General features: G+C 65.5%; 52 protein-coding genes. 17 read left to right on the forward strand and 35 right to left on the reverse strand.

Annotated features, from left to right (window positions below):
* From HALO32_RS18015 to HALO32_RS15720, 7 genes are all read right to left on the reverse strand, one after another.
* A partial coding sequence (locus HALO32_RS18015; protein WP_192576533.1) for a hypothetical protein occupies positions 1–1,362 on the reverse strand: 1,362 nt, incomplete at its 3' end.
* A gap of 355 nt (positions 1,363–1,717) precedes the next feature.
* Positions 1,718–2,404 carry a LuxR C-terminal-related transcriptional regulator gene (locus HALO32_RS15695; RefSeq protein ID WP_151444835.1) on the reverse strand — a complete coding sequence of 229 codons (687 nt, stop codon included), beginning with the start codon at positions 2,402–2,404 and terminating at the stop codon, positions 1,718–1,720.
* A gap of 52 nt (positions 2,405–2,456) precedes the next feature.
* On the reverse strand, positions 2,457–3,845 hold the full coding sequence (locus HALO32_RS15700) for an HlyD family type I secretion periplasmic adaptor subunit (protein ID WP_151444836.1): 1,389 nt from the start codon (positions 3,843–3,845) through the stop codon (positions 2,457–2,459).
* The gene (locus HALO32_RS15705) at positions 3,829–5,619 is read right to left on the reverse strand and encodes a type I secretion system permease/ATPase (protein ID WP_151444837.1); all 1,791 of its coding nucleotides are present in this window, start codon (positions 5,617–5,619) and stop codon (positions 3,829–3,831) included. The genes HALO32_RS15700 and HALO32_RS15705 overlap by 17 nt, the downstream gene beginning before the upstream one ends.
* Before the next feature lie 244 nt (positions 5,620–5,863).
* A complete protein-coding gene (locus tag HALO32_RS15710) occupies positions 5,864–9,043 on the reverse strand; it encodes an efflux RND transporter permease subunit (protein ID WP_151444838.1) in 3,180 nt (1,059 codons plus the stop codon).
* Positions 9,040–10,317, reverse strand: coding sequence for an efflux RND transporter periplasmic adaptor subunit (locus tag HALO32_RS15715; RefSeq protein WP_151444839.1), 1,278 nt, complete (start codon positions 10,315–10,317; stop codon positions 9,040–9,042). The genes HALO32_RS15710 and HALO32_RS15715 overlap by 4 nt, the downstream gene beginning before the upstream one ends.
* Before the next feature lie 87 nt (positions 10,318–10,404).
* Positions 10,405–11,832: a TolC family outer membrane protein gene (locus HALO32_RS15720; protein ID WP_151444840.1), complete on the reverse strand. Its 1,428-nt coding sequence runs from the start codon at positions 11,830–11,832 to the stop codon at positions 10,405–10,407.
* 161 nt (positions 11,833–11,993) lie between these two features.
* Here HALO32_RS15720 and HALO32_RS15725 point away from each other — a divergent pair, with 161 nt between their 5' ends.
* From HALO32_RS15725 to HALO32_RS15745, 5 genes are read left to right on the forward strand one after another with little or no spacing between them, the layout of a single operon-like run.
* Positions 11,994–12,917 carry an alpha/beta fold hydrolase gene (locus HALO32_RS15725; protein ID WP_151444841.1) on the forward strand — a complete coding sequence of 308 codons (924 nt, stop codon included), beginning with the start codon at positions 11,994–11,996 and terminating at the stop codon, positions 12,915–12,917.
* A gap of 53 nt (positions 12,918–12,970) precedes the next feature.
* Positions 12,971–14,107, forward strand: coding sequence for an ABC transporter permease (locus tag HALO32_RS15730; RefSeq protein ID WP_151444842.1), 1,137 nt, complete (start codon positions 12,971–12,973; stop codon positions 14,105–14,107).
* A complete protein-coding gene (locus HALO32_RS15735) occupies positions 14,104–14,910 on the forward strand; it encodes an ABC transporter ATP-binding protein (RefSeq protein ID WP_267902500.1) in 807 nt (268 codons plus the stop codon). The genes HALO32_RS15730 and HALO32_RS15735 overlap by 4 nt, the downstream gene beginning before the upstream one ends.
* Positions 14,911–14,912: 2 nt before the next feature.
* Positions 14,913–15,851: an MlaD family protein gene (locus HALO32_RS15740; protein ID WP_151444843.1), complete on the forward strand. Its 939-nt coding sequence runs from the start codon at positions 14,913–14,915 to the stop codon at positions 15,849–15,851.
* On the forward strand, positions 15,848–16,477 hold the full coding sequence (locus tag HALO32_RS15745; RefSeq protein ID WP_151444844.1) for an ABC-type transport auxiliary lipoprotein family protein: 630 nt from the start codon (positions 15,848–15,850) through the stop codon (positions 16,475–16,477). The genes HALO32_RS15740 and HALO32_RS15745 overlap by 4 nt, the downstream gene beginning before the upstream one ends.
* Here HALO32_RS15745 and HALO32_RS15750 read toward each other — a convergent pair whose 3' ends face one another.
* The 3 genes from HALO32_RS15750 to HALO32_RS15760 form a co-directional block, all read right to left on the reverse strand.
* A complete protein-coding gene (locus HALO32_RS15750) occupies positions 16,478–17,314 on the reverse strand; it encodes a fructosamine kinase family protein (RefSeq protein WP_151444885.1) in 837 nt (278 codons plus the stop codon).
* 162 nt (positions 17,315–17,476) lie between these two features.
* The gene (betA, locus tag HALO32_RS15755) at positions 17,477–19,171 is read right to left on the reverse strand and encodes a choline dehydrogenase (protein WP_151444845.1); all 1,695 of its coding nucleotides are present in this window, start codon (positions 19,169–19,171) and stop codon (positions 17,477–17,479) included.
* A gap of 480 nt (positions 19,172–19,651) precedes the next feature.
* The gene (locus HALO32_RS15760) at positions 19,652–20,158 is read right to left on the reverse strand and encodes a fasciclin domain-containing protein (RefSeq protein WP_151444846.1); all 507 of its coding nucleotides are present in this window, start codon (positions 20,156–20,158) and stop codon (positions 19,652–19,654) included.
* A gap of 222 nt (positions 20,159–20,380) precedes the next feature.
* On the opposite strand from HALO32_RS15760, the gene HALO32_RS15765 reads away from it, so the two are divergent.
* On the forward strand, positions 20,381–20,692 hold the full coding sequence (locus tag HALO32_RS15765) for a Nif3-like dinuclear metal center hexameric protein (protein WP_151444847.1): 312 nt from the start codon (positions 20,381–20,383) through the stop codon (positions 20,690–20,692).
* On the opposite strand, the gene HALO32_RS15770 is transcribed toward HALO32_RS15765, so the two are convergent.
* The 14 genes from HALO32_RS15770 to HALO32_RS15835 form a co-directional block, all read right to left on the reverse strand.
* A complete protein-coding gene (locus HALO32_RS15770; protein ID WP_151444848.1) occupies positions 20,647–22,164 on the reverse strand; it encodes a mannitol dehydrogenase family protein in 1,518 nt (505 codons plus the stop codon). The genes HALO32_RS15765 and HALO32_RS15770 overlap by 46 nt on opposite strands.
* A gap of 105 nt (positions 22,165–22,269) precedes the next feature.
* A complete protein-coding gene (gene tal / locus HALO32_RS15775; RefSeq protein ID WP_151444849.1) occupies positions 22,270–23,220 on the reverse strand; it encodes a transaldolase in 951 nt (316 codons plus the stop codon).
* 42 nt (positions 23,221–23,262) lie between these two features.
* Complete coding sequence (gene xylB, locus HALO32_RS15780; RefSeq protein WP_151444850.1) at positions 23,263–24,753, reverse strand: xylulokinase; 1,491 nt, start codon at positions 24,751–24,753, stop codon at positions 23,263–23,265.
* Positions 24,753–26,240: a mannitol dehydrogenase family protein gene (locus HALO32_RS15785; RefSeq protein ID WP_151444851.1), complete on the reverse strand. Its 1,488-nt coding sequence runs from the start codon at positions 26,238–26,240 to the stop codon at positions 24,753–24,755. Before HALO32_RS15785 ends, xylB begins: the two co-directional genes overlap by 1 nt.
* A 50-nt stretch (positions 26,241–26,290) precedes the next feature.
* Positions 26,291–26,935, reverse strand: coding sequence for a nucleoside/nucleotide kinase family protein (locus HALO32_RS15790; protein WP_151444852.1), 645 nt, complete (start codon positions 26,933–26,935; stop codon positions 26,291–26,293).
* Between the two features lie 10 nt (positions 26,936–26,945).
* Entirely contained in the window at positions 26,946–28,265 is a 1,320-nt protein-coding gene (locus tag HALO32_RS15795; protein WP_151444853.1) for a D-tagatose-bisphosphate aldolase, class II, non-catalytic subunit, read from the reverse strand.
* Positions 28,262–29,215 (reverse strand): sugar kinase, encoded by a 954-nt coding sequence (locus tag HALO32_RS15800; protein ID WP_151444854.1) that lies wholly within the window; start codon positions 29,213–29,215, stop codon positions 28,262–28,264. The genes HALO32_RS15795 and HALO32_RS15800 overlap by 4 nt, the downstream gene beginning before the upstream one ends.
* A gap of 3 nt (positions 29,216–29,218) precedes the next feature.
* Positions 29,219–30,007, reverse strand: coding sequence for an L-iditol 2-dehydrogenase (locus HALO32_RS15805; RefSeq protein ID WP_151444855.1), 789 nt, complete (start codon positions 30,005–30,007; stop codon positions 29,219–29,221).
* A gap of 4 nt (positions 30,008–30,011) precedes the next feature.
* The gene (locus HALO32_RS15810; protein WP_151444856.1) at positions 30,012–30,710 is read right to left on the reverse strand and encodes an HAD family hydrolase; all 699 of its coding nucleotides are present in this window, start codon (positions 30,708–30,710) and stop codon (positions 30,012–30,014) included.
* Positions 30,711–30,721: 11 nt separating this feature from the next.
* Entirely contained in the window at positions 30,722–31,867 is a 1,146-nt protein-coding gene (locus HALO32_RS15815) for an ABC transporter ATP-binding protein (protein ID WP_151444857.1), read from the reverse strand.
* A 107-nt stretch (positions 31,868–31,974) separates the two neighbouring features.
* Positions 31,975–32,823: a carbohydrate ABC transporter permease gene (locus HALO32_RS15820; protein WP_151444886.1), complete on the reverse strand. Its 849-nt coding sequence runs from the start codon at positions 32,821–32,823 to the stop codon at positions 31,975–31,977.
* Positions 32,824–32,917: 94 nt separating this feature from the next.
* Complete coding sequence (locus tag HALO32_RS15825; protein WP_151444858.1) at positions 32,918–33,808, reverse strand: carbohydrate ABC transporter permease; 891 nt, start codon at positions 33,806–33,808, stop codon at positions 32,918–32,920.
* A 75-nt stretch (positions 33,809–33,883) separates the two neighbouring features.
* The gene (locus HALO32_RS15830) at positions 33,884–35,203 is read right to left on the reverse strand and encodes an ABC transporter substrate-binding protein (RefSeq protein WP_151444859.1); all 1,320 of its coding nucleotides are present in this window, start codon (positions 35,201–35,203) and stop codon (positions 33,884–33,886) included.
* 165 nt (positions 35,204–35,368) lie between these two features.
* Complete coding sequence (locus HALO32_RS15835; protein WP_151444860.1) at positions 35,369–36,325, reverse strand: sugar-binding transcriptional regulator; 957 nt, start codon at positions 36,323–36,325, stop codon at positions 35,369–35,371.
* A gap of 170 nt (positions 36,326–36,495) precedes the next feature.
* On the opposite strand from HALO32_RS15835, the gene HALO32_RS15840 reads away from it, so the two are divergent.
* Entirely contained in the window at positions 36,496–37,251 is a 756-nt protein-coding gene (locus HALO32_RS15840) for an SDR family NAD(P)-dependent oxidoreductase (RefSeq protein WP_151444861.1), read from the forward strand.
* A gap of 26 nt (positions 37,252–37,277) precedes the next feature.
* Here the strand turns inward: HALO32_RS15840 and HALO32_RS15845 are convergent, their stop codons facing one another.
* The gene (locus tag HALO32_RS15845) at positions 37,278–37,835 is read right to left on the reverse strand and encodes an NUDIX hydrolase (protein WP_151444862.1); all 558 of its coding nucleotides are present in this window, start codon (positions 37,833–37,835) and stop codon (positions 37,278–37,280) included.
* Between the two features lie 102 nt (positions 37,836–37,937).
* Between HALO32_RS15845 and HALO32_RS15850 the strand changes: the two genes are divergently transcribed.
* From HALO32_RS15850 to HALO32_RS15870, 5 genes are all read left to right on the forward strand, one after another.
* Positions 37,938–38,558, forward strand: a complete 621-nt coding sequence (locus HALO32_RS15850) for a CoA pyrophosphatase (RefSeq protein WP_151444863.1) — start codon at positions 37,938–37,940, stop codon at positions 38,556–38,558.
* Positions 38,555–39,223: a 2OG-Fe(II) oxygenase gene (locus HALO32_RS15855; RefSeq protein ID WP_407646889.1), complete on the forward strand. Its 669-nt coding sequence runs from the start codon at positions 38,555–38,557 to the stop codon at positions 39,221–39,223. Before HALO32_RS15850 ends, HALO32_RS15855 begins: the two co-directional genes overlap by 4 nt.
* Positions 39,223–39,627, forward strand: a complete 405-nt coding sequence (locus HALO32_RS15860) for an ATP-binding protein (protein WP_151444864.1) — start codon at positions 39,223–39,225, stop codon at positions 39,625–39,627. Before HALO32_RS15855 ends, HALO32_RS15860 begins: the two co-directional genes overlap by 1 nt.
* Positions 39,628–39,897: 270 nt before the next feature.
* Positions 39,898–40,959 (forward strand): fatty acid desaturase, encoded by a 1,062-nt coding sequence (locus HALO32_RS15865; RefSeq protein WP_151444865.1) that lies wholly within the window; start codon positions 39,898–39,900, stop codon positions 40,957–40,959.
* Positions 40,960–41,142: 183 nt separating this feature from the next.
* On the forward strand, positions 41,143–41,481 hold the full coding sequence (locus HALO32_RS15870; RefSeq protein ID WP_151444866.1) for a hypothetical protein: 339 nt from the start codon (positions 41,143–41,145) through the stop codon (positions 41,479–41,481).
* An 88-nt stretch (positions 41,482–41,569) separates the two neighbouring features.
* Here HALO32_RS15870 and HALO32_RS15875 read toward each other — a convergent pair whose 3' ends face one another.
* From HALO32_RS15875 to HALO32_RS15895, 5 genes are read right to left on the reverse strand one after another with little or no spacing between them, the layout of a single operon-like run.
* Positions 41,570–41,962 (reverse strand): hypothetical protein, encoded by a 393-nt coding sequence (locus HALO32_RS15875; protein ID WP_151444867.1) that lies wholly within the window; start codon positions 41,960–41,962, stop codon positions 41,570–41,572.
* A gap of 60 nt (positions 41,963–42,022) precedes the next feature.
* On the reverse strand, positions 42,023–43,591 hold the full coding sequence (locus HALO32_RS15880) for a c-type cytochrome (RefSeq protein ID WP_151444868.1): 1,569 nt from the start codon (positions 43,589–43,591) through the stop codon (positions 42,023–42,025).
* 7 nt (positions 43,592–43,598) lie between these two features.
* Entirely contained in the window at positions 43,599–44,969 is a 1,371-nt protein-coding gene (locus HALO32_RS15885) for an NADH:flavin oxidoreductase (protein WP_151444869.1), read from the reverse strand.
* Positions 44,966–45,874: a hypothetical protein gene (locus HALO32_RS15890; protein ID WP_151444870.1), complete on the reverse strand. Its 909-nt coding sequence runs from the start codon at positions 45,872–45,874 to the stop codon at positions 44,966–44,968. Before HALO32_RS15890 ends, HALO32_RS15885 begins: the two co-directional genes overlap by 4 nt.
* A 9-nt stretch (positions 45,875–45,883) precedes the next feature.
* The gene (locus HALO32_RS15895; RefSeq protein ID WP_151444871.1) at positions 45,884–47,722 is read right to left on the reverse strand and encodes a peroxidase family protein; all 1,839 of its coding nucleotides are present in this window, start codon (positions 47,720–47,722) and stop codon (positions 45,884–45,886) included.
* 257 nt (positions 47,723–47,979) lie between these two features.
* On the opposite strand from HALO32_RS15895, the gene HALO32_RS15900 reads away from it, so the two are divergent.
* The 4 genes from HALO32_RS15900 to HALO32_RS15915 all read left to right on the forward strand — a co-directional run bounded on the left by HALO32_RS15900 (position 47,980) and on the right by HALO32_RS15915 (position 51,546).
* Positions 47,980–48,351, forward strand: coding sequence for a hypothetical protein (locus HALO32_RS15900; RefSeq protein WP_151444872.1), 372 nt, complete (start codon positions 47,980–47,982; stop codon positions 48,349–48,351).
* A gap of 34 nt (positions 48,352–48,385) precedes the next feature.
* On the forward strand, positions 48,386–49,849 hold the full coding sequence (locus HALO32_RS15905; RefSeq protein WP_151444873.1) for a c-type cytochrome: 1,464 nt from the start codon (positions 48,386–48,388) through the stop codon (positions 49,847–49,849).
* A gap of 123 nt (positions 49,850–49,972) precedes the next feature.
* Entirely contained in the window at positions 49,973–50,617 is a 645-nt protein-coding gene (locus HALO32_RS15910; RefSeq protein WP_151444874.1) for a response regulator transcription factor, read from the forward strand.
* 113 nt (positions 50,618–50,730) lie between these two features.
* The gene (locus HALO32_RS15915) at positions 50,731–51,546 is read left to right on the forward strand and encodes a M15 family metallopeptidase (RefSeq protein ID WP_151444875.1); all 816 of its coding nucleotides are present in this window, start codon (positions 50,731–50,733) and stop codon (positions 51,544–51,546) included.
* An 11-nt stretch (positions 51,547–51,557) separates the two neighbouring features.
* On the opposite strand, the gene HALO32_RS15920 is transcribed toward HALO32_RS15915, so the two are convergent.
* Both HALO32_RS15920 and HALO32_RS15925 read right to left on the reverse strand, forming a co-directional pair.
* Entirely contained in the window at positions 51,558–52,532 is a 975-nt protein-coding gene (locus HALO32_RS15920; protein WP_151444876.1) for an alpha/beta hydrolase, read from the reverse strand.
* A gap of 114 nt (positions 52,533–52,646) precedes the next feature.
* The gene (locus HALO32_RS15925; protein WP_151444877.1) at positions 52,647–53,000 is read right to left on the reverse strand and encodes a DUF488 domain-containing protein; all 354 of its coding nucleotides are present in this window, start codon (positions 52,998–53,000) and stop codon (positions 52,647–52,649) included.
* A gap of 142 nt (positions 53,001–53,142) precedes the next feature.
* Here HALO32_RS15925 and HALO32_RS15930 point away from each other — a divergent pair, with 142 nt between their 5' ends.
* A complete protein-coding gene (locus tag HALO32_RS15930) occupies positions 53,143–53,589 on the forward strand; it encodes a YHS domain-containing (seleno)protein (RefSeq protein WP_151444878.1) in 447 nt (148 codons plus the stop codon).
* 536 nt (positions 53,590–54,125) lie between these two features.
* On the opposite strand, the gene HALO32_RS15935 is transcribed toward HALO32_RS15930, so the two are convergent.
* From HALO32_RS15935 to HALO32_RS18325, 3 genes are all read right to left on the reverse strand, one after another.
* On the reverse strand, positions 54,126–55,544 hold the full coding sequence (locus HALO32_RS15935; protein WP_151444879.1) for an IS1380 family transposase: 1,419 nt from the start codon (positions 55,542–55,544) through the stop codon (positions 54,126–54,128).
* 66 nt (positions 55,545–55,610) lie between these two features.
* Positions 55,611–55,922 (reverse strand): hypothetical protein, encoded by a 312-nt coding sequence (locus tag HALO32_RS15940; protein ID WP_151444880.1) that lies wholly within the window; start codon positions 55,920–55,922, stop codon positions 55,611–55,613.
* A gap of 100 nt (positions 55,923–56,022) precedes the next feature.
* Positions 56,023–56,448 carry a nucleotide excision repair endonuclease gene (locus tag HALO32_RS18325; protein ID WP_151444881.1) on the reverse strand — a complete coding sequence of 142 codons (426 nt, stop codon included), beginning with the start codon at positions 56,446–56,448 and terminating at the stop codon, positions 56,023–56,025.
* Between the last annotated feature and the right edge of the window lie 343 nt (positions 56,449–56,791).

Genomic DNA, 56,791 nt, shown 5'->3' on the forward strand with positions numbered 1-56,791 from the left:
GCCTTCCACCTCCGTCGTGGCCGGGTCATCCTCACCGATGGTGTCAGCATCCTGGGTGGTCAGGCTCGGTGCATCGAACGTCGTGTCCTCTGTGACAGTCACCGTCGGACCGTCATCATCAAACTGGAGCGTAATGGGATCGACATCGGTCTCCACATTGACATCGCCAATCGAAATACCACCGATATTCCAGCTGACGTTGGAACCTTCAGGCTCCCCGTTCTCGACGATGAAGCGGTTATGGCTTTCTTCGGTCTGGAAGGTAATGGTATCGTTGTTCTTGATGCCCTCGATAACTGCGGTGAATCCGTCATTCCCTAAACTCCAACTCCAGGAGGAAACACCCTCGACCCAAGACTCACCGTTGACTTTGACTTCGGTAATCTCAACTTTTTGATCGTCGTTATCTTCAATACCCGGAATAAAGGCTCCACCAGTTTCCTGTTCAGTCGTGTAGGTTGTAATAACAACCTTCGACTCGGCCTTCGGTGGGGTGAACTTTACCAGTGTCACTGAGGCTTCAGTTGCGGTCTGTAGCGAGTCGAAATCGATATTGCCATCATCCTTGGCTTCGGTCGAGGTCAGGTCCGGCACCAGGTAGTTCGAATTCATTCCCTTGACATAGGTGACCACCAAGGACTCACCGGGGTCAACGTTCTGGTTATTGGTACCAAGCGAGGTAGTGTTGGCCTGGCTGCTATTGACAGTATCGTCTACGGTGCGGCCAGTCACCACGATGGAGACAGCTTCATCTTCTTCTTCTGGAGTTTGTGGGAAGTTAGTAGGGTTGGTGAACGCCATAAAGGCGTTCTGTCCCGCGGGAGCACCGGCGAAGTCGAAGTCGATATCCTCCTGGGCGCTGACCTCCACATAGAGCCCGGCGAGCGTAAAGGCATCATCGTCACTTGTGGTGTCGCTATGCTCCACAGGCAGGTAGCTCAGGAGATAGACGTCGTAAGAGGTGCTGGAGGCACCCTCCACGATAACTGCGATAAAGGCAGTAACAGTACCTGAATCGGTCTGGATGGTACCGGTTAGCACAGTGCCGTCATCGCTGATGCTAAGTTCCACTTCCTTATATTCACCAGAATTAGGATCTTTAGCCTTCATTTTTGATTCATTATATTCATCTAGATTCACCACCCAGCCGATATCTGTCACCTCTTTCGAGGTATTTATCACACCCTCCTTCTTGGCAAGGTTTTCGGGCTCAGCGAAGTTATATCCAGGGAAAAGAGTTTCCCAATCCTCCTCAATAGGTATTTCATCCTTGCCATCGCTTTCTCCCTGAACGCCATCGGTCTCATCGATAATTATCGGATCCGTGATGATCCCCAGGAGCTCTTCATTCATGGTTGACATGACACTTCTCCCCTTGACCGCTCTTTCGCTATAAGTGCCTGGCCCGATGCCAGGCTGGTGACTCCCCGAAGGAAAGTGCACCTCCACTATCACGATAGCCCCGCCCCCGCTGGTGACATCCCCAGATTCCTGGCCTCGTGGGGGCGGTTTATTCCCTACACACGGCGTCAAGAAACCCATCCTGCCAGGCTGAGAAAAGCCGGTAGAAAACCGGCATCAGCAGGGGGGAGAAATTCATAGGGAGAGGATGAGATTCCTCATCCCCCTGACATGAGGCATCTCATGCTGCCAACGGCCGGACAAGCCAGCGCCGGGTCGATGGCGACCCGGCGCTGGCATGCGCAGAAGGCGTGGATCAGTGCGGCGTCAGGTAGCGCGGGAGTGGGTGGGGCTCCAACGGCGGGGGCGGACCCAGGTGGTTACGGGCCCAGTCGGCGGCCTGACAGCGGGTGTGTACGCCGATCTTCTTAAAGATGTTATAGAGGTGCGACTTCACGGTGTGCTCGCTGACGAAGAGATGGTCGGCGATACGTGCATTGGTGACCCCAAGGCTCAGCAAACCAAGGATCTCGATCTCGCGGTGGGTCAACCCGCAGCTTGGACGGTAGAGGTTCACCTGGCGATCGCGGTAGCGCTCCAACAGGCGCGCCATCAGCGAGCGCGAGAGCCAGGGCTGGCTCTTTCCCACGAGAGTTTCCACGCCCTTGCAGATCAGCTCCAGGCTATCTCGACGGTAGAAGACTCCCTGCAGGGAGAGCCCGGCGAGCAGGTCGGCGGCGTGTGCCTCGTCGCGGAGGTTGAAGGCGGCCAGCACCGCACCGGGCTGCCCCTCGGCCCGGCGCTCCCAGGCTTGCAGGTCGGCCTCGTCCAGGTGGTCGACATCCAGCAACAGCAAGACACTACCCGGCGAGCGCGGCGGGGAGTCCCCGGGTGCCTGGATATCGACCAGGCACCCCAACTGGCGGTGCAAGTAGTCGCCGAACAGCTGCGCCTGGGCGGTAAGCTCCGTCACCAGCAGGATCAGGGTGGTATCCGGTTCCAATTGACCTCCTTCCCGGCGGCAAGCAGGTTAGGTGCTGGAGAAAACGGCATGTTCACTCCTCCCGAATGGCCCGCGCCAGGATGTCCTGGACGGGCTTGGTGATGTAGCTGGCGAAGGTGCGCTCTCCGGTGTGGATCATCACCTCGGCGGGCATGCCGGCTAGCAGCTGCATCTGCTCGCTGACCTTGTCGCGCTCTTCGTCTCGCACGCGCAGGCGCACCCGGTAGAAGCGCACGCCCGTGGCCTCGTCCTGCTGACTGTCGGCACTGACGAAGATCACCTCCGCGGCGATGATATCGGTACTGCGCTGATTGAAGGCGGTAAAGCGAATCTCCGCGGACTGGCCGGGATGCAGGCGGTTGATGTCGCGATCGACCACCCGGGCCTCGACCAGGAAGCGGCCGTCGGCGGGCACGATATCCAGCAGCGTGTCGCCGGGGCGAACCACGTCGCCCACCGAGTGCACCCGACGCTCCACCACAATGCCCGCCACCGGGGCAGTAAGGGTGGTTCGCGCCATCTGGTCGGCCAGGGCGTTGATGCGCTCCTCGGCCTCGGTGACGCTGACCTGTGTCTGACGCAGCTCCTCCCCCAGATCGCGATAGAACTCCTGCTGGCGGATCTCGCGCTGCATGCGGCTCTCGCTGACCTGGGAACCCAGGCGGGCAATATCGGAGCGATAGCCGGCGACCTCGCGGGAGAGCTCGAGCAGATCACGCTCCACCTCGCGCAGCCGCTGATTGCTGACCATGCCCTTCCTGAACAGGCCGCGCAGGTCGTTGGCCTCGCCGCGCAGCGAAGCCAACTCCTGCTCCCCGAAGCGGACCATCTCCGCGAGACCTTCACTCTGCTGCTCGAGCTGGGTGGCCTGCTCGTCGAGGGCCTCGAGGGTGCCGCGCAGCGACGCTCGGCGCGCCTGGAACAGCGCCTGCTGCACGGCGAGCATCTCCTGTACCCGGACCAGGCCGCTGTCGAGCAGCTGGGCGGGGAAGGTGAGCGTCTCGTCGCCGCGCTGTTCGGCGAGAAGGCGCAGCTCGGTGGCTCTGCCCACCAGATACTGGGCGCGCACGATCTGCAACTGGGCGCGTACCCGGGTGTCATCGATCACCACGAGCGGCTGCCCGGCCTCCACGTGGTCACCATCCTCGACCAGGATCTCGCGCACGACGCCGCCCTCCAGGTGCTGGACCGAGCGGCGGAAGGACTCCACCGTCACATGACCGGGGGCGACCACAGCCACCGCCAGGCTGGCGGTGAAGGCCCAGCCGCTGAAACCACCCAGTGCCAGCAGCAGCACCAGCATGCCCAGGCGCTGGTAGCGGCGACTGTTGACCGGTACCTGCACCGAATACTCGCCCTCCAAGGTGGCGGGGCCGCTCGGTTCCGCGGCTAACCGGGGCACCCTGCCCGGCCCGTCGGAGGTATCAACCAGCCTGTTCATTGGCTTCCTCTCCCCTGGCCGGCGCCACCGGCTGGCCGGCGACCACCGTGGCCATCCGCGCCCGGGCCGCCTGGCCGTCGGCCTGGGCGGCGGTGGCCTTGCAGGCCAGGCTCGCGATCACCTCGGCGGTAGGTGCGAACAGCTGGATCTGCCCGTCACGCAGCATCAGCAACTTGTCCATGCCCTTGAGCAGGTGGGTGCGATGACTGATCACGAACAGTGTCACGCCCTCGCGCTTGAGCGTGGCGAGTGCCGCACGCAGGGCATATTCGCCACGATCGTCAAGGCTGGCATTGGGCTCGTCGAGCACCACCAGCACCGGATTGCCATAGAGCGCCCGGGCCAGGCCGATGCGCTGACGCTGGCCGCCGGAAAGCCCGGCCCCGCCGGGGCCGATCAGGGTGTCGTAGCCCTCGGGCAGGGCCAGCACCATCTCGTGCACCCCGGCCTTGCGCGCGGCGGCCACCACCGCCTGGGTATCCACCTCGCCGAAGCGGGCGATGTTCTCGGCCACGCTGCCCTCGAACAGTTCGATATCCTGGGGCAGGTAACCAACATGGGGGCCGAGCTCATCCCGGTTCCAGAGTGCGATATCGGCGCCGTCGAGGCGCGCCGTGCCGACGAGCGGCGGCCAGATACCCAGCAGTACCCGGGCCAGGCTCGACTTGCCCGCGGCACTGGGGCCGATGATGCCGATGTGTTCGCCTGGCGCTACCGCCAGCTGGATGCCGCGCAGCGTGGGGGTGCGGCTGCCGGGGGGTGCCGCGGCCACCCCCTCCACCACCATCTCGCCACGCGGGGCCGGTAGCGACATCCGCTCCTGGTCGTCGGGGATCTTTCTGAGCAGGGTGTCGAGGCGGTCATAGGCGCCCCGTGCCGAGACAACACTCTTCCAGGAGCCGATAACGCGGTCGATGGGGGCCAAGGCCCGCCCCATGATGATAGAGCCGGCGATCATCATGCCCGGGGTGAGTTCGCCACGCAGCACTAGCCAGGCGCCAAGGCCCAGGATCAGCGACTGGGCGAGCAGGCGCAGTACCTTGGAGAGGTTGCCAAGCGTACCGCTGCGGTCGTTGGCCTGGGACATGCCCGCCAGAAAACGATGATGGCGCAGTGACCAGCGCGCCATAATGTCCGGCAGCATGCCCATGGCATGCAATACCTCGGCATTGCGCAGGTTGGAGACGACCTGCTCGCGGGCCTTGATCTGCTCTCCCTGGGCCTCCGCCAGCAATGGCTGGGTGCTCTTCTCGCTGGCCACCGCCAACACCAGCAACATCAGCGCCGAGGCGGTGGCGAAGAGCCCCAGCCAGGGATGGAACAGGAACAGCACCGCCAGGAAGATCGGTACCCAGGGAGTATCGAACAGTGCCACCAGGCCGTTGCCGGAGAGAAATTGGCGCAGATTGGCAAGGTCGTCGAGGGGCTGGGATGAGCCGCTGCCCTCGCTGATCAGGCTACGGCGAAACATGGCGCGATAGAGTCGGCCGTTGAGCAGGGTGTCGAGCCGGTTACCGATGCGCACCAGAATCCGCGAACGAACGACTTCAAGTAGCCCCATGATGGCAAAGAGAAAGACCACGACCAGGGTCAGCATCAAGAGGGTGTCGGGACTCTGGGTCGAGAGGACCCGGTCGTAGACCTGGAGCATGTAGATGGCGGGCACCAGCATCAGCAAGTTGATGAACAGGCTGAAGAATCCCACCGAGGCGAAGGCTTCACGACATAGACGCACGGCCCGTTGCAGGTCCGTTCTTTCCCCTTTGGCATTCATTGGAGTTCACCGGGGCGAGGCTGGGCTCGAGTTGGGTGTGGCGTTTTGTGCCAGTAACGGGACAACTCATCTTAAGATAGCCTCGGCTCGACCAGTGCTCCAGATATTTTCACAATCGATATCCCACCCGTCTCCTTGATCGAGAAAGGGCCGGGATCACTCCCGGCCCTCTGACACCCTTACCAGTAAATCGCCTTATTCCTAGAAGAGTAAAACCAGGAGCCAGCTTTGTGGGCATTCAATACTAGTCAGCCTTGGCAACCCGTTGTTGCTCGACACCACCCCCGTGCATCTTGCGACGAAGCCAGTCGGAGATCACCGCGATCATGGCGTAGAAGCTCGGCACGAAGAAGCTGCCCAGCACGGCCACCGTGGCCATGCCCACCGCCACGGTAGTGCCGATATGGTGACTGCTGGTCGCACTTGCGCCGGTGGCCAGTGCCAGCGGCAGGGTGCCGAAGATGAACGCCAAGGAGGTCATCACGATGGGCCTGAAGCGAAGCTGGGCCGCCGTGATGGCCGCTTCGCGGATCGACTGGCCCTGCTCCTTGCGCTGCAGCTCGGCAAACTCGACGATCAGGATGGCGTTCTTGGCAGCCAGCCCCACCACGACCAGCATGCCGATCTCCACGTAGACGCTGGTGTCGAGCCCGCGCAGCACGATGCCGCCGATGCCACCCAGGAAGGCGAACGGCGTCGCGGTAAGGACGGCCAGCGGCAGCGACCAGCTTTCGTACTGGGCCGCCAGGATCAGGAAGACCATCAGCAGGCCGAAGACGATGGCCAGAGTGGCGGTACTGCCCATCTGGGTCTCCTGATAGGCGGTGCCGGTCCAGCCCATTCCCCAGTTTTCACCCAGGGTCTCCTGGACGATCTCCTCCATGGCGGCGACCGCCTGGCCGGAGCTGTAGCCCGGTGCCGGGCCGCCCTGGAACTGGGCCCCCAGGTAGACCCCGAAACGCGACACCACCGCCGGCTTGGCCTGACGCTCGAGCGTCACGAACTCCGAGAGCGGGATCCGCTCGCCGTTGCCGCCGCGCACATAGACGCTGGCGATGTCGTCCGGCGTCCTGCGAAATTCATCCTCGTTCTGGAGGTAGACCTGGAAGTTGCGGTTCTGGTAACTGAAGTAGTTGACGAAGCCGTTGCCGAAGGTATTCGACATGGTGGCATAGAGATCCGGCAGCGCCACGCCGTAGCTCAGAGCCTTCTGCTGGTCGATCTCGGCCCGGTAGCCCGGCACATTGACGTTGAAGGTGGTGAACACTCGCTGCAGCGCTGGATTCTCACCTGCCGCCTGCATCACCTGCATCGATGCCTGGAAAAGCTCCTGGGAAGAGACGCCCTCGAAGGATTGCAGGTAGCCGGTGAACCCCCCGGTGGTGGAGAGCCCCATGATCGGCGGCATGTTGAAGGCCATGGCCGAGCCGCCAGGGGTCTGGGCGCCAAGCTGCATGATCTGACCGACCAGCTCGCTGGCGGTCAGGTCGCGCTCGCTCCAGGGTTTCAGGTTGATGAACATCACGCCGCGGGCGGTGTTGACCGCGCTGGAGAGGATATCGTAGCCCGCCACAGCAGAGCTGTACTCGACGCCATCGATCTCCTCGATCTGGGTGCTCAGCTCGGCCATGTAGTCCTGGGTGCGTGCCAAGGAGGCGGAGTCCGGCAGCTGTATGCTGGCCAGCACGATGCCCTGGTCGGTCTCCGGCACCAGGGTCGAGGGGGTATTCTGGTAGAGCCACCAGGCCCCACCGATCACCAGGGCGGTGAGCAGCAGCGCCAGGCCCCAGAAGCGCACCAGCACCTTGACCACCCACATGTAGCCGGCGGTGATGGCGGCAAAGAGGCGATCGAAAAGGCGCAGCGGCGTATTGATGGCGCGCCGGAACCTGGTTTCGTTGCCGTTAATCGGCTTGTGCTTGATGAAGATCGCCGAGAGCGCCGGGGTGAAGGTCAGCGCCATCAGTGCCGAGAACGCCACCGAAATGGCCACCGTAAGCGCAAACTGCTGGTAGATCTGGCCGGTGAAACCGCCCAGGAAGGCCACGGGCACGAAGACGGCCGCCATGATCAATGACGTGGCGATGACCGGCCCCCCCACTTCCTTCATGGCGCGAACCGTGGCCTGGGTGACGCTGATCTCCTCGTCCTCGCTGAGCACCCGTTCGACGTTCTCCACCACCAGGATGGCGTCGTCCACCACGATGCCGATGGAGAGCACCAGGGCGAACAGCGTCAAGAGGTTGATGGAGAAGCCGAACACGAAGAAACCGGCGAAGGTGGCGAGTACCGAGACCGGTACCACCGACATGGCGATCACCGTGAAGCGCCAGTTCTGCAGGAAGATGAACAGGATGACGCCGACGATCAGGAAGGCCTCGATGAACACCTTGGTCACGGTGTTGACGGAGGCATCGATGAACAGGGTGGTGTCGTAGGGCACCACCTGCTCGAGTCCGGGCGGAAAACGCCCCTCCAGCTCGGCCATGGTCTCCTTGACCGCCGCGGCCGTTTCCAGGGCATTGGCCCCGGGCTGCTGGTTGATGATGATCGGCGACATGGGCGCGCCGTTCAGACGCGCATCCACACCGTAGAAGGAAGCACCGAGTTCGATGCGCGCCACGTCATTCAGGCGCAGCGCCGAGCCGTCAGGGTTGGTGCGCAGGAAGATCTCGCGAAAGTCATCGACATCGCTGAGCCGCCCCCCCGCCGTGATGGTATAGCTGAAGGCGCGCGGGTTGCTCTGGGGCGTCATCGCCAGGCTGCCCGCCGGCACCTCGGTGTTCTGTGCGCGTATGGCGGCGGCCACCTCGGTAGGTGTCAGGTCGTACTGGGCCAGCTTGTCGGGGTCCATCCAGATGCGCATGGCAAACTCGCCACCCCCGAGCACCTCGGCATTGCCGACGCCGGGTACCTGGCGCAGCTCGTCGAGAATGTTGAGGGTCGCGTAGTTCTGCATGTAGATGTTGTTGTAGTCGCCTTCGGGCGAGATCAGCGCCACCAGCATCAGGATCGAGCTCGACTGAAGCTCCACCGTCACGCCCTGGGCCTGAACCGCCTCGGGCAGCTGAGACAACGCCCCCTGAACGCGATTATTGACGTTGATGGTGTTGATGTCGCCTTCAGTACCGATGTTGAAGGCCACGTTCAGGCTCATGGTGCCGTTGTCGGCACTGGTCGAGGTCATGTAGAGCATGTCCTCGACGCCATTGATCGCCTCGGCCAGGGGAGCGGCCACCGTCTGGGCGACCGTCTCGGCATCGGCACCGGGGAACTGGGCCTGCACCGAGACCGTGGGCGGCACCACGCTGGGATACTGTTCGATGGGCAGCACCCTCATGCTCATCACCCCGATCAGCGTCAGGATGATCGCCAGCACCGAGGCGAAGATCGGCCGCTTGATGAAGAAGTTGGAGAAGTTCATTCTTCCTCATCCTCTGATGCTTCACCGTCGGCCGGTCCATCTTGCATGGCCGCCTGGGCCCCGGCCTTCTCTTCCGCGTTCTCTTCCGCCTGCTCCTGCTCTACCTGCTCGACGACCTCGCCGGCATTGCCCTCGAAGGGCTGGGGATCGATGGCCCTGCCCGGCTCGATGCCGGATGGGTCGCCAACCACCACTCGTTCGCCGACCTCCAGGCCGCCACGGATGATCTGCCAGGGACCGGCCACCTCGCCCAGCTCCACGGTTCGGGCCCGAGCCACGCTCTCCTCATCGAGCACGAACACCTGAGGCCCCATCAGCCCCTGGCCGATGGCGATCTCGGGGACCGCCAGCACGTCGAACCGTTTCAGCCCCTCGAGGCTGACGCGCGCGAACTGGCCCGGCAGCACACGCGCCTCGGGGTTGGCGAAGGTGGCGCTGGCCTGGACGGTACTGGTCCCCATGTCGACTCGCGAGCCGAGGAAATCGAGGCGTCCCTCAAGGGCAGACGCGTCGTCGCCCTCCATGCCCGGCACCTGCAGCACCGCGGTAATCGCCTCGACGGACGCTTCGCCGATCTGGCGACGCAGCTCGAAGGCGTCGCGCTGGGGCAGCTGGAAGCGAACCTCCAGAGGATCGAGTGGCGTGATGGTGGCGAGCTCCGTACCGGAACTCACCAGATTGCCGATGTTGACCTGGCTGAGGCTGATCATCCCGGACACGGGCGCGGTGACCTCGGCATAATCCAGGTCGATCTGCGCACTGGCCAGTGCCGCCTCCGCCTGGGCGACACCAGCCTGAGCGACGCCCAGTTCGGCCCGCGCCTGGTCGTACTGCTGGCGGCTCACCGAGTTCTGGCTCAGCAACCGCTCGAAACGCTGGGCGTCGCGCTGGGCCCGCGCCAGCTCGGCTCGGGCACTCTGCAGGTCGGCCTCGCGCTGGTTGACCGCGGCCTGATAGAGATCCGGCTCGATGGTGTAGAGCTTCTGCCCCTGCTCCACCAGCTGACCGGCCTCGAAGTGCCGCTGCTCGAGGAAGCCGGTGACACGGGCCACCAGGGTAACCTCATCGTCGCTGCGCAGCAGCGACGGGTAGGACTTCTCCAGGGGAATATCCTGACGGCTCATCTGCGTCACTTCCACCGGATGTGGCGGACTTTCCTGACCCCCAGCAGACTCAGACTGCTGGGGGTCGTCGTCCTGGCCACAGGCCGCCATCAACAGGCTCGCGGCCAGGACGAGCAGCGTCGTCCGGCCGTATCGGAAGAGTTTTGTCATGGTGTCATTCGTTCCCGTTGGCGTCGTCGAGGATGAACAAATCTTACATTCATTCAAGAATGAATGTAAATATTAGGCCGCTAAACATCATCCTCTGGGACGTGGCGGCTCCCCGATGTCCATGGCCCCGTCATGGCCATCGCTCTCTTCCGGTAGGGTGAAGGAGACACTGCCACCGTCCAGCCAGGCATTCACCTCCTCAACGGCCGATACATCCAGGGTGCCCGACTGCTGGCGCAGGCTGAGCAGGTTGATCACGTAGTCATAGCGGGCGCTGGCATGGTCGGCGACGGCGTTATAGAGGTTCTGCTCGGCGTTGAGCACATCGACGATATTGCGGGTGCCCACCTCGTAGCCGGCACGAGTGGCGTCCAGGGCACTCTGGTTGGAAACGATGGCCTGAGCGCGGGCCTCCACCGTGGAAACGTCGTTGCTGACCTGGGTGAAGCGCGAGCGAACCTGCTGGACGGTATCGCGGCGCTGATCCTCGAAGTCGTACTGGCTGGACTCCAGCTGGTAGGTGTTCTGGCGGATACTCGCCTGTGTGCGTCCGCCGGTATAGAGCGGCAGACTGGCGCGGAGGCCGACCTGACTGGTGGAGTTACGCCCTTCAACGCCGCTCCGGTCATCGTCGGCATAGTTGTAGTTGGCGAAGGCGTTGATCGTCGGCAGGCGCTGAGCACTGGCGATATCGACGCTGCTGCGCGAGACCTCGACGCCGGCCTCGCTGGCCAGGATAAGAGGATTGTTCTCGAGCGCCAGCTCGACCCAGTGGCTACGATCATCCGGGGTGGGCGGCTGAATGGGCAACTCCTCCCCTGGCGCATCGATACTGGCATAGCGCTTGCCGGTCAAACGCTCGAGGCCTTCAAAGCGCACCTGGAGATCACTCTCGGCGGCGATGCGCTCGGCACGCGATTGATCGAATCTCGCCTGGGCCTCCTCCACCTCGGTAATGGCAATCAGTCCTACCTCGAACTGTTCACGGGCCTGCTCCAGCTGCCGACCGATGGCCCGTTCCTGGGCGAGCCGCGCCTCCAGCACCTCGTAGGCCCGCAGAATCTCGAAATAAGCCGAGGAGACGTCGATCAGCACCCGCTGCTCAGTGGCGGCCAATTGGTAGGTCTGCTGATCGATCTGGCGCTCGGCCTGCTCGACTTCACGCGAATTGCGCGCGTCGAATAGCGCCTGGGTGGCTTCCAGCGTCAGGCCGGCGCTGTTGTAGTTGTCGTCGCCTCCCGCGCCTCCTGCCGAGAACCCGCCTGCCGGGGATTCATACTGACGGTTATGCGATACATTGGCCGACGCATTGACCTGGGGCAGCAGGTCAGCGCGCTGCACGTCTCGCCCCGCCTCGACGCTACTGGTCTGCGAGCGGGTCGAGGCCAGTTCGGCATTGTTCTCCAGGGCATCTCGGGTGATGGTCAACAGATCGGCCGCCTGCAGAGGTGCGGCGAAGGCCGATGCGATCATTGCCGGCAGCAGGGCACGACGAAGGGAGCGGTGACGGGTCATCGGGTCATCCTCGGTTTCTGGTCGGTCAGGCTTACATACATTGTCGCATGTTTCAGTGACTAGTCCACTGCTGAGCTTCCGGGAAAACAGGAATCTTTGCCGAAAGCCCGGGAAATTCCGCTATGCTGCGTGGCAGCATAGCCCAATGAGGGAGAACACCCATGGACGCTCTGGAATTCGTCAGGGTAAGGGAACTTGAGATCGCCGTACGCATCTGGCATCCCAAGGCCCCCCGCACCGTCATCGCCTGGCATGGCCTGGCTCGCCACGGTGGGGACTTCGCCGACTTCGCCCGGGTGCTAGGCCCCGGCTGGCGGGTCCTTGCCCCTGACACCCCGGGCCGCGGTCTCTCCAGCTGGTCGCTCTTCCCCGCCCAGGACTATCTCTACGCCCACTACATGAAAGTAGCAGTCGCGGTGCTCGATCACTTCGGCCTCGAGCAGGTGCCCTGGGTGGGCACCTCCATGGGCGGGCTGATCGGCATGCTGATGGCCGCCGAACCCGAGACGGCATCACGCATCGAACGGCTGGTGCTCAACGACGTAGGCCCGGAACTCAACCCCGATGGGCTGGCCGAACTGGCCACCTATTTCGGTGTGCCCCATCGGTTTCAACGCTTCAGCGAGCTCGAGGCCGAACTCAGGCAGCACTACAGGGGCTTCGGCATCGACAGCGACGACGCCTGGCGGCGCCTGGCACTCGACAGCGCGCGGCGGCTACCGGATGGCAGCTGGACCTACCACTACGATCCTCGCATCAGCGAGCAATTTGTCCACGACACCCCCCGCGACACCTGGGCCGACTGGTCAGCGATCCACTGCCCGTTGATGGTGGTTCGAGGCGAAGACTCACCGCTACTCCAGGCCGAGAGCGTGACCCGCATGGCCGAGGCACAGCCCGGCCTGGTCAGCCTCGAGGTGCCCGGCTGCGGACACGCCCCCATGCTCGACAGAGACAGCCAGGTCCGTCCCGTCGCCGACTTCCTCGACCGGCCCCGCCCCCGCATGCTGCCCGGTGGCGCTGGCGAGTCGCCGAGCTGGTGGCAGCGCGGTCTGCACTGGCTGAAAGCGCTCGGCAAGGGTTGAGCGAATGTCGAGGCACGCATGCTGATACCATCGGTCACCATGACTCGCCTGAGATGCCCTTGACCATGACCGAGCCCGGCCATATCGACCAGCAGGACGGCCGTCTGGCCATCGCCGGCGACTGGACTCTGGTGCACTACTCGACCCTGAAGCGCCAGGTCGAGCGTCTTGCAGGGTCCCGCGAGCCGTCTCACCAGGGGATCGACCTCGAGCGACTCGACGCCCTGGATACCGCCGGTGCGGTTCTGCTGATGGAGCTGGTGGGCCCAGCGGCGCTCGCCGCGATCGACGACTGGGCCTCCGACCTGCCGGCGACGCGTCGTGCCCTGCTGCGCACGCTGGGCGAGGCCATGGCCGACAACCAGCCGCCGACGGCGCGCCCTGCCCGGCCGCTGCGGGATACCCTCGCGCGGACCGGACAGATGGTCGAGGAACTCTGGCAGCAGCAGCGTCAGCTGCTCGGCTTCATCGGTCAGGTGCTCGCCACCCTGGCCGCCACCGCCTGGCGACCGGGCCGCTGGCGCATCACCTCGGTGGTGGCCCAGCTGCATCAGACGGGCCTCAACGCCTTGCCCATCGTCGCGCTACTGACCTTCCTGGTGGGTGCGGTAGTGGCCTTCCTCGGCGCCACGGTACTGCGCGACTTCGGCGCCACCATCTACACGGTCAACCTGGTGGCCTTCGCCTTCCTGCGCGAGTTTGGCGTACTGCTCGCCGCCATCCTGCTCGCCGGTCGTACCGCCAGCGCCTTCACGGCCCAGCTCGGTGCGATGAAGGCCAACGAAGAGCTCGACGCCGTGCGCACCCTGGGGCTCGACCCCATCGAGCTGCTGGTGCTGCCGCGGGTACTGGCGATGATGCTGACCCTGCCGATCCTCACCTTCGTGGGCATGCTCAGCGGCATCCTCGGCGGCGCCCTGGTGTGTCTGCTGGCCCTGGACATCTCCACGGCCCAGTTCCTGGCGATCCTCGAGCGCGATATCGCCGTCCAGCACTTTCTGGTGGGCATCGGCAAGGCACCGGTGTTCGCCTTTCTGGTCGCGGTGATCGGCTGCCTCGAGGGCTTCAAGGTCAGCGGCAGCGCTCAGTCGGTGGGCGAACACACCACCTCAAGCGTGGTGCAGTCGATCTTCGTGGTGATCCTCCTGGATGCGATCGCCGCGCTGTTCTGCATGGAGATGGGCTGGTGAGGGCGGCACAGGCATCGACCAGCGAAGCGCCGCTGATCCGCGTCCGCGGCCTGGAGAATCGCTTCGGGCAACATGTGGTCCATGAGGACCTCGAACTCGATCTCTACCCGGGCGAGATCCTCGGGGTCGTGGGGGGCTCGGGCACCGGCAAGTCGGTCCTGCTGCGCAGCATCGTCGGCCTCCTGCGACCCCGCGCCGGGCGCATCGAGGTGTTCGGCGAGGACCTCCAGAGCCTCTCCGCCGATGCCCGCTCCCGGCTGGAACGCCGCTTCGGCGTGCTCTTCCAGCGTGGTGCGCTGTTCACCTCGTTGAGCCTGCAGGAGAACGTCGCCCTGCCGCTGATCGAGCATGCCGGGCTCGCCCGGGCCGATGCCGAAGCCCTGGCCCGAGTCAAGCTGGCCCTGGCCGGCCTCCCCGGAGAGGCCGCGATCAAGTATCCCGCCGAGCTCTCCGGTGGCATGATCAAGCGAGCCGCCCTGGCCCGCGCCCTGGCGCTGGATCCCGAGGCACTGTTCCTGGACGAGCCGACGGCGGGGCTGGACCCGATCGGCGCGGCGGCCTTCGATCGCCTGATTCTCACCCTGCGTGACGCCCTGGGCCTGAGCGTCTTCCTGGTCACCCACGACCTTGACACCCTGTATACCGCCTGCGACCGAGTGGCCGTGCTGTCGCGCAAGCGTGTGCTGGTTGCCGACCGCCTCGACGTCGTCGCGGCCACCGATGATGACTGGATCCACGACTATTTCCATGGCCCGCGAGGCCGCGCCGCCCAGCGGGCGGCCAACCCGGTGGAGGACCCCTGACGATGGAACCCCGCGCCCACCATGTGCTGATCGGGCTGTTCACGGTAATCACCCTGGGCAGCGCCCTGCTGTTCGCCCTGTGGCTCGGCAAGTCCAGCGTCGACCGCGACTATTCCTGGTACGAGATACGCTTCAACCGTGCCGTCAGCGGGCTTTCAGAGGGCAATGCGGTGCAGTACAGCGGCATCGAGGTAGGTGATGTCGTCAGACTGCGCCTCGACCCCCGGGACCCACGCCAGGTGCGGGCGCTGGTGCGCGTCTACAGTGACGTCCCGATCAAGCAGGACACCCGCGCCAGCCTGGCGCTGGCCAACATCACGGGCACCATGAACATCCAGCTCTCCGGCGGCACCCCCGAGAGCGAACGCTTGACCGGCGGTCGCGACGATCCCCCGCTGATCCAGGCCGAACCATCGCCGCTGAGCTCGCTGCTCAACAACAGCGAGGAGCTCTTCGCCCAGGTGGACCGCCTGCTGACCAGTGCCAACCGGCTGCTCTCCGAGGAAAACGCCGAGAGCCTGACGCGAAGCCTGGGCAACCTGGAGATCCTATCCGAAGCGCTGGTCGATCAGCGCGCTGTGCTCGGCGAGTCCATGACCCGCTTCGGGCAGGCCAGCGCACAGCTCGAGGCCTCCCTTCAGAGTTTCAGTCGCCTGGGCGAGACGGCCAACGGCTTACTGGACGACGAGGGTCGTGCGACCCTGCGGAGTGCCCGACAAGCGATGCAATCGCTGGAATCCACCACCGCCCGTCTGGACCGGCTGACCGCCAGCCACGAAGGCTCCCTGGCCCGGGGCCTGCAGGGCGTGGGCGAGCTCGACCCGGCCATGCGCGAACTGCACGCCGCCCTGCGCGCCCTGAACCGGCTGGTGCGGCGCATCGAGGAAAATCCGGCCGATGCCTTGCTGGGCCGTGACGACATTCAGGAGTTCACCCCATGAGCCCGTTCCCCGCGCCACGACACGTCATGCCACTGCTGGCCATGCTGCTGAGCGTGCTGTTCGCGGGCTGCACCCTGCTCCCCGAGCAGGAACCGATACGCCTCTTCACGCTGCCCGACCCTTCCCTTTCGGCGTCCTCCGAAGCCACCCGTGAGCTGACCCTGCGGGTCGATACGCCCAGCGCCGGCTCCCCGCTGGATGGTCCGCGCCTGCTGGTCATGCCCTCTCCCGGGGAATTACAGGCCTATGCCGGGGCACGCTGGCGCGACGATGCCCCACTATTGCTGCGCGACCACCTGATCACGGCCTTTCGCCGCGACGGCCGCCTGGCTGCCGTGGTGGACGACGCCAGCCGGGCGCGCAGCGATACCACCCTGGCCAGCCACCTGGAGGCCTTCCATAGCCGCTATCGTGAGGGCGTCCCCGAGGTGGTGCTGGGCCTCGAGGTCCAGTTGCTCGACGAGGCCAGCCGCGAGATCCTGGCCAGCCGCCGCCTCGAGGCGGTGGTGACGAGCGATGATGCCAGCCTCGATGCCGTGGTCGCGGCCTTCGGTCGCGCCGCCGACCAGATCACACGCGAGCTGGTCGACTGGACCCTGGAGAGGATGGACCGCCCCTCACCCTGATCAGGTGCTTTCCAGCCGCGATACCATCCGTTCGACCGCGCCGCGATAGCCACCGCCGAACAGCAGCAGGTGATTGAGCAAGGGGTAGAGCTGGAACAGCGTCTCGCGCCGCGGCCAGTCGGTCGGAGCGCCGCCGTTCCAGTAGGCCTCGAAGAAGGCCGTCCTCGGCGAGCCGAACAGCGTCAGCATGGCGAGATCCACCTCCGGATAGTGGCGATAGACGGCCGGATCGATGATGGCTGGCCCACTCGGGGTGAAAAGCACATTGCCCGACCACAGATCGCCATGGATCAGGCTCGCCGGAGCATCCGGCAGCCAGGCTTCCAGATTGTGAGCGATGGCCTCCACCCGAGTACGCAGACGGCCATCCATCAGCCCGCGCGCCTGGCAGGCCTCGGCGAGCGGCAGCAGGCGCCGCTCGCGCTGAAAGGCGCGGCCGTCGGGCAACGGGGCATTGGACTGCGGCGTGCGCCCGCAGGCGTTGTCCCGCGGCCAGCCATGGGCATCACCGATCACTGCATGGAGCCGGCGCAGCCCCTCGCCGAGACTGACCTCGTCGCCGGGGGAGCGCCCCGGCGCCAATGCCTCCATCACCAGGTAGCCTCCTGCCTCGCCCAGCACCTCGGGTACGAGCAACTCGCTGCCGGCCTCGCGCAGCGCCCGCAGGCCATCGGCCTCACCGGCCAGCCGCTGGGGGTCGTCATGCTTGACCACCACCTCGCCCTGATCGGTCACCAGGCGGAAGACCTCGGCGATATCGCCACCACTCAGGGCCTGTGGCTCGCCCCGCGGCGTCAGCCCGGCAGCCGACAGCAGGGCCGCGAGGCTCTCGTCGATCGACATGTGGCAATGCTCCTTTGATTCGATCTCATGAGGGTCGCCAGTCCTGTCGGCAGTCTCAGAACAACCATGACAGAGAGAGGTCAATCGCATCCCGGCCGCAGCCGGCGCCAGCGACTGGAGCTGGGAGTCGTCGGGTAACCCCGCCCTCCGGCCAACCTAGTCGTCGTGACGCTCTGGCCGCGCCTCACGCTGCGTGCTCTGCCAGTCAGTCGGCGCGAAGAAAGGCGCCTCGGAAGGTGGGAGCAGTGGCTGGCCGAGGATCATGTCGGCAGCCTTCTCGGCAATCATGATGGTCGGCGCATTGATGTTGCCGTTGGTGACCGTGGGCATGATCGAGGAGTCCACCACCCGGAGGTTATGGAGGCCGTGCACCCGACATTGCGGATCAACCACGGACATGCTGTCCGTGCCCATCTTGCAGGTGCCACAGGGGTGATAGGCCGTCTCGGCGCTACCCGCCACCCAGTCGTCGATCTCGGCATCGCTCTGCACCGCAGGCCCCGGAGAGAGCTCCTCGCCACGGTAAGCATCGAAAGCCGGCTGGGCGAAGATCTCCCGGGTCAGCCGCAGGGCGTCACGATAGGCCTGACGGTCGGCTTCTTCCTGCAGATAGTTGAAGGTCAGTCGCGGAGCGGCTTCCGGGTCGGCGGAGGTGAGCTGGACGCGGCCGCGACTCAGTGGCTTGTTGGCCCCCAGATGAACCTGGTAGCCGTGCCCATCGGCAGCGCTCGAGCCATCATAAGCGATGGCCCCCGGCAAGAAGTGGTACTGCAGGTCAGGATACTTGAGACCGGCCCGACTGCGGATGTAGCCGTTGGATTCGAAGTGGTTGGTGGCCCCCAGCCCCTTCTTGAACAGCAGCCAGCGTGCTCCGATCAGCGCCTGCCCGACCGGGTTCAACCAGCCGTTGAGGGTGATCTTCTGAGAGCAGCGGTGCTGAACCCAGACCTCCAGGTGGTCCTGAAGGTTCTCGCCGACCCCGGGCAGGTTGTGCACCACCTCGATGCCGTGCTGGCGAAGCTGATCGGTCGGGCCGATCCCCGAGAGCATCAGCAGCTTGGGAGAGTTGAAGGCACTGGCGGAGAGAATCACCTCGCGCCGTGCCTTGACGCGCTGCACCCGCCCCTTCTGGCGATACTCCACACCCACCGCCTGCTGCCCTTCCATCAGGATGCGCGTGGTCAGCGCATGCATCTCCAGGCGCAGGTTGGATCGCGAGAGGGCCGGCTTCAGGTAGGCGTTGGCGGTGGAGCAGCGCACGCCATTCCGCACTGTCATGTCCATGCGGCAGAAGCCTTCCTGGCGATAGCCGTTGTAGTCATCACTCTCGCCGTAGCCGGCCTGGCGTCCCGCCTCGATGAAGGCGCGGTAGAGCGGGTTCTGCATGTTGTTGCCGTTGCACACGCCCAGGGGCCCACCGGTACCGCGGTACTCATCCTCGCCGTAGAGGCAGTCCTCGGCACGTCGGAAGTAGGGCAGCACCTCGGCATAGCCCCAGCCCTCGGCCCCCTGCTCGACCCATTCCGCATAGTCGCCGGCGCTCCCCCGCACATAGGCCATGCCGTTGATCGACGAAGAGCCGCCGATCACCTTGCCACGCGCCTGGTGGAGGCTACGCCCCTTGAGCCCTGGCTCCGGTTCGGTATGCAGGCCCCAGTCGAAACGCGGCTTGTTCATCGGAATCGAGAAGGCCGTCGGCATCTGGATAAACAGGGAGTTGTCCTTGCCGCCGAACTCCAGCACCAACACCTGGTTGTCGCCATCGGCGCTCAGCCGGTTGGCCAACACCGACCCGGCAGAGCCGGCACCGATAATGACAAAATCGACCTCACTATCGAAGGACGTCGCCATGCGTAATCTCCTCTTCCCGTAGCCGCCGGACGACCCCGCCCTGGCAGGGTCGTCCGGCATCATGGTATTGCTGCCGGGCATTTCCCGCTGCGAATGCAGGAACTGCAGGTGCTTCTCGTACTGATCCAGGACATCGCCGATCAGCTACTCGGTACTGTAGCCATAGACGTCATAGTCCTGCCCTCCTTCACGAATGTGCACTTCCATGCGGTAGTAGTGAGAGCCGGCATGGGCGTCGCGAATCGAGAAGGCAGGCATCGTGGTGAAATATCACGGTCCCTGGATTGCCGGCTCCACTCTGACGTTGGCCATGGCAATGATGACAATCGATAAAACACTACATTGTTGACTCGATGCTGCAACCATTGGCCATCACCAACAGCGGATCCGGCACCGATCGAACAAAAAAGGCCGCCCGGAGGCAGCCAAAAGGGGTAATCACGCAAGGAACAGAAGAATGACCCTCCGAGGAGGCAGGAATCACTCGGGCATCAGCACGCTATCGATGACATGGATGACGCCGTTACTGGCCTTGATGTCGGCCTGGACCACGGTGGCCTCGTCGATCATCACGCTGCCGTCCATGGTGGTAATGGTGATGTCCTGGCCCTGAACAGTGGTGGCACTGTCGGCGGCCATGGCGTCCTCGGCCATGATCATGCCGGGCACCACGTGGTAAGTCAGGATCGCTTCCAGCTGATCACGGTTCTCCTCTTCCAGCAGGGATTCGACAGTGCCTTCCGGAAGCGCGGCGAAGGCCTCATCGGTCGGGGCGAACACGGTGAAGGGGCCTTCTCCCTTGAGGGTCTCGACCAGGCCAGCCGCCTCGACCGCAGCCACGAGAGTCTCGAACTGACCCGCCGCCACGGCGGTGTCGACGATATCCTGCTTCATACCATGGTGATCGGCATGCACGGCGCCGGCCAGCATCAGGCCGGTGATGCCGGCACCAAGGGTCAAGGGAAGTGTACGAAGTGAAGTACGCATATTAGTTCTCTCCTGTCGGATCGCCGGTATTGACCGGACCGTCCATGATGGAAACCCGGTCGAGGCTCATTCACCTCGACCTATACAGACAATAGTCATTGTATAGGTTTTGGACAAGAAATATTCACTCCCGTACAAGAATTCTCCTCGGGCTTACGCGAGCCACCCTTCCTGTGGCACAACGGGAGGGACCCAAACCGGACAAGCCAGAGGAGAGCGACCATGTACAAGTTGGCCTTTTTCGTGCCCAAAGATGATGCCGAGGCGGTCAAGGAAGCCGTCTTCGCCACCGGGGCGGGGCGCATCGGCGACTACGAGGCCTGCTGCTTCCAGACCCCGGGCACCGGACAGTTTCGGCCTCTGGAAGGCGCCGACCCGCACATCGGGCGGGTCGGCGACCTGGAGCAGGTCGAGGAGCTGAAGGTGGAGCTGGTCTGCACGGACGAGCTGATCCAGACGGCAGTCGCCGCCTTGAAACTCGCCCATCCCTACGAGGAGCCCGCGTATGACGCCTGGCGACTGGAAGACCTGTGATCGCCCCAATCGATATAGCGCCGGATCGCTGCCCGCGGCCCACCGGCCTCGATGATCCCCAGCCAGGCGGCGAAGGCCATCCGCAGACTATGAAACTCGGCCAGGTCGTGGAACACCTCCCGGATTCCCAGAAAGGCCCGGGGCGACCTGGCGGCCTCCCGCGCCCCCGCCCTCAGGCGTGACGCCAGCGGGTCATCGAGCGACGGCAGCCCGGGGGTGTCATCGGCCACGCGGCAATAGTGGCACCACAGCGCCAGCTCGAGGGCCAGGCCCGCCATGGGGAGGCCACGACCGAGGGCGTCGCGCAGCGCCGGCAGAATGAACTTGGGCTGTCGCGTCGAGCCGTTGGCACACAGCCGCGAGACGGTATCGCCGATCTCGGGGTTGCGGAGACGTTCGACGATCCTCTTCCGGTACGCGTTGTAGTCCAGCCCTTCTACCGGCCGTAGCACGGGGAGGATCTCGCGGGCCTGGAGCGCATCCAGCCAGTCATGGATATCCGGGTCGCCCATGGCGGCGTGCACCTGTTGGTAGCCCAGCAGAGCCGCGACATAGGCGATGCTGGCGTGGCCGGCGTTGAGGAGGCGCAGCTTCATCGTCTCATGGCCCGAGACCTCGTCGACAAACTCGACGCCGACGCGCTCCAGCGGCGGGCGACCGGCGCAGAAGCGATCCTCCACCACCCACTGGCGAAAGGACTCGCACACCACCGGGGCGGCATCCTCGATGCCGAAGCGGCGGCTGACCAACTCGCGCTCGCAGGCGGTGGTGCGCGGCGTGATGCAATCCACCATGGCGCTGGGGAAGCTCACCTCGCGCCGGATCCAGGCGGCAAGATCGCCATCGATATGCTCGGCGAGGCCGACCACGACGCTGCGCGTCACCACGCCGTTACCGGGCAGGTTGTCGCAGGAGAGCACCGTGAAGGGTCCAAGCCCCCTGGCCCGACGCTCGGCCAGCGCCTTGACCAGCATGCCGAAGAGGGTGCCGGGGCGCCGCGGGTCGGCCGCGTCGGCCAGGATCCGCGGATGGGCCGCGTCGAACCGGCCGGTGGCGGGATCGATGAAGTAGCCCCCTTCGGTGATGGTCAACGAAACGATGCGCACACCGGGGTCGACCAGGGCCTTGACGATGGCCGCAGAGGCCACGGGCACGAAATCGATCATAGCGCCCACCACCCGCGCCGAGCTCCCCTCGGGGTGGAGGTCGACCACCGTGGAGAGCCAATCCTGGGAGCTCAGGCGTCGGCGCGTCCGCGCATCGGCTGGCATCACGCCGGCGCCGATGACCGCCCAGTCGTGGGCCTCGCCCTGCGTGAAGAGACGGTCCAGATAGGTCGCCATGTGCGAGCGGTGGAAGTTGCCCAGGCCGATATGCAGAATCCCGGGGCGCAGCCGGCGACGGTCATAGGCCGGCACCCCGACATCCTGGCCGAGGGCGGCAAGGGTCTGCTGCGAGAGTGGCAGCGCCATGGAATCTCCTCCTGGCCTTGCAGCGGGCCTGACAACGGCGGTCGCTGACATTTTCCGCGCATCAGGCCGACGGCACACCCATCCTCGACGCTCGCCCTTGCATGATCACCCCAGCCGCTCGGCAAGGCGCGCCTCCAGGGTGCGCTGGTCCTCGTCGAAGCGGCGGATGCCCTCGGCCAGCTTGTCGTTGGCCATGGCGTCCTGGTTGTGACCCCAGCGGAAGCCCGGTTCGTCGAGCGGCGCGGGGCGCTCGCCGGCGGCGGGGATCTCGACGGCTCGGGCAACTTCGCCAGTCTCGGCCGCCAGTTCCTCGAGCAGCGCCGGCGAGATGGTCAGCCGCGGGCAGCCGGCCAGCGCCAGCACCTGGCCGAGGGTACGAAAGCTCGCCCCCATCACCACGGTGTCGTAGCCGCCGCGGCCGACCCGCTCGCAGACGCCCTGCACGAAACGCACACCCGGGTCCTCCTCCGGGGCATAGTCGCGGCCGCTTTGCTGCTTGTACCAGTCGGTGACCCGACCGACGAAAGGCGAGACCAGGAAAATGCCCGCGTCAAAGCAGGCCTGGGCCTGGGCATCGCTGAACAGCAGGGTCAGGTTGCACTGGATACCTTCCTTTTCCAGGCGCTCCGCGGCGCGGATGCCCTCCCAGGTGGAGGCGAGCTTGATCAGCACGCGATCGCGACCCAGGCCGCGCCGGTCGTAGAGATCGATCAGCTCATGGGCCTTGCGGATGCTGGCCTCCTCGTCGAAGGAGAGCCTTGCGGCCACCTCGGTGGAGACCCGCCCCGGGATATGCTTGGCGATTTCCGCCCCCTTGGCCACGGCGAGGCGATCAACGGCGTGCTCGACCCGCGCCTGCCGGTCCTGGCATTCGCCCTGGACGGCGGCAAGCTCTTCGTCGATCAGCGTCTGGTAACCCGGCATGTCGAAGGCCTTGAGCAGCAGCGAGGGGTTGGTGGTGGCATCGTGGGGCCGGTAGCGCTTGATGGCGTCCAGGTCGCCGGTATCGGCGACCACCAGGGAGTGGGTCTTCAGGCTGTCGAGTCGGGTCGTCATGGGAAACTCCTCTCTTGTTGTGCAATGAAACATGCGATTCGATCAGGGGATGGCGTGACGAGCGGACAGGGCACGGCGGTAACGGGCGTAGACCTCGCGGTAGGCCGCGACATTGGCCGGGACGGGCTCGGCCCGCGAGGCCTCGTCGAGGTGCACCAGGCGTGCGCAGAGGTCGGAAAGCTCGCCACCCCCGGACTGGGACCCATGACACCAGGCCGCCTGGAGCGCGGCGCCCAGGGCCGCGGCGTCGGCAATCTCGGGGCAGACCACCCGGCTGCCGGTGACGTCGGCGACGATCTGCCGCCACACCGGGCTGCGCGAGCCACCGCCGATCAGGCGGATCTCCTGCACCCCCTCGGCCAGGTCGCCGAACTGGTCGAGACCGTAGCGCAGGCCCAGGGTGGCGCCCTCCACCACCGCCCGGCAGAGGTTGGCCTGGGTCGTGTTGACACTCGTCAGGCCGTCGAGGCTGGCGGTGGCCTCGGGCAGCATGGGCACCCGCTCGCCGTTGAAGAAGGGCAGCAGGGTGACTCCCTCGGCGCCGATCGGCGCGGCAGCCAGCCGCTCGCCGAAGGTGGCGAGATCCAGGCCGAAGAGCTCACGCAGGCGCGAGGTCGCCGAGGTCACGTTCATGGTGCAGACCAGCGGCAACCAGCCACCGGTGCTGGAACAGAAGTTGGCCACCATGGCGCTGTCCGGCACCACCGGCGCCGGGGAATAGGCGCAGATGGTACCCGAGGTGCCGAGGCTCAGGGTTACCAGGCCCGGGCGGATGTTGCCGGTGCCGATGGCGCCGAGCATATTGTCGCCTCCCCCACTGGAAACCAATACGCCCTCGCCCAGCCCCAGCTCGCGGGCCACCTCGGGACGCAGGGTGCCGGCCGGTTCATGGGCCTCGATCAGCCGCGGCAGCACCCGCTCGGCGTCGAGCTCCGGGGCGATCTCGGCCAGGACGTCGTGGTGCCAGCGTCGGCTGCGGGTATCGAAGTAGCCGGTCCCGGAGGCATCGCCGGCCTCGGCCACCCGCTCGCCGGTGAGCCAGAAATTGAGGTAGTCGTGGGGCAGCAGCAGGGTGGCGATACGCGCATAGGCCTCGGGGTGCTTGTCGCGCAGCCAGGCGATCTTGGAGGCGGTGTAGCCGGTCTGCAGCACCAGGCCCAGCTTGTCGAGGCAGCCCGCCTCGCCACCCAGGCGCTGGATCAGGTCGGCGTTCCAGGGCGCCGTCTCGGTATCGCACCACAGCTTGGCCGGATGTACCGGTTCGCCGCGTCCGTCCAGTGCCACCAGGCCATGCTGCTGACCGGAGACACCGATGCCGCGGATCGCCCGGGGGTCGATGCCGGCCGTCGCCAGCACCTCGCCAAGCGCGCCGCGTAAAGCGAGGAGCCACTCGCCGGGATCCTGCTCGCGGCGTCCGCCCTCCCCCTCGTCCAGGCGGTGCGGCCGGCTCGCCTCGCCGAGAATGCGTTCACCCTCGACATCGACCACCACCACCTTGGTGCTCTGGGTGCCGCAGTCCACGCCGATGTACATCAGGCCTCTCCTCGTGACGTTGCCAGTGCTTCCAGTGTGGCACGCGCACCGCTTTCGTGAAGCGAGGCCAGGGCCCAGAGGTAGGCCTCGCGGAATCGCGGTTCCTCGGCCAGATCGCCGAACAGCTCTCGGTTCTCGATAAAGGCCGTGGGCCGAGTGTGGTTCTCGGCGGCGAGGGCCATCAGCTCGTCCCGCAGGCGATCCACCACCTCGATGGGCGCGCCCTGCTCGTCGACGCCCTCGGCGTAGCGCGCCCAACTGGCCACCACCGCGGCACTGCGGTGCATCTCGCCGCCACGGTCGATCTGCTCGCGGATCACCGGCACCAGCCACTTGGGGATGCGGTCCGAGCTCTCGGCGCAGAGCCGTGCCAGGGTGTCCCTTACCTCGGGGTTGGCAAAGCGCTCGATCAGGGTCCGGCGGTAGTCCTCCAGGTCGATGCCCGGGACCGGGTCCAGGGTCGGCGAGCCTTCGCGGCGCATGTAGTCGAGCAGGAAGTCGACGAACAGCGGGTCCCGGCACACCTCGTGGGCGTAGCGGTAGCCGGCGAGATAGCCGAAATAGGTCAGCGCCTGGTGGCTGGCATTGAGCAGGCGCAGCTTCATCAGCTCGTAGGGCACCACGTCGTCCACCAGCTGCACGCCTACGGCCTCCAGGGGCGGCCGGCCGGCGACGAAGTGATCCTCCAGCACCCACTGGGTGAAGGGCTCGCAGACCACCGGCCAGGCGTCCTCGACGTCGAATCGCTCACGCAACTCGGCGATGTCGGACTCGGCGGTCACCGGGGTGATGCGATCGACCATGGCATTGGGGAAGGCCACCGAGGCCTCGATCCACTCGGCGAGCGCCGGGTCCCGCGCCCGGGCGTAGGCGGTGAAGGTCTCCTTGGCCACGTCGCCGTTGCCCTGGATATTGTCGCAGGACATCAGGGTGAAGGGGGCGACGCCGTGCTCGCGGCGACGCGCCAGACCCTCGACGATCAGCCCGAAGGTGGTGTGCGGTGCCTCGGGGTGCGCCAGGTCGTGGCGGATGTCGGGGTTTTGCAGGTCGAACGCCCCGCTCACCGGATGGAAGTTGTAGCCCCCCTCGGTGACGGTCAGCGAGACGATGCGGATCGCCGGGTCGGCGAGGCGCTCCACCACTGCCGCCGGGTCGTCGGGGGCGAAGAGGTAGTCGACCATGCTGCCGATGACCCGCGGCTCGCGGCGGCCATCGGGATGCTTGACCACCAGGGTGTAGAGGTAATCCTGGGCGGCCAGGGCGTCGCGCATGCGGCGATCGCCGGGCATCACGCCGACGCCGACGATGCCCCAGTCCAGGGCCTCGCCGCGATTCATCAGCGCATCGAGATACATGGCCTGATGGGCGCGATGGAAGCCGCCGACGCCGAAGTGGACGATGCCAGCGGTGATGGCCCGGCGGTCCCGGCCTGGCGTGGGGACCTCGGCGGGGAGCCTGGCGAGATTGTCGTTGTTGAGTCGGATCATGCGGGGTCTCCTGCCGAGTCGTGCTCGGCGCAACCGACCACGGCACGGCGTCAGCGCCACACCAGGTCGGGCGGGATGGATGTGGTCTTGATCAGTCGGGCGTTGGGCATGTCCTTGTCCAGGGCCTTGCGACGGGCGGCGTCGGCGTCGCGGCCCATGGACAGCCAGCGATCGATCAGGCGCTGCTCCAGAGTGGCGTCGTCCACCTCGAGCATCACGCTCAGGTCGAAGAGGTCATGCAGGGCGCGCCAGGGCTCCTGGTCGAGCAGCAGGTAGTTGCCCTCGACGATGACGATGCGATGCGCGAGGGTGACCAGCCGGCCCCCGGCCCGGGCCAGGTCCAGGGGCCGGTCGAACACCGGTACCGCCACCGCGGCATCCGCGCAGCGAATGCGTTCCAGGTCGACCCTCAAGCCCTCGGCGTCGAAGGTCTGGGGCGCGCCCTTCACCGCCAGCTGCGACGCGCCAAGCACGGCGTTGTCGAAGTGGTAGCCGTCCATCGGCACCACCACCACCTGCCCCGGGAGGGCGCCGTCGATGGCCTGCAGGAGCTGCTCCGATCGGTAGGACTTGCCGGAACCGGGCGGCCCGGCCAGGGCCACCAGGAAGCGCTCGCGGCCCTCGGCGGCGACGAGAATCCGCCGTGTCACCTCGGCCAGGGAATCGACTTGGGCAGGCTGGGACAGGGTCGACATCATTCTCACCTCAGTCTGTTGTGACACGGCTATCGTTAGTCTGGCTGCGACCGATACCTGGACAGCAGGCCGCGGCGTAGGCTGCCAGGGTCTCGTCGATGCGATGGCGCACCAGGGCCCGCGGCGTGGCCTCGAGCTCGCCGCGGCGGATGGCGGCATACTGGACCGGCAGGTACTGGCTGATCAGGGTCGGTGGCATGGGCGCGGCGGCCAGCGCCGCAAAGAGCCCTTCCACCGCTTCGGCGACCCGGGGGCGCGACCAGTAGTAGCGGCAGCGATCGCTGAGGCTATAGGCCCGGGCGAAGCGCTGCTCGTCCGGGTCGCCCGCATAATAGGCCTGCCAGTAGCGCGGCTCGGCCAGCATCTCCACTTCCAGGGTCTCGCGCAGCGATATCGGCCAATGCACCCCCGGCGCCTCCTCGGCGATCCGGTCCAGGGCAAACAGCGCCTCGCGCAGGGTGAAGGTCAGCGCCGGGCCCACCTTGAGGATGGCGAAGTGGCCGGCGACGAGCTGATGGTAGGCCCGTGGAGTCTGGTAATCGGTGGAATGGGCCTCGAAGACCAGGTCGGGCCAGGCATGGATGGCCCGACTCAAGTCGTGGGCCGATTCGGGTGCGAAATCCACCACCTCCGTATGGCCGAACTCCACCCCCGGCTGGACCACCACCGCCCGTACCCGGCCCCAGGCTTCCTCCAGGCCGGCCTCGACGAACACCTCGCGATGGGTCCGCAGGGTCGATTCGAGGTCGGCGGTATCGGTGACGGTGAGGGTGTCCAGATGCTCCTGGGCACCGCCCGGCACCGGCACCTCGGTGCCCACCACATAGCGCAGCCAACCCTGGCCCTCCCCTGCCGCCCGCTCGGCGGCGGCGGCCAGGCGGGCGGCGCGGCGGGCCACGGTGGCATCGTCGAGCGCCTGGGGATCGTCGGCACAGGGCATGCTGGCGTCCAGGTGCAGTTTGACGAATCCCGCCGCGGCGTAGGCCGCCACCATGGCCTCGGCGCGGACCATGGCCTCATCCGCCGGGAGGGCCTGCCAGGGCGAAGGGCCCAGGTGGTCACCGCCCAGGATCACGCGAGTTTCGGGGAGCCCCACCCGCACGGCGATGGTGCCCACGGCATCACGGAAATCCGCCGGGGTCATGCCGGTGTAGCCGCCCTCCTGGTTGACCTGGTTGCAGGTGGCCTCCACCAGCAGCGGGGTGCCGTCGGCCAGGGCGCGCTGGCAGGCCGCCTCGAGAACCAGCGGATGCGCCGAACAGACGGAGGTGATGCCCTCTTGCTCGCCGCGACGATTGGCCGCGACGATCTCGTCGAGAGGATGGGTCATGGGGTCTCTCCCGCGGCGAGAAGGCGCCGCTCCAGAGTGGCCTGGTCGCTGCAGCCCTCCATCGGGCCCAGCACGGTGACGGCATGGGCGCCGGCGGCGTTGGCCAGTCGCAGCGCCTCGGCAAGCGGACGACCGGCCACCAGGGCGGCGACCAGGGCGCCACCGAAACAGTCGCCGGCCCCGGTGGGGTCGACCTCCGCCACCGCCAGGCCCGGCGCCTCGATGACGCCATCGCCGGTATAGGCGCGACAGCCCGCCGCCCCTTGCTTGAGCACCACCAGCGACAAGGGGTGCTCCGACCGCAGTCGCGCCACGGTGGCGTCAGCATCCTCGCCCGGCTCGGCCAGCCACTCGAGGTCGGCATCGCTGGGCAGGAAGAGATCGCAGTGCGCCAGCACCCTGAGCAGCGCCTCGCGCACCTCGGGACTCGACACCAGCTCGAGGCGGACATTGGGGTCGAAGCTGATCCTGCCGCCTCTCGCCTTCACCCGCGCGACCAGCCGCAGCAGGATCTCGATCCCGCCCCTGGAGGCGAGCGAGGAGCCCATCACATGGAAGTACCGGCAGGCCGAGAGGTGTTCCAGCTCGCCCTCGTCCAGGGTCTGTCGGCCGCTGGCGCTGTGGGCCAGGTTGAAGATGAACCGCCGGCTGCCGTCCGCCTGATAGCTGACGAAAGCGGTGCCGGTGGGGTACTCGGGGTCGCGCTGTACCGCCTCGACGTCGATGCCGTCGTCGCGCAGCCGCTCGACCACCAGGTCGCCGAAGCCGTCGCGCCCCACTCGCCCGGCATAGGCGACCCGGGCCCCCAGGCGTGCCGCCTGGGAGGCGAAGATGGCCGGCGCCCCGCTGGGGAAGGGGCCGGTGAAACGACCGGGCCTGTCGAACCGCTGCCCGCTGGCTTCGGCCATGAACTCGGCGAGCAACTCGCCACTGGTGGCAATATCGAACATGGGTCAGCTCATCCAGTTGCCGCCATCGACGTTTAGCGTCTGCGCCACTACATACTCGCTGTCGTCGCTGGCCAGAAAGACGGCCGGACCGGCGTAGTCCGCCGGTCGACCCATTCGCCCGTAGGGCACCGCCTCGCCCACCAGGCGCTTCTTCTCGCCCAGGGGCCGGCCCTCGTAGCGGGCGAAGAGGGCGTCCACCTCCTCCCACATCGGCGTGTCCACTACCCCGGGGGCGATGGCGTTGACGCGGATGCCATGCCGGATCAGGTCCAGGGCGCAGGATTGGGTGAGGCTGATCACCGCCGCCTTGGTGGCACAGTACATGCTCACCAGGGCCTCGCCGCGACGCCCCGCCTGGGAGGCCATGTTGATGATCTGCCCGCCCCGGCCACGCTCGACCATGGCCTTGGCGACCGCCTGGAGGGTAAAGAACAGGCCCTTGACGTTGACGCCGAACTGCTTGTCGTAGCTGGCTTCGGTCACCTCGAGCACCGGGGCCATGTCGAAGAGGGCGGCATTGTTGACCAGGATGTCGATGCCGCCGAACTGTTCGACGGCACGCTGCACCATGTCGTCGATGGCGGCACGATCGCAGACGTCCAGGCGCACGCCCAGCAGCCGCTCGTTGCCGTGCCCCTCGCCCTTCAGCGTGGCCAGGGCCTCGTCGATGGCGCCCTGGTCGATGTCGGCGATCACCAGGCGGGCGCCCTCCTCCGCATAGGCCCGGGCGATGGCCAGGCCGATACCGCGGGCACCGCCGGTGATCACTGCGGTCTTGTCCTTGAGTTTCATGTCGTCAATGCCTCGTTGGTAGGGTTCGGGACGCGCAACGATGCGCGCGCCATTGATCGACCAGGGTCGCCAGGCCATTCATGTGGTTGAGCACCCGCCAGGCCCCGGCCTGGGTCAATCGCTCGGCCTGGCCCGGCGGAACATGGCTGGCACCGGTGAAACCGATCACCGTCATGCCGGCCCCATGAGCGGCTGTGACACCGGAGACGCTGTCCTCGACCACTAAGCAATGCGCCGGGGTGCATCCCATTTCGCGAGCCGCCAACAGATAGAGCTCGGGGTCCGGCTTGGGTCGTTCCACCTGATCCGCGGTGAAGATGGGCGCGTCGCCGAACACCGCATCCAGCCTGGTGGTTGCCAGCGAGGCCAGGACACGCTTGCGGCGGCTGTTGGATACCACGGCGAGCGGGAAGCGAAACGTCCGGATGACCTCGGCCACGCCATCGATGGCTTCGAGGTTCTCGAGAAGGCGCGACTCGATGGTCTGGTCGACACGCTCCTTCGCCTCTTCGGGCAAGCGATGGCGGCTCTGCCCTTCCAGGTGGCGCAGGATGTTGGCCGTGGTCATGCCCAGTGCCTGGCTGAGCACGGTGTCGGCATCCAGGTCGGGCAGCCAGCCGCCGAGAAGCTCCACCAGGGTCGCCTCGGCGATCGCCTCGCTGTCCACCAGCACACCGTCGCAGTCGAAGATCAGGGTCTCCATGGTCGCTCCCGTTAGAGTCCGCTACTTTCGGTGGCCTGGCGATGGTCTTGGCGGGTGAGGCCGGCCAGGGGATGCTGGTGCAGGCTGGGCAGTGCCATGGCGTCGCTGTCGAAGAGATGAGCCCGTACGGGCTCGAAACCGAAACGCACCCTGTCATGCACGCGATGCGCGACATCACCATCGGCCATGATGGTGACCATCAACTCGCCCATCTGAACGTAAAGCGAGGTCTGGCCTCCCAGACGCTCCAGCACCTGAATCTCGCCCGAGAGCGGACCCTGATCGTCGAGTTGCAGGTGCTCGGGACGGATGCCCAGCTCCAGCCTGGCGTCGGCCGCCAGGTCGCGGCCGTCCACCGGCACCGTGCAGGCATCACCGCCGGGAAGGCGGATACGAACACCCTCGGGGCTCGCCTCGTCGAGCTCGACGTCGAGAAAGTTCATCTTCGGTGAGCCGATGAAACCGGCGACAAAGCGGTTGCGTGGATGGTGATAGAGCTCCATGGGCGAGCCCATCTGCTCGACGACACCGTCTTGCAGCACCACGATCTTGTCGGCCATGGTCATGGCCTCGATCTGGTCATGGGTGACATAGATCATGGTGGCGTCGAGCTCCTCATGGAGCCGCGCCAGTTCGATGCGCATCTGCACGCGTAGTGCCGCGTCCAGGTTGGAAAGCGGCTCATCGAAGAGAAAGATGCTGGGATTGCGCACGATGGCGCGGCCAATCGCCACACGCTGGCGCTGGCCACCGGAAAGCGCCTTGGGCTTACGATCCAGCAGTGGCTCCAGCTGGAGGATCTTGGCCGCCTCGAGGACCTTCTGTCGCCGTTGCTCCTTGGGCACCTTGGCCAGGCGCATGCTGAAGCCCATGTTGTCCTCGACGGTCATGTGCGGGTAGAGCGCATAGCTCTGGAACACCATGGCCAGGCCGCGATCGGCGGGAGCGACGTCGTTCATGCGCTGGCCGTCGATCAGGATGTCGCCGGAGGTGGCGCTTTCCAGGCCGGCGATCATGCGCATCAGGGTCGACTTGCCACAACCGGAGGGGCCGACGAAGACCACGAACTCCTTGTCGTTGACCTCCAGGTCGATTCCCTTGATGACGTGAGTGTCATCGAAGCTCTTCGTGATCTGCTTGAGTTGTAGTGTTGCCATGAGAAGATTCCTTTACTTGACGGCGCCGAAGGTCAGGCCACGGACCATCTGTTTCTGTGCTTGGCGAGCGCGCCAGCCGAAGACCCGTCTTCGGCGTCGTCGATAACTTATTTCACCGCGCCAAAAGTGAGGCCACGGACCATCTGTTTCTGGGTCAACCAGCCGAAGACCAGGATCGGCGCGATGGCCATGGTCGAGGCAGCGGAAAGCTTGGCCCAGAACAGCCCCTCGGGGCTGGAGAATGACGCGATATAGGCGGTCAGCGGTGCCGCATTCGACGAGGTGAGGTTGAGGCTCCAGAATGCCTCGTTCCAGCTCAGGATGACCGAGAGCAGGCCGGTGGAGGCGATCCCGGGAAGCGTCAGCGGCAGCAGCAGGAAGAACACCTCCTGGAAGGTGGAGGCACCGTCCATGCGTCCCGCCTCGAGGATGTCCTTGGGCATATCCTTGAAGAAGGTGTAGAGCATCCACACCACGATCGGCAGGTTCATCAGGGTGTAGACGATGATCAGGCCGGTCCGGGTGTCGAGCAGCCCCACATCGCGAAACAGCAGATAGATAGGCACCAGCACCCCGACCGGCGGCAACATCTTGGTCGAGAGCATCCACAGCAAGGTGCCCTTGGTACGCTTGGTAGGCAGGAACGCCATCGAATAGGCGGAGGGTATGGCGATCAACAACGCCAGCAGCGTCGAGCCGAAGGCCACCACCACGCTGTTGATCGCGAAGCGGGCATAGCCCGTACGGTCATGGACCGCCTGGTAGCTCTCCAGGGTCGGCGAGAAGATCAGGCTAGGGTCGGCGATGGCCGCGGCCTCGGTCTTGAAGCCTGTCAGCACCATCCAGAAGATCGGGAAGAAGATCAGCAGGGCCACCGTCCATCCCAGCACGGTGATCCCGAACTTCTTCGTCCCGGCGGAGGCCAGCCACGAGGGGGGCCTGTTGCCAGTGGCCATCGCCTCCTGGTCGGTGAGAGACAGTGCCGCGGCTTCGTCTGGCTTGTTTCTTGAAGTGGTCATGGGCGACTCCAGAGTCACTGGTCTTCCAGGGCTAGTCTTCCAGGTTCTTGGCGACCATGCGGACCAGGAAGATGGCGACGATATTGGCGAGGATGATGGCGATGACCCCACCCGCGGAGGCGGTGCCGACATCGAAATCGAGCAGAGCCCGGATGTAGATCAGGTAGGCCAGGTTGGTGGTGGCCAGGCCCGGGCCGCCCGAGGTGGTGACGAAGATCTCGGCGAAGATGGTCAACAAGAAGATCATCTCGATCATGATCACCACGCTGATGGCGCGCTTGAGATGCGGCAGGGTGATGAAGAAGAAGATCGCCACCGGTCCCGCTCCGTCCATGCGTGCCGCCTCCACCTGGTCCTCGTCCAGGGACTGCATGGCGGTGAGCAGGATAAGCAAGGCGAAGGGCAACCACTGCCACGCCACGATGATCACGATCGAGGTCAGGGGTAACGAGGAGAACCAGTCGACCGCCTGGAAGCCGAAGGTCTCGGCAACCCAGGACAACACGCCGTTGGAGGGGTGCATCATCATGTTCTTCCACACCAGAGCGCTGACCGTGGGCATGACGAAGAACGGCGAAATGGCCAGCACCCGGGCGATGCCGCGTCCGGCAAACTCTTGCTGGAAGAGCACGGCGAGCAGGGTGCCACCGACGACGGTGATCGCCAGCACCCAGCCGACCAGCTGGAGCGTATTGCCCATGGCCGCCCACAAGGCCGGATCGGAGAACAGGTATTGGTAGTTTTCCAGGCCGGCAAAGCCGGTCATGCCGGGCATCAAAAGGTTGTAGCGCTGGAAGGAGAACCAGAGGGTCATGCCCAACGGAATCACCATCCACAGCAATAAGAGGGTAACCGCCGGTGCCTGCAGCGACAGGGTTCTCAACCCCCCGACGGTACGGCCGGAAGCTCGTGTCTTGTTCATGGAAGTACCCGCAAAACCAGGTCGGTAGGAGTAGCCCGGCCGGGAGAACCCGGCCGGGCGCGGCGTGGCAAGGTGTCAGTCGGTGTAGCCGGCACGCTGCATGGTGCGCTGCGTGGCGGACTGCGCGGCGTCGAGCGCTTCCTCGACCGACCTTTCGCCGGTCAATGCGGCCGCCACCATCTGCCCCACCTGGGTACCGATGGACTGGAATTCGGGAATCCCGACGAACTGCACCCCGATATAGGGACTCGGCTCCAGCGTCGAGTCGGTGGGATCGGCATTCCGCATCGCCTCGAGCACGAACTCCGCAAAGGGTGCTGCCTCGATATAACGTTCGTCCTCATAGGTGGAAGTCCGCGTTCCCGGGGGGACGCTGGCCCAGCCTTCAGTTTCGCCTACCAGCTCGATATATTCCTGAGACGTCGCCCAGGTAATGAACTCCCTGGCGGCGTCCTGCTTCTCGGATGTGGCAGGAATGGCAAGGGCCCAGGACCAAAGCCAATGCGACCCCTTGGGCGTCTCGGCCACCGGTGCCTGGGAGAAGCCCAGATGATCGGCGACCTGGGACTCATCGGGATTGTAGATACGGCCCGCCGCCGAGGTCGCATCGACCCAGATGGCACACTTGCCGCTGGAGAACAGTGCCTGGTTCTCATTGAACCCGTTGGAACTGGCACCCGGGGGGCCATAGTCGTTCAGCAGGTCGACATAGAACTGAATGGCGGCTTGCCACTCCGGCGAGTCGAGCTGGGCATTCCAGTCCATATCGAACCAGCGGCCGCCGAAGGTGTTGACCAGGGTCGAGACGAAGGCCATGTTCTCGCCCCAGCCCGGCTTGCCACGCAAGCAGATACCGGCCAGCTCGTTGTCGGGATCATGCAATTGTCCTGCCCAGTCGCGAACCTCGTCCCAGCTCGGCTGCTCGGGAACTTCAATGCCGGCATCATCGAACAGGTCCTGCCGGTAATACATCATCGAGCTTTCGCCATAGAACGGCAGGGCGTGCAGGGTGCCGTCATGGCTCAGACCGTCGCGAACAGTGCTGAGCAGATCGTCGACCCGATAGTCCTCGGGAAGATTATCGAGCGGTGATAGCCAGCCACGCTCAGCCCAGATCGGTACCTCATAGGTGCCGATGGTCATGACATCGAACTGACCGCCGTCGGTGGCGATATCCGTGGTCATGCGCTGGCGCAGGACGTTTTCCTCCAGCACCACCCAGTCGAGCTCGATATCGGGATGCGCGGCCTCGAACTCCTCGGTGAGGCTCTGCATGATGATCATGTCATTGTTGTTGACCGTGGCGACGGTGATCTCGGTCTGTGCCTGGGCCTGGGAGGCGACGGCAACGGCCGCCGTCAGGGTGGCCAGCGGCAGGGCTCGGGTGAGTTTCATGGTGGGCTCCTTCGGGACTTGTATTGTTGTATGTCAGCCAATCTTGATCACTTTGATCATAGATCAATCAAATGATCGGACACGAGTCCCAAAAATGCAAAGTCCACACACTAGACTTTGGTAGAAGAGCAGAACAGATTCTTTATTTCTGGTGGGCTTTAGGTGCTACTCGGCGGCCCGCTTGGTGATATAGCGTGCCGCTGTCTCATCGGTGACCAGGCCCTTCAGCCAGCCGCCCCGCAGCGCGGCAAGCAGCGCCGGGGCCTTCTCGCGGCCGCCGGCCAGGGCCACCAGGGGTTGGTCGCGCAGCATCTCCAGCGGCAGGCTGGTGACCCGACGGGTGATGGAGCAGTCAATGACCCGACCTTCACGGTCCAGTGGCCAGCCCAGCAGCTCGCCGACGGCCTCGAGCCGCAGCAGCTCCTCGAGGTCGCCCTGGTCGATGAAATGATCCTGGAAGAGGGTCGCCTGTCGGTCGATGCGCCCCACGCCGATGAAGGCCGCCTCCGCCTGCCTGGCCACCTCCGTAATGGCCTGGAAGAGTCGCTGGCCGAGCATGGCCTGCTTCTCTTCCACCGTGTCGGCCACCACCGGGGTCGGCAGCAGGAAGCGCTCGCCACCGGTCTTGTCGGCCAGCACCACCACACCGTCGTAGCGGTTGGCCGAGCCGTCACGTGCCACATTGCCGACCAGCGAGACGAAGCGGTGTTGCGGACGGTCATGGCGGCTCATGGCCTCGACGGTGGCGCGCACCGAACGCCCGGTGCCCAGCGACAGTGTCAAGGGTTCGCTGCGCTCCACCAGGCGGGAGATACGCTCCGCGCCGGCCGCCGCCAGGTAGTAGGCGGCGCCATCGGGCGCGTCCGGCTCGGCCGGCACCACATCGCAGTAGTCGAGGCCATAGCGGTCACGGATCGCCGCGGCCAGGGCCATACAGGCCGAGATCGGATGGTCGATGCGCACCTTGATCAGCCCCTCCTGACGTGCCAGGGCAAGCAGGCGCTGGACGCCGGGACGTGAGACGCCCAGCTGCTGGGCGATCTCGTCCTGGGTGATGCCACCTACGTAGGACATCCAGGCGGCGCGTGCGGCCTGATCCAGCTTGCGTTCGAACTTGTCCATGGCCTTGGTCTCCTGGTTCCGCCCGGGTCCGGCTCCCATGATACCGGGGCTGCCTCCCGGCACAATGCCAGGTGCCGGACCATGCGCCGCGACGCCCGACCACTGGAGACGCCTGGCCGCCCGGCCTATGATGCGGAGTTCGAGACACCATTCTTCGAGGAGGAATCCCCATGCCCATTGCCATGATCACCGGTGCCACGTCCGGCTTCGGCCGCGCCGCCGCTCACCGCTTCGCCGCCGCCGGCTGGTCGCTGATCCTCACCGGCCGCCGCACCGAACGCCTGGAGGCGCTCGAACAGGCACTAGGCGACAAGGTTCGCGTACTAACCCTCACTCTCGACGTGCGGGACGCCGAGGCGGTGGCCCGCGCGGTCGAGGAACTGCCCGACGCGTTTCGCGGGGTCACCTGCCTGGTCAACAATGCGGGCCTCGCACTGGCACCCAAGCCGGCCCAGGAGGTGGACCTCGCCGACTGGCACACCATGATCGACACCAACGTCACCGGGCTGGTCAACGTCACCCATGCCATGCTGCCCCGCCTGATCGCCACCGGTGCCGGGGCGAGCATCATCAATATCGGTTCGGTGGCCGGCAGCTGGCCATACCCCGGCGGCCACGTCTATGGCGCCACCAAGGCCTTCGTCGAGCAGTTCGGCTACAACCTGCGCTGCGACCTGAAGGGCACCGGGGTCAGGGTCACCGACATCGCGCCGGGGATGGCCGAGACCGAGTTCACCCTGGTGCGCACCAAGGGCGACCAGGCCGCCTCGGATGCCCTCTACAGTGGCACCACGCCGCTGCAGGCCGAGGACATCGCCGAGCAGATCTTCCACGTGGCCACGCTCCCGGATCATATCAACATCAACCGGCTGGAGGTGATGCCGACACGCCAGACCTGGTCGCCCTTCACCATCGATCGGGACTGAGCCAGCGCGATCATGTGCCGCCCGGGTCAGGCACTGCCAAAGTAACGCTCGCGATCCTCGGCGGTGATGTCGCTGACATGCAGCGGGAAGGCGGCATCCCGCCGGTCATCATAGAAGTGGCGCAGGGTGCGCTCGATGGTGGGAAAGGCGAGCTCGTCCCAAGGGATCTCGTGCTCCTCGAACAGCGCCACCTCGAGACTCTCGGGCCCTGCCGCAAAGCTGCCGGCGAGATCGGCGAGGAAGATCATGTAGACCTGATCGATGTGCGGCAGGTTGATCAGGGTATAGAGCCCGTGGATGTCGACCTCGGCGCAGGCCTCCTCGCGGGTCTCGCGGGCGGCGGCCTCGATGGTGGTCTCGGCGTTCTCCATGAAGCCCGCCGGCAGGGTCCAGTAGCCCTTGCGCGGGGAAATGGCGCGGCGGCAAAGCAGAACTTTACTGCCGCTCACCGGGAGGGTGCCGGCGACAATCCGCGGATTCTGATAGTGGATGGTGCCGCATTCGTCGCAGAAGAAACGTGGCCGGTCGTCCCCGTCGGGAATCGCGAAACGCACGGTATGGCCACAGTGACTGCAGAAGTTCATGGCGCTCCCTGGCAGGCTGGCGGGCGGCATACGGCCACCCGGTCAGGGCTTGACGCCGCTCATGGCGGCCGAGTAGAAGGAATCAAACCCGATGGAAGACCCATGTTAGAGAACCTTCGTGAACGCCTGCAAGCACACCGGCCACGCCGGGCCGGCCTGCGCCTGCCTGAAGCAGCAGTCCTGCTGCCTATCGTCGACCGCCCCGAGCCGACCCTGCTGTTCACTCGCCGTGCCGACCACCTCAACACCCATCGCGGCCAGGTCGCCTTCCCCGGCGGCAAGCGCGAACCTCAGGATGCCGACCTGCTGGCCACGGCGCTGCGCGAGTCCATGGAGGAAATCGCCCTGCCACCGGAGCGCGTGGAATTGCTCGGTCGGCTGTCGGACGTGGTCTCGCTCCACGGCTTGCGGGTGACCCCCTGGGTAGGGCTGATCCCGCCCGACCTGCCGCTCGTTGCCGACCCGAATGAGCTCGATGTCATCTTCGAGGTACCGCTCTCACACTTCCTGGAGGACCAGCGCACCCACACCGATGTGATACGGGTGGATGGCCGCGACTACTACGTGCCCAGTTACCATACCGATGGCCACGTGATCTGGGGGCTCTCGGCGATGATGCTGGTAGAACTGCTCGCGGAAGGCTTCGCCATGCCGATCAACCTCTACGAGCGACCGCCGGGCGAGCTGCTCTTTCGCCCCGAGCGGCGAATCTCCAGCCCATGATGACGACCACTTCGCCCCAGGAAACCGCCCTGCCCCGCGAACGGCTCCCCGAGCTGGTCGATGCCCTGGTGGAGCAGGGCTGGTACGTCGGTGAGGCCTTCATCCCCACCGAGCTGTGCGCCGAGCTCTACCACGAAGTGATCGCCATGGCCGACCACGACGCCCTGGAGAACGCCGGCATCGGTCGCGGCCAGGCACACGCCCTTCGCCAGGACATCCGTGGTGACGCCATCCGCTGGCTGGACCGCGAGAGCCGGGCTCGGCGTCGCTATCTGGAGGCCATGGGTGTGCTGCAACAGGCGCTCAACCAGGCACTGTTCCTGGGGCTGTTCGAATACGAGGCCCATTTCGCCCACTATCCGCCCGGCGCCTTCTACCGGCGGCATCTCGACAGCTTCCGCGGCCGTGCCAACCGGGTGGTCTCCACCGTGGGTTACCTCAATCCCGACTGGCCCGCCGACGGTGGCGGCGAGATGGTGCTCTACGACGTCGAGGTCCCCGAGCGTGAAGTGGCCCGGGTACGCCCTTCGTCCGGCACCTTCGCCTGCTTTCTCTCCGAGCAGGTACCTCATGAGGTGCTGCCCACCCGCCTGCCGCGCACCAGCATCGCCGGCTGGTTCCGACGCAACGCCTCGCTGGGTGGCCTGGTGGACCCGGCCCGCTGATGGCGGACGAGCTGCAGGACGCCCTGCCCCGAGTGCTGGCCGACCCGATAGCCTTGGAGCAGGTGCTGGTCAACCTGCTGCTCAATGCCCTGGAGGCAAGCCGCGATCACCCCGGCGCCGACCGGGTGACGATCCATGCCCGGCGCAGCGGGCGTCGCGAGGTAACCCTGACGGTGCGCGACAAAGGCCCCGGCGTGCCGATCGACCAGGCCGAGCGGATCTTCGCCCCGTTTCTCACGAATCGCCATGAAGGACTAGGGATGGGCCTGGCCATCAGCCATTCGCTGATGGAGGCCATGGGCGGAGATCTGCGGCTGCTGCCTGACGACGGTGCCGACGGCGCTACCTTTGCCGCTAGAGTGCTGGCCGAAGCCCCCTCGGCCGGCAACGCGATGCCCGGGTAACCGAGACCCGACCTCCCGCATCGCCCTCATTGGCAGCGGCCAGGCCTCGTGCCGCAAGACGAGAGCGTGCCGGCCACTCCGACGAACGTCGCACTAAATGTGCGATACCGTACAGACACAAGTGGGGGACGGAGGCCAACCTGCAGCCTTCGGGTATGCAGGTCCATCGGCGAAGCGGGAGTGGATCGCAGCGCCCTACCCCAAGACCCGGACACGCGTCCCGCAAGGTCCATCGACCATAGAATGGCGTGTCGGGTCAGGAGCCTGAACATGGATTCCACAGCGCCCACTGTCGACATCACCGCCGAGCCACGAGCCTTGAAGCGCGCCCTTGGCGAGTACCGCACGCCGCGCCTGGCGCGCAGCATCGGCGAACTCCTGGCCACGGTGATCCCCCTGGCCACCCTCTGGCTACTGATCTGGGGCACCCTGAGCGCCGGCTACTGGGCTGGCCTGTTGTTCACCGTGCCCGCGGCGGGGTTTCTCGTGCGCTTGTTCATGATCCAGCACGACTGCAGCCACGGGTCGTTCTTTCGTTCCCGTCGTGCCAATGACTGGCTAGGCCGAGCCATCGGCGTCTTGACCCTGACGCCCCACGATCTCTGGCGACACAGCCATGCCCTACATCACGCCAGCTCAGGCAATCTCGATCGCCCACGTGTCGGCAGCATCGATACCCTGACCGTGCGCGAATTCCGGAACTTGCCGCGAGCGCGGCAACGCCTCTATCGCCTGTACCGGCACCCACTGGTGCTGTTCGGTATCGGCCCGACGTACCTGTTCCTCCTCGACCATCGCCTGCCGGTGGGTTTCATGCGCGCGGGCTGGATGCCCTGGCTGAGCACCATGGGCACCAACGCGGCCATCGCGCTGCTCGTCACCACCATGATCTGGCTGGTCGGCTTGGTCCCCTTTCTGCTCGTGCAACTCCCCATCACGCTTCTCGCCTCCTCGATCGGCGTCTGGCTGTTCTATGTCCAACACCAGTTCGAGGACACCCTGTGGGAGCACGACGAGGAGTGGACGTTCCACGAAACGGCACTGCACGGCAGTTCCCACTATGACCTGCCCGCCCCCCTGCGCTGGTTCACCGCCAATATCGGGATCCACCATGTCCACCATCTGTGCAGCCGCATCCCCTCCTACCGGCTGCCCGAAGTGCTGCGCGACCATCCCGAGCTCCACCATATCGGCCACCTCAACCTGCGGCAGAGCCTTGCATCGGTGCGGCTCGTGCTCTGGGACGAGGAGCAGCGTTGCATGGTCTCCTTTGCCGAGGCACAGCGCGTCGAGAAGGTTGGTGTCGAAGGCGCCGCTGTGGCGCACCTGTAGCACGGCCCTGGCATCGCGGGGGCGGACCGCGTCAAGGCCGCCACCCTCCTGAGGCCCGCAGATGGCGATATCCGAGAGAGTGCTCAACTTTTCCATTGAGCTTGGCGCCTGATTTCGGTCAGGATGGCATCAGGAAACGTCGTCAAGGACGAGCGCGCAACGGCATACCGTTGGAGGAGCCTTATGCAACCGCTGAGCTATTACTACTACAACGTACTGGAAGGCCTCGAGAAGCCGAGCGATGTGCCAACGAGCCACCTGCAGGAGGGCTTTGACATCCTGTATCGCCATGGCGGACGCATCGAGATCGACCTGATGCGCAAGGCCGAGGACGGTAATGCTCAGGGCGAGCCCTACCACTGGTACGAAGAGCTGGACGACGAACAGCGGGCGAAACTGCACAAGGCCCTGGAAGGCAGCGACCCGGCGAAGATCCTCAAGGTCATGCAGCGCAATGGCTATGCCGGCGTGCTCTACCACCATGCCTGGGAGCACTTCCGCAATGGGGCGGGCGCCGACTAGGGTGCCATTGCCACATCTCCAGGGGCCCGCGAGCGATCGCGGGCCCCTTGTCTTGCCTGGCCGGACACGGCCTGTTGTCGGAAACCGCCTAAGGCTTGGCCATCAGGTCCGCTCGCCAGCCCCGCCAGAAGGTCACCCCCTGCAGCACGGCCAGAACCGCCTCGTAAAGCGCCGGCAGCCACAACAGCCCCGAGGCAAACAGGAAAAACAGGGCGAAGAGCCCGCGGAACAAGATCGACAGCAGCGCTACCAGGCGGTTATGCAGCGGCGCCAGGGCGGCCGGCAGGTAGAGCAGCCCCATCGCCAGCATGGCCAGACCCGCGTAACGGGGCCAGGTCAGGGGCGCTGCCAGGTCGGCCCTGATGATCTCGAGTAAACTGGCGGGCCACCACCACAGCCATAGGCCGATCAGCACGTTGAGGGCAATGCCCACCTGCATCACCCGCCGATAGGTCCGGAAGGAATCCTGTGAAGTCTGCATGTCGGTACTCCCTGGGGCCAGATGCGTCAGCGCTGAACGTCAGCGTCAGAAGATCAATACTCAGAAGGTCAACAAGTAGTCGAGCAGCACCGCTCGCTCTTCCGCTGTCAGCGCGGTGCCATACGCATGCCCCTGGTTGCCGTTGCCGCGCAGGCGGGTGTCGAAGCAGAAGCCCTCGTCCAGGGGCTCCCCCGGGAGACAATCGGGGGCCACGAAACCGCCCTTGTCACCGTCCAGCACGTCCAGGCCACGCACGAAGGTAACGGGGCGCTCTTCCGGCGGCAGCAGCAGGTCCTGCAGCGTCGGTACCGAGCCATTGTGCAGGTAAGGGGCACGCAGCCAGAGTCCGTCGAGGGGCTGGCTGGCGTAGCCGTCGGTCTTGCGGAAGTGGCGGAAGCGGTAGCGCTCGTCATCGGCGAACAGGGTGAGCTGATAGCGGCGCAGTGTCTCGGTGTAGCTGTCCAGGCGCGCCGGGTCGGCTTCGAGCATGGCATTGGGCACCACCTCGCCGAGTCGCTCGCCCTCGAAGACGTAGCGCTCGCCCTCCTGGTAGCCGTGACAATCCGCGCAGTGGCGCATGTAGAGCGCCTTGCCAGCCGCCACGTCGTCGGCCTCGGGGTCGTGGGGGCTCGGCGGCGGCTCGAGGTCGAGCACCCAGTCGGCGACGCGCTCGATGGCGGCGTGGTCGACGCTCTCCTCGGTGACCCCGGCGCCCAGGGCGGCGCTCAGGTTGCGCTCCTGCAGCGAGGCGTTGTTGCCGTCCCAGTGCAGATCCATGCCCTGGCGAGGGCGCTGGAGGAAGATCGACGGAAAGTCCGCGGTGCCGATCCGCTCGTCCTCCGCCAGGTCGGCGAGGGTCATGTCGAACTGGATCAGCTTGTAGGGATTGAAGGTGTCGACCCGCCCCGGCCCCCAGGCCGGCTGCTCCGCCAGCAGCGGCGCGAGTCGCGCCCGGGTCTCCAGCAGCCCCTCGCGCACCCGCGGTAATACTGCGTACCGCCACACCAGGCGCTCGACCCAGCCCAGCTCCTGGCCCTGCTCCTCCATGGCGGCGAGCACACTGTCCGGCGCCAGCCGCGGGTCAGCGGCGACCTCCAGCAGGAAGGCGATGAAGCCGTTGAGGTCCAGATTGTTGGAGGGCATGCCCGAGATCAGCCGCGGCTCGGCGTCGGCGGACTCGCGCACCGTGCCGGTATGGCATGCCGCACAGTTGAGCCACCCCAATTCCACGCCGCGCACCTCGCGGGTGCCCACGCCAATGGGCAGATCACCCGTCTCGAGGCTGTCACCCGGGGCGTAGAGGAAGCCGAAGGCCGCGTAGCCCGCCTCGCCGCCGCCCTGATTGCCGAAGTGCTCGGGGAAGAGCTCAGGCAGTACCCGCCACAGCCGCACCGGCAGCCCGCTCTCCGGCTCGCTACCGATGGAGCCATGGCGGAAGTGCGCCTCGGGATCGGCGTAGTGACGCACCGACTCGCCGCTGTAGCGCCACAGGCTGGGCACGCCGATCGCCAGCACCAGCGCGCCGGCTACCACCACGGCCAGCGCCAGCAGGGTCAACGGCAGGCGCCGCCGACGGCGACGGCGAGACTCGTGCTGCACGGCGGTGACGGGGGGCTCCTGGCGTCTCATGGTGGCCTCACGGGGTATGCGCTTGCGTTTCTCGAGACGACGGTACCGGCGGCAACTGCAGCTCGGGCCGGGTCTCGTAGATGGCCATCAGGGTCTCGAGCATGCGCTCGTGGTCACCGCCGAAGCGCTCGAGCTCATAACAGCCCAGGGGATTCTTGGGCGCATTGAGCAGGCACTTGTTGCAGAAGGTGCAGGGGTTCTCCGGCGCGTCGTGGCCGGCCTGCCACTGGCGAGGCATGTCAGGGTTGGCGATCAGCGCCCGGGCGCTGGAGACCGCATCGCAGGCACCCGAAGTGATGGCCTCGCGCACCAGGGAAGCGCGCTGGTAACCACCGGTGCTGATCACCGGGATGTTCACCGCCGCGCGGATGGCACGCGCCTCGTCCAGGCCGATGCCCTCCACCTCGCGCCCACGCCGGTGGCGGAACCACAGCCAGCGGAAAATCCAGCGCAGTGCCGGATAGCGGAACAGCAGGTAGTTGCGGAAGGTGTCGACCCCGGCGGAAAGCATGGCGTCGTAGGTGCTGACGATGGTCTCGAAGGGGAAGTCACCGGGCGGGTTCAAGGGATGGGGAAAGAGGCTACCCAGCGAGACATGCAGGGCGTCGGCGCCGGCGGTCTCGGCCCAGCGACACACCTGCACCGTGTCCGCCAGGCTGTTGCCCTTGCCCTCCCAGGGCAGCACGTCGTTATGGTCCACGGCGCTGATCTTCACCTGCAGGTGGAAGTCCGGTCCCACCCGGTCGCGGATCGCCTCGATCACCTCCAGCAGGAAGCGCGCCCGGTTCATCAGCGAGCCGCCGTAGCGATCACCGCGGTCGTTGATCGCCGAGCTCAGGAACTGGGTGAAGAGATAGCCGTTGGCGGCGTGCAGCTCCACACCGTCGAGCCCCGCCTCCCGGGCGCGCCAGGCGCCGCGGGCGAAGGCCTCGACGGTGCGCTCGACCTCGTGGCCGCTCATCGCGCGACACAGGAAGCCGTGCAGCGATTCCTTGTGGCCGGTGGCGCTGGGCGCCCGCCGATGCTGGTTGTGCACCCCGGGCATATCCATCTGCCGGCCGGAGTGGCTGAGCTGCAGGATGTACTTGCAGTCGAAGCGATGCACCGCCTCGCCGAGGCGCTCCCAGAGGGGGATGAAATCATCACGGTGGATGGTGGCGTAGCCGGCGACGATGCGCCCCTCCATCTGTACCGGCACGAAGGAGGAAAGAATCGCCCCCACGCCGCCGCGAGCGAAGCGGCACTCCCAGTTGATGCGAGTCTGGGTCAGGCTGCCGTCCTCGTTGTCGAAGCGCCCGGAGATGTTCGAACGCAGCAGGCGGTTCTTGATCTCGATGTTGCGCCACTTGAGTGGCGTGAAGATCACGTCCTCGCTCATGCGCCTCGTCCTCCTTGCCGCACTGCCATGGCCTGCTCCCAGACTGCCGCCAGCAGCGCCAGGATGAAGTCCTGGGCCGGGCAGCGCGCCCAGCTCTGACGCATGAAGGCCAGATCGCGATCACCGCTGCCGCGGGCGGCATCCGCCAGGCGCAGCACCACCAGGTCGTCGGGTTCCAGCCGGCGCGGGGCGCAGGGCGTCGACAACGGCCTCCTCACCCGGCGCAGTAACGTCTCCGGCGCCGAGAGCGTGCGGCCCATTACCGCTGGCAGTGTGAGCCCGTGGGCCTGGGGCGAGGCAGCCAGCTCGCGCATCGCCGCCAGCGACGCCACGAGGTTGTGCACGGCGATGCCGGTGGCATGCAACGCCAGCGGCTCGCTCCGGGCGCGCTCGGCCAGCAATCGCCGGGCACGCCCCAGGCGCCCGGTGAAGCGTTGGCCCAGGGCTCGCAATACGTTGATGCGCGGATAGGCATTGAGCAGTTGGGCCGCCGCATAGCTTTCCTGATCGGCGTAGTAATCGTCGTGGAACAGCCGCCCCAGCAATCCCTGGGCAGCGGGGCCCAGCGCCTCGGCCTCGGCCTGACCGGCTACCGCTTCCACCAGAGTCTTGAAGGCCGGATCCTGGCGCCAGGCCGCAGCCTCGGCGCGCTCATCGAGGCGACGGCCCAGCTCGGCGTGGCGCGATTCGCGGCCCTCTGCCTCGCGGGCCAGCAGGGCAGGCAGCGGCTCGCTGTCGAACACGAACGCCTGGCGCAGACGAGCCAGACGCAGGCGATTGATCAGCCCGCCGGCAGGCGCCAGATGGCGATCGATATTCGGCTCGGCATCCAGCTGGCGGATCTCCCGGGCATCGCTCACCTCCAGCAGGTTGACGAGACCGGGAATGTTCAGGCGCCTGGCCATGGTGCCTCCCTATTCACGCGGTCTGGTTTCACGAGACCTGGTTTCTCGAGACCAGGGGAAGAAGACGTTGCGCACCCCCTCCATACGCGGCACCAGCTCGGGAAAGTGGCGGCCGATCACCGTGCGCAGACCGTTGTCGTCGATCCACTGCATGCCCGCCCGCGTATACACCTCGGGGGTGTAATCGTCGGTGAAGAAGCGGTCGCTCTTGAGGCGCCGCGAGGCCATCAATATAAAGATGCGAAAGGCGGTATCGCTGAAGGCGAAGCCGGGCGGCGGCGTCTCGGCAAGGCAGCCGGTGAGCAGGTCGACCTGCTCCACGTCGCCGTAGACCGCCTCCAGCTCGCGCTGCCAGTCGGGATTGTCGGTGAGCTCGGCGAAGCTCGCCGGGGCCGGCATGTCGATCAGCCGGCGGAATCGACAGTAGCGCGGCACGCCACGCTCCCGGTCGCGCAGTACGTCGATGGAGGCCAGATCGATGGTGCGCTCATGAGGCGCCTGCTTGGCATGCTGCTGCAGGTGACTCGGGAAATTGTGCAGCACCAGCGCCCCGGGGTGACTGGTGCCCAGCGAATAGAGCGCGTCGGCAAGCGACACCTCGTCGTAGAGCGAGTGGGTCTGTGAGCCGGCCACCTCGGTCAGGCCACACGCCTTGAGCGGAGTGTCATCGGCCAGGCGACGGAAGTCGAAGTCGTCGGGCACCAGCGGATGCATGCGGTAGACGGCGCTGAACTCCTCGGTGATGGCATAGGGCGCCGCGTGGTGATCCACCGGCGAGCCGACGATGCCGCTGAAGAGTTCGCTGTCGCTGACCCGGCCCCGGCTGCGGTAGAAGTGCTCGTCGAGAATGCCCCACCAGTTGGCACGCATGCCCAGGCGCAGCTCCGGGGTATCGAGCAGGGCCGGCGTCCACTCCACGGTATGGATCTTGGCGATCAGGGCCGTGTTGATCAGGCGCGCCTTCTGGAACAGCCATTCCCCGTCACGATCCGGGTGCTCGATGCGCAGCCGATCGACGATGGCGTTGTGTTCCCGGGCGAAGAGGGTGTGCATCAACGACAATCCCACCCACCAGTTGCCGTTGACCCCCGCCAGTTCGATGCCGTGCTCGTCTCGGGGCAGGTGGCCGTCGGGGCGCAGGTAGAGCTTGCCGTCGGGGAGCAGCTCGCCGCTCTCCGGGTCGCTGCGCACGAGGCGCTGGCGCTTGAGGCTGCTGCCATAGATCTGCGAGCCATCCCACCACTGGGTCTCGGTGTTGAGGAAGGTCTCGGGGAAGCCCTCGTCGGCGGGACCGCGCGTCGAGTCGCGGCGTGAGCGCAGCACCGTCATGCGCTCCCACGGCCAGTCGTCGCCCTCGTCGAGGGGAATCTCGTAGGGCGTCGCCTCGGTATCATTACTGCCATGACTGAACCAGTCGTGGACCATGAACTGCAGCCAGGCGGGCACCAGGACATTCAGCGTAGTGGCCGGGGTGAAGGTCTCGCGGGTCATCAGCCGGCGGCTCACCACCCGCGGGCTCGGCGTCATCAACGCCTCGCCGGTCTCGGGGAACGTCTCGGCAATGGGCACGTTGCGCCCGAAGCGGGTATAGGCCTGGCCCATGCAGGGGGCCGCCAGGTCGTTGTAGCTGCCGTCGGCGGTACGACAGCCGCGCACGTCGAAATCGCCCTTGTCGGGGTCGGGCGGGCGCTTGCGCTCGGTGTCGAAGAGATTGTGCCAGCGCAGGTTCCCGCGCAGGGCAACGAGGTTCACCACGGCGATGAGGAAGGGAAACTGATACCACTGGCGGCGCCGGTTGATGCGCCGAAAGAGCCGACCGAGCAGACCGCTGCCGCGTTGACCGAACATGAAGCTCCTCCCTGGTCTCGATGCCAAAGGAACCGGCGCGCTGTGGCCCACCATCCATGGCCGACGCGAAGAATGAAGACTTCACTTCCCTTGAGGATGAACGTGACCATAGTGCACTTGACAACTAACCTTTAGCACAGGGTCTCACCTCCCTCCAGAACAGAACTTCACTGCCCGCAAGGAGAAGTTTCCAGGAGGTGTCTCCGGATTCGCTACGCACGATGTCCTGCCCCGCTTCCCGGGGACAAGGAGGGCACTTGACCAAGGCTGACTACGCAACGGGATTCCGCCTGATGGTGCTGCTGGGCGTGGTAGCCAACTTGGCCCTGGCGATACCCGCGGTGTTCGTCCCCAATGCGGTGATCACGCTGGTAGGCGGGGCACCGGTAGCCGAGACGGTGTGGCCCGCCTTCGCCGGCTGGCTGCTGATCCTGCTCAGCCTGTTCTACCTGCCGGCCGCCCTGGACCCCGGGCGATATCGGATAATCGCCGTGCTGACGGTGCTGGCGCGTTTCGCCGGGGTCGTATTCTTCACGCTGCTGTATCCGCAGTTCCTGCTGCTTGCCCTGTTCGACCTGTTCTTCGGCGTCACCCAGGGCGCGCTGCTGCTGGCGCTCGGCCGACGCTGAGCGGTGTCTTCGGCTCATTCGGGAGGAAGCGGTCATGGTTCACAAGGATTATACCCACGCCAAGTCTCGTCGCTGGCTCGCCTGGCTGGCCCTGCTGCTGATACTGGGCGCCGCGGTGGCGGCGATCGGCTGGTACAAGCTGTTCCGCGAGGAGCCCCAGCAGTTCGATAGCATTGAGGCCTTCTACCTGTATGGCTCCATTGGCACCGAGCCGGAGGAAGGCCTGCCCTACTGGGTGTGGCGCGTGCTGCCGGGCCTCTTCCCGCAGCACCTGCCGGGCGATGGGGAAGACGCGAGCTACGCCGCCCTGGGCGTGGCCTGGGAAGAAGGCCAACCCACCCCGGTGGGCTTCTCGCTGAAGACCATCGGCTTCCCGCGCATCGGCATCAATTGCGCGGCTTGCCATACGGCCACCTACCGCATGGCGCCGGACGACGAGCGCCGGATCGTGCCCGCCGGGCCCCATCAGACCTTCGACCCCCAGGCCTACCTGCGCTTCCTGGGCGACGCCGCCGCAGACCCGGACTTCACCGCCGAGAATCTGCTGGGGGCCATTGGCGAGGAGACCGAGCTCTCCTGGCTCGACCGCCTGCTCTACCGCTTCCTGATCATCCCGCGCACCCGCGACGGGCTGCTGGAGCAGGCCGAGCGCTTCACCTGGACCGAAGACCGACCCCGCTGGGGACCGGGGCGCATCGATCCCTTCAACCCGGTGAAGTTCCACCCCGACCTGCTGGCCCTGGACCCCGCCGAGGATGACACCATCGGCAATTCCGACATCATGCCGCTCTGGGCGATGAACGAGCAGGAGGGCTACGCCCTGCACTGGGACGGGCTCAACGACTCGCTCACCGAGGTGGTACTGAGCGGCGCCATCGGCGATGGCGCCCGCCCGGACTCCCTGCCGGTGGAAGCGTTGGGCGAACTGGAAGCCTACCTGCGCGAGTTGGCGCCGCCGTCCTACCCCTTCAGTTCTTTGGACCAGCAGGTGGTCGGACGCGGCGAGGTGCTGTTCGAGGAGACCTGCGCCAACTGCCACGGCCCCGAGGGGGCACGCACCGGCACGGTGATCCCGCAGCCTGAAGTGGGCACCGACAGCCACCGCCTGGCGATGTGGACCGCGGAGGCCGCCGAGCGCTACAACGCCTATGCCGAGGACTACCCCTGGGACTTCGACGCCTTCGTCAAGACCGATGGCTACGTGGCCAAGCCGCTGACCGGCATCTGGCTGCGCGCGCCCTACCTGCACAACGGCTCGGTACCCACCGTGGAGGACCTGCTGCGCCCTGCCGAGGAGCGCCCCGAGGTGTTCCATCGCGGTTACGATGTCTATCACCCCGAGCGCCTGGGCTTCATCCACGAGGGCGAGGACGCCGAGCGACACGGCTTCCGCTTCGACACCCGCGAACCCGGCAACAGCAACGCCGGCCACGAGTACGGCACCGAGCTGCCGGCGGAAGACCGTGAAGCGCTGGTCGAGTACCTCAAGACCCTCTAATCGAGCACGATCAGGCTAGGCGAATCAGGCGGAGCCGACGGCGGTTCCGACGGTGCCGCCTTTGCCGCTACACTGCGGGCAGAATCCACTCTGGCCCCAGATTGGCCAAACCCCGAGGCGTCCGTGAGCGAGCCCCCCTCTTCCTGCATTGCCATCGTCGACGACGACCAGGCGCTTCGCGACTCGCTGACCTGGCTGCTCGGCTCCGTGGGCCTGACCACCTGCGCCTATGCCGATGGCGAAGCCTTCCTCGCCGCCGATGCCAGCGGCCATGACGCCATCCTGCTCGAAGTGCGCATGCCGGGGCTCTCCGGCCTGCAGGTGCAGCAGCGGTTGATCGAGCGCGGCGACGAGACGCCGGTGATCTTCATGACCGGCCACGGCAACGTGCCCATGGCCGTCTCGGCGTTGAAGAGCGGCGCCTTCGATTTCATCGAGAAGCCCTTCAACCCTCAGCAGCTCATCGACTCCGTCCAGCAGGCGCTCACCGAGCACCAGCGCCGCCGGCAGGCCAAGCAGCGCCTGGGCGAACTGCAGGCCCGCTACGCGGCCCTGCGCCCCAAGGAGCAGCGGATCCTGGTCCATGTCGCCGAGGGGATGACCAGCCGCCAGATCGCCGAGCACCTGGACATCAGCGCCAAGACGGTGGAGATCTACCGGCTGCGCGCCATGAAAGCCCTGGGAGCCGGAAACCTCGCCGAGCTGGTGCGGCTGTGCGTGGCACTGGGGCTGGTAGAGACGCTGCCCGATGTACCCACTCTTTCCTGAATATCGGCCCACCTCCCTGCGCCTGGCAGTGTCCTCCGAACCCTCTAGACTTCAATTGTTAGCCGCGGCTGCGACGGCCGCCACGCCGAAATCTGTCCTGGGGAGGCTACAACATGAACAAGACAGCCATTCGCACCCTACAGCACTACCTCGCCGACAGCGGTGACTACACCGGTGCCATCGATGGCCTTCGAGGCCCCAAGACGCATGCCGCCGTGGAGGCCGCCTTGAAGCGGCATGCCGACAAGCTGCCGTCGGGCAGCGACGCCTGGAGTGACCGACGTCGCGCCGTTGCCTGTCTGCAGCTTGCCTGCCGCGAGAAGCGCATCGAGGTGGGCACCATCGATGGCCTGTGGGGCCCGCAGACCGACTACGCCCATGAGGTGCTGGATACCCTGCTGGAGACCGGCAAGAAACCGCCTCTGTGGCGCGATCAGCAGCCGCTGGACGAGAACCCCAACGGCTGGTGTCGCGAGGCCGAACTCGAGCAGACGCTGGGTTCACCAAGCCGCAAGCCGCCGCTGGTGGTCGTGCCCTGCCCCTGGCCGTTGGCCCTGGCCTGGGACCCGAGCACCCGTCCCTCCGGCATCGGCTGTCACGAGCGGGTCGCCGAGAGCCTTGCGCGTGTGCTCGAACGCGTCCACGACCACTACGGGGACGAGCGGCTGCGCGAGCTGGGACTGCACCTGTACGGCGGCTGCTACAACAAGCGCCGCAAACGTGGCGGCAGCAGCTGGTCGACCCACGCCTGGGGCGTCGCCATCGACTGGGATCCGGCGAGGAACCGGCTCAAGTGGGGCCGCGATCGCGCGCGGCTGGCCAGGCCCGAGTATGAAGACTGGTGGCGCTTCTGGGAGGAGGAAGGCTGGGTCAGCCTGGGCCGCCACCGTAACTTCGACTGGATGCACGTGCAGGCGGCCAGGATCTGACGCCAGGCGCCTCAATCACGCAGGATGGTCATGCGGCGCGTCTCGTCCTCGGGGAAGACGCGCCCGCTGCGCAGGGCGGCGAACAGGTGAAGGAACACCACGCCGGGCTCGCCGAACACCTCGCCGGAACGGAAGTAGGAGTGCCCCTTGGGGTAGTCATAGCGGGTATTGACGTCGTCGCAGTCGACGGCGAAGACGTTGCGCGCCACTCGGGTCATGTCCTCCGGGCCGGAGTGACCGAGGCGCCGGGAGGCGATGCGGTTCTTCAGGTTCGAGGCCTTGCTGGCGCGCAGCGCCAGGTCATCCGAGGCGAAGTAAACGGTGACGTTGCGTGAGGCATGGACGATCAGCTCGCCGCTGTGCCCCTCCTCCAGCGACTCGTTGACGATATCGGCGGCGATCAGGAAGGTATTGCGGAACAGCATCGGCACCCCGCCCGGTAGAGAGTACTTGCGCCATACGCGCATCGTCTCGCGCAGCACCCTATTGCCCATGGAGTGGGCCAGCACGTTAATGCGCTTGAGGCATGGGGTCGGGTCCACCTCGAACTGATCGGTCTCGCGCCACTCCAGAAAGCGCTGCAGCACACGGGCGAAGGAGAAGGCACTCAGGTCCGCCGATTCCTGGTCATCCCAGTAGTCCTTGACGATGCCCATGTCGTTGTCGCAGGGCCAGACCAGGGGCACCACCAGCACCTCACCGGGCTGGCTGGCATCGCAGAGCTCCTGGAACTCCCGCGCCGCCGAGAAGACATCCGTCGGCAGGTTGGAGAAGCCATGGATGTAGATGACCACCTGGCGAACAGCGGACTCCTTCAGACGCCGCAGGAACGCCGTGCTGCCGAGTTCCTGGTACTGCCCCGCCGCGACTTCCTCGCAGTAGTAGACCGAGTTGCTGGCGGCGTTGTTCTTGAGATCGAAGTCAAAGGGTCGATTCGCCCGGGTGCGGATGCTCTGGGTGGGGAAGCGGTTGGTGATGAACAGCATGATGGCCACCTCGAGGAGTGGACGGCAGAGACGCTGCCATTTCTCTTGAAACTAGCACAGCCTCCCCGGGCGGCCAGGAGAGCCACGTCAGCCCCCGACCACCGACCATGCAGATCATCGACCCAGCATCGCCAGGTACTGCCTGAGCACCACGGCATTGTTGTGGCGAACGTCCCTGGCAGCGAAGACCAGGGTGACGGTCTCGCTGGCGGCCCGCTCGGCCAGGTCTCTCAGCGTCTCGCGATGCGCCTTGAGCTCGGCCAGGTAGCGCCGACGAAATTCCCCCCAGCCGAGTTCACCGGCATGGAAGGCCTTGCGCAGCTCGTCGCTGGGCGCTACCTCCTTGCGCCATTCGTCGATTCGCGCATCGGCCTTCGCCACCCCGCGGGGCCAGAGGCGGTCGACCAGCACCCGATAGCCATCGTCTCGACTCGGTGCCTCGAAGGCACGCTTCAGCTCGATGCTCATGGAGGACCTCCTGGCGGTGAAGACGCCCCCAGTGTAGCCAAGCTGATCGGATGGACAGTCTCCACGCTGTGCAGGGTCACGTAAGGCCGGGGGGCGTGGCCAGACAGAACCCTGTGACCGCAGGGTCGAGAGGAGGCAGATCATGAAACGCACGCATGGGTGGAGGGCCGCCGTCCTGGTGGCCAGTCTGGCCTGGTCACTGGGGGCGGCGGCCGACGGGCGCATCTTCACGCGCGACGGCCTGGCCATCGGCGGCACGGACCCGGTGGCCTACTTTACCGAGGGCCGGCCGGTGGCCGGCTCGCCCGACTATCAACTGGAGTGGCACGAGGCCACCTGGCAGTTCGCCTCGGCCGAGCATCGCGACCGCTTCGCGGCCGACCCCGAGGCCTACGCCCCGCAGTACGGTGGCTGGTGCGCCTGGGCGGCGGCCCGCGGTGACGCCGCCTCGACCGTGCCCGAGGCGTGGAAGATCGTCGACGACAAGCTCTACCTGAACTACAGCCGCTTCTTCCAGTGGCGCTGGGAGCGCGACATTCCCGGCAACATCGAGGCCGCCGATGGCCACTGGCCGGATATCTTCGAGTGACGACCTCGCCTGACGGAGCGCCATCAGGCGGCCAGCGCCGAATATGACGCTCACACCACCCCAACGAAAATGGCCCGCGAGAGATCGCGGGCCATTTTGTGTGTTGGAAGGCTCATCAACTCGTTGAGGTGGCGGGTAGCCCATGATCGTCGGCCAAGGTTTCAATATGTCGTTATTGAAGGAGCGCAGGTGTCAGCGAGGGGAAGGACAGCAATCGGCCAAAAGCAGACGTTGAAAATCTTCTAATAAGTGTAGGCGAAGCCGGAGCTTTTCAGTCCGGCAGCAGTCCTTGTTTATGTTCAACCCGCCTCATTCATCAGGGTGGCGAATGAGGGTGTTGACCCGAGGGACTGCCGGTACCGACCCACTTCAACGTCATTCGACCGCTTGGTAGTCAGTTGATCTATGCCCGATTCGACTTTCATCCAGCCTTTTCATAACTAATAGAAATCGATGCCTGCTGCCGGCGCAGCCGTGCCCGCCGACCTCCGTTGTGGCCGCTTTGCCTGCTGCGTGGATCGTGGTGACGCCGGGGGTCAGACCAGGGCCGTCAATCGAGGTAGCCCTTTCAATAAGGTGGGCCACCATTTGTCGGCGGCATCGCCGAGGTGAACCGTGATGCGCCGGGCGTGCAGCGATAACGTCGCCGCGACCTTGAGCACCTGCTCGCGCATCCGCATCAGGCTCCATCCCTGGTACGTCCGGCTCTCCAGCAAGCGCCTCAGCCCATGCAGGACCTGGTAGGCGTAGAGGCTCAGCAGCAGGCTCACCTCGTTGCGGGCCATCACGTCCTGGACGGTGGAGGCGCCACGATCTGTCGAGGAGAGGTGCACGTCGAGCGCCGACTTCACCTCACCCATGTGGGCCTCGGCGCTGCCGCGCTGGCGATAGAGCGCCAGGACCTTCTCAGACGGCCAGTCGAACTTGCCGAGGTTGGTGACCAGGAAGAAGGCATGCAGCAGCAGATCATCAGGGTGTTCCTGCACCACCAGCACCACGCGGCGTGGCGCCGGCCAGGAACCCGCCTGGTACGTCAGATCGTAGCACCACTCCCGAGATTGCTCGGGCGGGCGGCCTCGTGGCCGCCGCAGGTACGGCGCCGCCAGCGTCTGCAGGCCCGAGTGACTGCGCAGTCGACCCAGGTACTCGATGCCGCGCTCTTCCAGGGCCTCCAGCGTGTCGTTATCGGTGAACCCGGCGTCGATGCGCACTCGTACCTGGGCCCCGGTGCTTTCGTTGAGCCGCCGCACCAGGTGCGGAATCCAGGTATCGGCATTCTCGGCCGGGCCGGCGTTGCCCTCACGCAGCAGGCCACCGACCATGTCGCCGGTCTCGGCCAGCGAAGCGACCAGCGGCGAGTATATCCGTGTGCCGACATGACCATGGTAGGCCGACCCGCCCTGATGGCCGTGTACCTCGATCGGCAGGCCGTCGATATCCAGCGTCAGCTGCTCAGGGCGCTCGCCGTTCTTCAGCGAGGTCAGACGCCAAACCACCAGTCGCAGCAGGCCTTCGTGCACGGCATCGATGTTGTCGTTGTGTCCAAGGCACGTCAGCAGCCGCGACAGCGTGGCTTGAGACGGTCGGCTCTGTGCCGATGGCGTTGTCCCCCGCGCATCGCTGCAGGCCAGCTGCCAGACCGGATCGCGGCGCAGCGTGGTGGTATCACTGAGATCGATCCAGCCCATGGCCCGTTGCAGGACCACGGTACGAACTTGGCTGGCCAGTGAATGACGGACGCGTTGGGGGTCGCGACGGTCGACCAGGTTGTCCTCCAGCGCGTCGATCACGCCGCTGTTGTCGAGGGCCTCGCGGAGCAGCAGAGCACCGCTGTCGCTGGTGGTGCGCTGACCGCTCATTTCGACGCGGATGGACCCGTTGCAGGAGGGAATCCAGGTGGATAAGCTTTCACCCATGGCGAGTAGTCCTCTTGAATCGTGTTCTGGCAGGAACATCTTGATTCTACAAGAGAAACTGCTCGCCATCTTCTTTTTTATCTCAGCCCGGTGAATAAGGCGGGTTCAATGCAGTTGGTTGTTTTCTTTGACATAGAGAGCCAACGCCTTTGCCAGAAGAGTTTCTGAACCACTACCAATTAGACCTACCTTATCGCACTCGGTAGGTTGCGCCCAGGATTTCATAACCCAGACCTCAGCAATTTCCCTACCGCAATTCGCTGATCTATCCGGGCCTTCGGAGCTTGGCGGCGGGTTGTTGGCAATACAAGAAAAAGCTATTTCCTCGGCTTCACTTGGGTCGTGCGCGACAATGAAATATGTTCCACCATTGTCTGTATCACTTCTTTTGTACCGGACTGGATATACTTGCTTCATATTTCCCCTGACACATAACGCCGCCCAGCACGCACGGTTTTGGAATGGAGGCGAGACCGCAATGTAGTAAACGTCGCTGTGCCTGGCCTTGTTAATTTTTCTACCCCCTCACACCGATTGAATTGTGAGAGGGCTGAAGCTTCTCAATTAGATACTCTTCCAAACTAGGAGCTTCAAAAAACCTATCTACGCTGGCCGTGAGTAAAAAGTGAGGCTTCACACGCCAAGACGTGTCTTTCACTCTGCAAGTTCGATCGCTAGCGTACTTAAAGTAGGAGCTTAGCCGACTCCCAAGGTTCTTTGCCTTTCCAACGTAAAGAAGAACGAGATCTTCATCGAAAATAAAGTAAACACCTGGTAGACCATTGTTCGGCCAAGTGCTGGGCCAGGAGTTTTCGCCACCCCCAAGCTCCCCCTTTGGGAAGAGGTTATAAATGTCGCTAACATTCGGAGGATTAAGATCAGAATGTCGATAATTTTGGTGGTAACTCTCAATTTCTCGTTTAATCGCTTCAAGACTTTCCATAGAGATCTGATTCCGTAAAAATAAACGACGAGTTTAGTACCGGGAGGCTGCATCGCGGCCTGATGTCGGTTGGAGCGACTTGTTATGTCCCACTAATTTTATGAAGGCATGAATCAGTGGAGCCCAAGAGGCGCCTGACATTTTTGGCCGAGATGAAGGGTGTCTCAGCAGAAGGAACTTTTGACCTCCGGGAAAGACGTTAGACGAATACCCTCGATTTGAAGCAAATACTAGCTCGGAAACAGGTGCATCATCAGTCAGTGGCACATGTGCTGATGTTAAGCCAAACGCGTTCACCAAGTAAGGCCAGGCAATTTTTGAAAACACGATCACACCGCTCGGG

Origin of the sequence: Halomonas lysinitropha, from assembly GCF_902500215.1 — a bacterium.
GTDB lineage: Bacteria > Pseudomonadota > Gammaproteobacteria > Pseudomonadales > Halomonadaceae > Halomonas > Halomonas lysinitropha.

What these genes read in the sequence shown, in the direction of transcription:
- HALO32_RS15715 (WP_151444839.1), bottom strand. Translation starts at nt 10,317, where the DNA reads ATGACAAAACTCTTCCGATACGGCCGGACGACGCTGCTCGTCCTGGCC.
- HALO32_RS15805 (WP_151444855.1), bottom strand. Translation starts at nt 30,007, where the DNA reads ATGAAACTCAAGGACAAGACCGCAGTGATCACCGGCGGTGCCCGCGGT.
- HALO32_RS15855 (WP_407646889.1), top strand. Translation starts at nt 38,555, where the DNA reads ATGATGACGACCACTTCGCCCCAGGAAACCGCCCTGCCCCGCGAACGG.
- HALO32_RS15700 (WP_151444836.1), bottom strand. Translation starts at nt 3,845, where the DNA reads ATGAACAGGCTGGTTGATACCTCCGACGGGCCGGGCAGGGTGCCCCGG.
- HALO32_RS15890 (WP_151444870.1), bottom strand. Translation starts at nt 45,874, where the DNA reads ATGGCCAGGCGCCTGAACATTCCCGGTCTCGTCAACCTGCTGGAGGTG.
- HALO32_RS15795 (WP_151444853.1), bottom strand. Translation starts at nt 28,265, where the DNA reads ATGACCCATCCTCTCGACGAGATCGTCGCGGCCAATCGTCGCGGCGAG.
- HALO32_RS15860 (WP_151444864.1), top strand. Translation starts at nt 39,223, where the DNA reads ATGGCGGACGAGCTGCAGGACGCCCTGCCCCGAGTGCTGGCCGACCCG.
- HALO32_RS15725 (WP_151444841.1), top strand. Translation starts at nt 11,994, where the DNA reads ATGGACGCTCTGGAATTCGTCAGGGTAAGGGAACTTGAGATCGCCGTA.
- HALO32_RS15885 (WP_151444869.1), bottom strand. Translation starts at nt 44,969, where the DNA reads ATGAGCGAGGACGTGATCTTCACGCCACTCAAGTGGCGCAACATCGAG.
- HALO32_RS15765 (WP_151444847.1), top strand. Translation starts at nt 20,381, where the DNA reads ATGTACAAGTTGGCCTTTTTCGTGCCCAAAGATGATGCCGAGGCGGTC.
- HALO32_RS15825 (WP_151444858.1), bottom strand. Translation starts at nt 33,808, where the DNA reads ATGAACAAGACACGAGCTTCCGGCCGTACCGTCGGGGGGTTGAGAACC.
- HALO32_RS15770 (WP_151444848.1), bottom strand. Translation starts at nt 22,164, where the DNA reads ATGGCGCTGCCACTCTCGCAGCAGACCCTTGCCGCCCTCGGCCAGGAT.
- HALO32_RS15745 (WP_151444844.1), top strand. Translation starts at nt 15,848, where the DNA reads ATGAGCCCGTTCCCCGCGCCACGACACGTCATGCCACTGCTGGCCATG.
- HALO32_RS15875 (WP_151444867.1), bottom strand. Translation starts at nt 41,962, where the DNA reads ATGCAGACTTCACAGGATTCCTTCCGGACCTATCGGCGGGTGATGCAG.
- HALO32_RS15820 (WP_151444886.1), bottom strand. Translation starts at nt 32,823, where the DNA reads ATGGCCACTGGCAACAGGCCCCCCTCGTGGCTGGCCTCCGCCGGGACG.
- HALO32_RS15705 (WP_151444837.1), bottom strand. Translation starts at nt 5,619, where the DNA reads ATGAATGCCAAAGGGGAAAGAACGGACCTGCAACGGGCCGTGCGTCTA.
- HALO32_RS15740 (WP_151444843.1), top strand. Translation starts at nt 14,913, where the DNA reads ATGGAACCCCGCGCCCACCATGTGCTGATCGGGCTGTTCACGGTAATC.
- HALO32_RS15810 (WP_151444856.1), bottom strand. Translation starts at nt 30,710, where the DNA reads ATGGAGACCCTGATCTTCGACTGCGACGGTGTGCTGGTGGACAGCGAG.
- xylB (WP_151444850.1), bottom strand. Translation starts at nt 24,753, where the DNA reads ATGTACATCGGCGTGGACTGCGGCACCCAGAGCACCAAGGTGGTGGTG.
- HALO32_RS15730 (WP_151444842.1), top strand. Translation starts at nt 12,971, where the DNA reads ATGCCCTTGACCATGACCGAGCCCGGCCATATCGACCAGCAGGACGGC.
- tal (WP_151444849.1), bottom strand. Translation starts at nt 23,220, where the DNA reads ATGACGACCCGACTCGACAGCCTGAAGACCCACTCCCTGGTGGTCGCC.
- HALO32_RS15850 (WP_151444863.1), top strand. Translation starts at nt 37,938, where the DNA reads ATGTTAGAGAACCTTCGTGAACGCCTGCAAGCACACCGGCCACGCCGG.
- HALO32_RS15920 (WP_151444876.1), bottom strand. Translation starts at nt 52,532, where the DNA reads ATGCTGTTCATCACCAACCGCTTCCCCACCCAGAGCATCCGCACCCGG.
- HALO32_RS15895 (WP_151444871.1), bottom strand. Translation starts at nt 47,722, where the DNA reads ATGTTCGGTCAACGCGGCAGCGGTCTGCTCGGTCGGCTCTTTCGGCGC.
- HALO32_RS15840 (WP_151444861.1), top strand. Translation starts at nt 36,496, where the DNA reads ATGCCCATTGCCATGATCACCGGTGCCACGTCCGGCTTCGGCCGCGCC.
- HALO32_RS15870 (WP_151444866.1), top strand. Translation starts at nt 41,143, where the DNA reads ATGCAACCGCTGAGCTATTACTACTACAACGTACTGGAAGGCCTCGAG.
- HALO32_RS15865 (WP_151444865.1), top strand. Translation starts at nt 39,898, where the DNA reads ATGGATTCCACAGCGCCCACTGTCGACATCACCGCCGAGCCACGAGCC.
- HALO32_RS15845 (WP_151444862.1), bottom strand. Translation starts at nt 37,835, where the DNA reads ATGAACTTCTGCAGTCACTGTGGCCATACCGTGCGTTTCGCGATTCCC.
- HALO32_RS15790 (WP_151444852.1), bottom strand. Translation starts at nt 26,935, where the DNA reads ATGTCGACCCTGTCCCAGCCTGCCCAAGTCGATTCCCTGGCCGAGGTG.
- HALO32_RS15925 (WP_151444877.1), bottom strand. Translation starts at nt 53,000, where the DNA reads ATGAGCATCGAGCTGAAGCGTGCCTTCGAGGCACCGAGTCGAGACGAT.
- HALO32_RS15935 (WP_151444879.1), bottom strand. Translation starts at nt 55,544, where the DNA reads ATGTTCCTGCCAGAACACGATTCAAGAGGACTACTCGCCATGGGTGAA.
- HALO32_RS15915 (WP_151444875.1), top strand. Translation starts at nt 50,731, where the DNA reads ATGAACAAGACAGCCATTCGCACCCTACAGCACTACCTCGCCGACAGC.
- betA (WP_151444845.1), bottom strand. Translation starts at nt 19,171, where the DNA reads ATGGCGACGTCCTTCGATAGTGAGGTCGATTTTGTCATTATCGGTGCC.
- HALO32_RS15940 (WP_151444880.1), bottom strand. Translation starts at nt 55,922, where the DNA reads ATGAAGCAAGTATATCCAGTCCGGTACAAAAGAAGTGATACAGACAAT.
- HALO32_RS15930 (WP_151444878.1), top strand. Translation starts at nt 53,143, where the DNA reads ATGAAACGCACGCATGGGTGGAGGGCCGCCGTCCTGGTGGCCAGTCTG.
- HALO32_RS15710 (WP_151444838.1), bottom strand. Translation starts at nt 9,043, where the DNA reads ATGAACTTCTCCAACTTCTTCATCAAGCGGCCGATCTTCGCCTCGGTG.
- HALO32_RS15800 (WP_151444854.1), bottom strand. Translation starts at nt 29,215, where the DNA reads ATGTTCGATATTGCCACCAGTGGCGAGTTGCTCGCCGAGTTCATGGCC.
- HALO32_RS15830 (WP_151444859.1), bottom strand. Translation starts at nt 35,203, where the DNA reads ATGAAACTCACCCGAGCCCTGCCGCTGGCCACCCTGACGGCGGCCGTT.
- HALO32_RS15815 (WP_151444857.1), bottom strand. Translation starts at nt 31,867, where the DNA reads ATGGCAACACTACAACTCAAGCAGATCACGAAGAGCTTCGATGACACT.
- HALO32_RS15760 (WP_151444846.1), bottom strand. Translation starts at nt 20,158, where the DNA reads ATGCGTACTTCACTTCGTACACTTCCCTTGACCCTTGGTGCCGGCATC.
- HALO32_RS15835 (WP_151444860.1), bottom strand. Translation starts at nt 36,325, where the DNA reads ATGGACAAGTTCGAACGCAAGCTGGATCAGGCCGCACGCGCCGCCTGG.
- HALO32_RS18325 (WP_151444881.1), bottom strand. Translation starts at nt 56,448, where the DNA reads ATGGAAAGTCTTGAAGCGATTAAACGAGAAATTGAGAGTTACCACCAA.
- HALO32_RS15785 (WP_151444851.1), bottom strand. Translation starts at nt 26,240, where the DNA reads ATGATCCGACTCAACAACGACAATCTCGCCAGGCTCCCCGCCGAGGTC.
- HALO32_RS15905 (WP_151444873.1), top strand. Translation starts at nt 48,386, where the DNA reads ATGGTTCACAAGGATTATACCCACGCCAAGTCTCGTCGCTGGCTCGCC.
- HALO32_RS15880 (WP_151444868.1), bottom strand. Translation starts at nt 43,591, where the DNA reads ATGAGACGCCAGGAGCCCCCCGTCACCGCCGTGCAGCACGAGTCTCGC.
- HALO32_RS15720 (WP_151444840.1), bottom strand. Translation starts at nt 11,832, where the DNA reads ATGACCCGTCACCGCTCCCTTCGTCGTGCCCTGCTGCCGGCAATGATC.